Here is a 55,777-nt window from a genome sequence, read left to right as displayed (position 1 = left end):
GCCGGCCGCGTGCTGGGAGTCGATGGTGATGTGGAGCTTGTGGTAGGTGATGCCGACCTCGGGCAGCCCCAGCCGCTCCCAGGCCCGCACCACATTGCGGAACCGGTCGGGTGCCAGCCACTCGGTCATGCCGAGGAAGCCGACGGCCTCGGGGTAGAAGTGACGGTAACGGCACAGCAGCACCGCCAGGTTGCCGGAGAGCAGGTCGGTCGCCGTCATCGCGCCTTCCAGGTCCTCCTCACGGACGTCGAACACCTCGTAGATCTTGTTGAAGAGGTACGTGTGGACGGAGTCCGGATCGCCGTTGCCCATCTCGTCCCAGTAGTTGCCGGCGATCTCCATCTTGCTCGCCCCGGACGTACCCACCTGCATCATCGCGAGGAAGTCGTCGAAGCGGCCGTCGACGAGCGACTCCTGGATGACGTACGTGCGCAGGTCCTCGCGCCCGGCCTCGTGGTTGATGAACTCCGTGTAGTACGGGTGCTTGAACGCGCGGTGGGCCCGCACCAGCCCCTTGAGCCAGGACATGAACTGCTTGGGGTCGTCGGGGGCCTCCTCCAGGGTGCCCGGTTCGATCCGGCGGTCCTCGGCTGCCATGGTGGCGCGCTCCAGCAGTCGGGTCACCTCGTGCAGCAGTACAGAGCCTTCGGCGGTGGGCTGTTCGGGGATGCGCATGACGGTCTGGTAGATGCGTGACAGCAGCAGTTGCTGCTCGTAGTGGGCGTCGGCGTCGCCGGCGGCCACCGCCTCGTTCAGGCCGGTCACGGCCGCGACGACGCGCCCGCGGTCGCCATGGAAGCGCCGGTCGATCTCCTCGGCGGAGACCGTCAGCCAGGACGAGACCTCGTCCACGATCTCCGCGTGTCCGGACGGACGGGTCACGGACACGGCGGTGTTGTTGCTGGGCACGCCTTCTCCAATCTCTTGGGATTCGACGCTCGTTCGCATCGCGCCGGGATGTGGGTGAATGCGGCACCGTCGACGAGAATCCATGGGCACCTGGATAGGGGCGGTGCGCGGACGGGCGGTCTGCAGGCCCGTTCCCATGTGGCCGTCACGCCAAAGACACGCGCATCCTGAAGAATTCGGGATGCGCGTGCCTGGGTGATTACCAGCGGAGAGGGCAGGATTCGAACCTGCGCGGGCAGAGCCCGACCGGCGAGTACCCCACCGGACCCCATTCGGCCGCTTTGGGTACCTCTCCAACCGCCTTTCGGTGCTCATAGCTTCGCACACCCGCCCTGACACGGGCCTGATAGAAATCTGAGAGGCGGTCGAACGGTGCACCCGCGATATCAGGAAGCCATCAGCGGCTGCTGGGATAGTGGCGGCAAGGCCGGGCGCACGCCCGTTGCGCATACGGCGCGCATGCCCCCAGGTTTCACCAGCGAGGAGATTTCCGGTGAGCGCTGAGTCCCGCAAAATACCCGTGTCGCGGCTCTACAACGACGAGAAAGGGGAATCGCACTTCATCGAGGAGACCCTGGAGGTGACCGCGGCCAATTTCGCCCCGCCCGCCCCGCCGATCTATGTCTCCGAGGGAGTGCCGGCCAAGCAGGTCGTCTACCTGTTCCTGCCGGCCGGGTACGAGGGCGACTTCCACCCCGCGCCCCGCCGCCAGATCATGACGCTCATCAGCGGCTCGCTGGAGTGCATCGTCAGCGACGGCGAGACGCGCCGCTTCACCCCGGGCAACACCCAGCTGGTGGAGGACACCGAGGGCAAGGGCCACGCCACCAAGGCCCTTGAGGACTGCGTCATGGTGGTGTCCCAGCTGGACTAGAGGGGCCGGCTGGGGCCGGCCGGTCCCTGACCGCCCGCGTCAAACCGGCCGACGGACACGACCGGGCGGGTGCCGCATCGACACGGCACCCGCCCGGTCGGCATGTCCGTCCGGCCGTTCAGCCCTTGACGTAACCGAAGCTCTCCACGATCAGGCCGTCCCGCAACCTGGTCACATTGACTCCCCGTACGAAGTCCTTCGACCCCGACCCCCAGCGCATCGTCCAGCGGCACACGGCCCGGTCACCGGCCGCCCAGACCTCCTCGGGCTGGAAGTCCACGGCCTCGTTGGCGGCGATCCCGGACCAGAATTCCAGACACTCGGCATAGCCCTCGTGCCGTGAACCGTCCGGCGCCGGACCGGAATTCTCCAGAACGCAGTCCTCGGCGAGCAGCCCCTTCAGAAGGCTGGGGTCGTGCTCACGGAACGCGCGGTTGAACTCATCGATAACCTTGAGAGTCTGCTCATCTGACATTGCCTTCCTCATGCCTTCCTGTCGGGCCGTACGGCGACGGGAATCCGAACACCCGTTACGGCAGCACAACGGCGACCACCGGACGCGACGGAGCACACGTTCCGCCGTCAGGGCCGCCGGAGAAGTCATACCGCGCCGAGTGCGGTGCCTCCAAGCCCTGGAGCGCCGAGGTCAGCAGGTTGTCAGCGGATGCGCCATACCGTGAGGACATGACCGATGCGGACATGGCACCACTCGACTTGGCATATCACCAGGCAACCGAATACCTGGCAGGTCTCGCCCGACGCCCGGTGGGCGCCACCGCAAATGCCGAACAATTGCTGAAAATGTTCGGTGGGCCGCTGCCCTCCGGACCGCAGCCCGCTACGGAGACCATCGGCCTGCTGGGCCGTGCCGTCGCGGAGGGCGGCATTCCGGCCGCTTCCGGACCGCGCTACTTCGGCTATGTCACGGGCGGCACCCTGCCCGTGGCGATCGCCGCGGACTGGCTCGTCGCCGCGTGGGACCAGACGGCCAGTCTGTACAACCTCTCGCCGGCCATCGCCGTCGCGGAGCACGTCGCCGGCCAGTGGGTGCTGGAACTGCTCGGTCTGCCGGAAGGCGCCTCGGTGGGCTTTCCGACCGGCTGCACCATGGCCCATCTGACCTCGCTCGCCGCAGCGCGCCACCAGTTGCTCGCCAGGGCGGGATGGGACGTGGAGCGCGACGGCCTGCCGGGGGCGCCGCGGGTCCACATCGTGGCGGGCGCCCAGCACCACATGACCATCGACCTCGCCGCCCGCTACCTCGGATTCGGCAGCGGTGGCATCCACAACGTGCCGGTGGACGGACGGGGCCGGATGCGGCCGGACGCCCTGGCCGGGACGCTGGCGACTCTCGACGGGCCGGTCATCGTCTGCGCCCAGGTCGGAGACGTCAACTCGGGGGCCGTGGACCCCGTCGGCGAGATCTGTGACATCGCCCGTCGGCACGACGCCTGGGTCCACGTCGACGGGGCCTTCGGACTGTGGGCAGCGGCCAGCCCCCGGCTGCGGCCGCTGGTGACCGGGATCGAGAAGGCCGATTCATGGGCGCTGGACGCGCACAAGTGGCTCAACGTCCCCTACGACTGCGGCATCGTCGTGGTGGCCCATCCCGAGGCGCACCGAGCCGCGATGCTCAACGAGCGGGCCGGCTACCTGCCGGCGGGCACGCCCGGCGAACGGGACGCCATCGAGTGGGTGCCGGACTTCTCCCGGCGGGCCCGCAGCCTGCCGGTGTGGGCCGCGTTGCGCACGCTGGGCCGCGCCGGTGTCGCCGAACTGGTCGAGCGGTGCTGCGATCTCACGGCTCGCTTCGCCGAGCGGCTCGCCGGGGTGCCCGGTGTGGAGCTGCTCAACGAGGTGGTGCTCAACCAGGTGATGGTGCGCTTCGGGGACGACGACACGGCGACCCGCGAGGTCGTGGCCCGTGTCCAGGAGAGCGGGGTCTGCTGGTTCGGCGGCACGGTCTGGCAGGGCAGGGCCGCAATGCGCGTGTCGGTGGTCAACTGGCGGACCACCGAGGAGGACGTGGACCGTAGCGTCGACGTCATCCGGAATGCCGTGCTGGCCGTTCTTCCGGCGGGATGACGGTACTCCTGGACCGGCACGCATCCGGCCCGGCGCGGGGTGTCCCCCGCGCCGGGCCGGACCCGTCTCACCTCAGTTCTTCCTCGTCCGCCCGCTCGACCCACCGGGCGAAGGTCTCCTCCTCGTCCCGGCGGCCCGCCAGGTACCGGAGGGTGATCCGCTCCACGTAGTCGGGGAGTTCGGCGGCGGTGGTCCTCAGGCCGCGCAACTTCCTGCCGAACGCTCCCTGCTGGTCCTCCGCGAGGGCCAGGCCGCCACCGAGATGCACCTGGAAGCCCTCCACCTGACGGCCGTCCGGGCCGTTCAGGAGCTGGCCCTTTAGGCCGATGTCGGCGACCTGCGTCCGCGCGCAGGAGTTGGGACATCCGTTGATGTTCACACTGAGCCGGGCCGGCCGCCCGGCAAGCCGCTGTTCCAGTTCGGCCACCAGGACGGCGGCCCGCTCCTTCGTCTCGACGATGGCGAGCTTGCAGTACTCGATCCCGGTGCACGCCATGGTCTCGCGCCGCCAGGACGAGGGCTCCGGCTCCAGCCCGAGCCTGCGCAGGTCGGCGACCAGCGGCTCGGGCTCGGCGACGTCGAGCACCAGCAGCTTCTGATACGGCGTCAGCCGGACCCGCCCCGACCCGTGCGCCTCGACGGCGTCGGCGAGGGCGGCCAGCCGCGTACCGGAGAGGCGTCCCACCACCGGGGCGGCACCCACGTACCACCGCCCGTCCCGCTGCGGGTGGACGCCGATGTGGTCGAAAGGGCGGGCCGGCAGCACCGGCGGCGGGCCGTCGAGGAGGCACCGGTGCAGGTACTCCTCCTCCAGCACCTTGCGGAACCGGTCCACGCCCCAGTCGGCGACCAGGAACTTCAGCCGCGCCCGGTTCCGCAGCCGCCGGTAGCCGTAGTCCCGGAAGAGCCCGGCGACGCCCAGCCAGACCTCCGCGACCTCCGCGAGCGGCACCCACACCCCGACCGGCTGCGCGAGCATCGGCTGGGTGGACAGCCCGCCGCCCACCCACAGGCCGAACCCGGGGCCGTGCTCGGGGTGCACGGCCCCGAGGAAGGCCACGTCGTTCACCTCGTAGGGGACGTCCGGCAGCCAGGAGACCGCGGACTTGAACTTGCGTGGGAGGTTCGACAGCGTCGGGTCGCCCACATGACGGGCGACGATCTCCTCGATGGCCGGGGTGGCGTCCAGCAGTTCGGCGGCTGCCACCCCCGCGACCGGACTGCCCACGATCACCCGCGGGCAGTCGCCGCAGGCCTCGGTGGTGGACAGACCGACGGCCTCCAGGCGGCGCCAGATGGCAGGCACGTCCTGGATCCGCACCCAGTGCAGCTGGATGTTCTGCCGGTCGGTGATGTCGGCCGTGTTGCGCGCGAAGCGCATCGAGACGTCCGCGACGGCCCGGAGCTGCGCGGCGTCGAGGCGACCGCCGTCGACCCGCACCCGCAGCATGAAGTGCTCGTCCTCCAGCTCCTCGGGCGGCAGGACGGCGGTGCGGCCGCCGTCGATGCCCGGCTTGCGCTGGGTGTACAGCCCCCACCAGCGGAAGCGCCCGCGCAGGTCGTCCGGGTCGATGCCGGCGAAACCCGTGCGGGAGTAGACCCGTTCGATCCTGTCGCGGACCTTCAGAGGGTCCTCGTGCTGTTTGAACTCCTCGTTGGCGTTGAGCGGCGCGCGCTCGCCCAGGGCCCACTGGCCCTCGCTGCGCGGGCCGGGCGAACGCGCGGCCTTCGACGCGCGGGTCGCCGCGGTCTCCGTCATCCGGTGCTCCTTCCGTAGCCGAGCCGGTCGCCCCGGCGGCGGGGAGCGGACACTGCCGACGCTCCCGGTCGACGGGGCGGTCCGACAGTCAGGCGGGCTCCTTGAGCGGGCCCGTCACGGGAACGATCATGCCGCCCGGCAGCCAGTCCGTCCCGTCCGCGTGATGGTGGCCGGCGCCGCCGCTGCCCGGCACGTACGGCACCGCGACGGCGTAGAGCCTGGCCGGGGACCGTACCGTCGTGCCGTGCGCCCGCCGCCAGGCGTCGTAGCCGGCGGCGGCCGGCAGTTCGCCGGGAAGCCGCTCGCCCAGGGCGGCGAGATAGCGCATCGCGTCGTTGCCACGGGGCGCGTACCGCAGCGGGATGACCTGGCCCGCGCTGGGCTGCAGCAACGTGGGGGTCAGCAGCCAGGGCGCGAGGTAGGTGCCCTGCGCCGTGATCCGCCCGGCGGCCACGTCCCTCACCGCCGTGTCGGCACCGGCCCACCCCGCGACCACGATCAGCGGGCGCCGGGCCGTTCCCGGCCGTGCCACGTCGAGGCCGGTCCGGCGAGCCGCGGCACGCACCACTTCCGCGGCGGCCACCGCCCTCGGTGAGCCGTCATCGGCGAGGGCGACGCCCCGCTCGCCGCGGTGTGCGAGGAAGCCGACGACGGACCGCAGCGCGGCCGCGTCCACGGGGTCGAGCCGGTCGGCGGGACAGCTGTCGAACGGCGTGCGGCTCCCGGCGAGCGCGGCGCCGACCGCGGCGCCGGAACACTCCGGACCGTCGGCGCCTCCCAGCGCCGTCGGCGTCCGCACGCGCCGGTCGCCGGTGTCGACCGCCAGGGAGGCGGTCGCTCCGTACGCCGACACCCATACCTGGCTCTGTCCGGGCGGCAGTTCCACGGTGACCCATGTCCGGTCGCTGCCGGGATACGCACGCCCCGCCGTGAGCCGGCCGCGCTCCCGACCGGCCGTGGCGTCCGCCGCGCCGATGCCGACCAGATTGAGTCCTGGCCTGTTCGGGACCACCGTCACGGGCACGCTGGTGCCGCCCAGCCGCACCTGGCTCACGACAGGGGTGCCGCGCACCTCGGTGGCGGTTGCCTGTCCGGTCCGCCATGCGACGACCGAGGCGGCGGCCAGTACGGCGCAGACGACAGCGCCCGCGAAGTAGCCGGAGGCGGTGGCCCTGCGGCGCAGCGCTCCCCTGCGGAGCAGGACGACACCGAGCGCGGTGGCGACACTCAGCACCAGTGCGCCCAGGACGAGGGCTCCGTACACGGATGGAACCAGGTGCCCGGGGCCGGCGAAACCCTCGGCCACGGGCACCTGGAGCGAGGTGGTCGTCCTCATCGCAGGGCGCGGTCGCTCACCGCGAACAGGACGCCGTGGGGCTGCGCGTTCCCGTAGTCGCCGTGCGGCCAGGACGCGCGATTGAAGGCGACGCAGGGTTCGCCCGTGTTCTCGTCGCGGAACCGGCGGTCCAGCGTCGGGCGCCCCCGGCCGTCCAGGTTGAACATGCACACCCGGTGGTCGCCGTCACCGCCGAAGGAACCGGCGACGAAGTAGTTGGCGACGGCGATCCGGCTGATGCGGTCCGTCTCGTGGTACACCCCGCCACGCCCGCGCCGGAAGATGTCCATGCTGCCCCAGTGCGGACCGCCCGAGGTGACGTCCCGGATCGGCACCACACCGGCCAGTTCGGGGCAGTCCCGCTCGGTTCCGCCGGCATAGGCCTCGTTGAGCTGGTCGATGGAGCACCGGCTCGACTTGCCCCTGGCGAGCAGCTTGTGGATGTCGAGGACGTACAGCATGCCGGTGGTGACGTCGAGGGGCTTGCCGTACGGCACGGACTGGCCCATGACGGTGTGGAACAGATAGCGGTCGTCCGGGCTGACGGCCAGCCAGCTGGAGTTGTCACCGCCCCCGTTGACGGATCCGCCCGGATGGAAGGTGCGGTAGGCGGTGCTGTCGTCGAAGACCTCGCGCCACGTGGGCTTCTTGGCGGTGATGTCCGGCGTGTAGAAGACCGCGCCGCCCGCCATCGAGGAGACGAAGGCACCCCGGTGTCCGCGCCGATTGGTGGTGGCGACCTCCATGACGACCCGGGACTCACGGAAGAACGCGCGCTTCTCCAGCGCACCGCGCGGCCCGTCGTGGACCTTGGAGACGGAGATCAGCTTCGGGTTGTTGCGGTCCTTGATGTCGAAGACGCGCACCGTCTGCCGGGCCAGGTTCTCCTTCAGCGGCGAGTTGGGAGTCATGAAGTTGCGCGCCTCGGCGAAGTCGCTGGAGACCATGATGTCGAGGTCCTCGCGCACCGCGATGCCGTGCGGATTGGCGCAGCTCGCCGCCGGCAGCGCGGGCACGTCGCCGCACTGCCGGGCGTCCTCCGAGTTCTCGGTGGCCGCCGGGATCTCCGCCAGGGTCCGGCCGTCCTTGCCGATGTGCACGATCTCACCGGGGGAGCCCGCCGCGCCGTTGCCGACACGTACCTGGCCGTTGGTGTAGGTGCAGGGTCCGGACACGTTCGGTCCGCCCATGTACGTCCCGTACGCCGTGCCGTCGCCGAGTACCTGGTAGGCGTCGGGCAGGGTGCCGCACGGCGTCTGCGTGGGTGTGTTCACTCCGACCAGGCGAAGGGCGGGCAGGGCACGGGAGTCGAAGACGAACGTGGTGTCGGAGAGGATCCCTCCGGCGTAGATGCGGTCGCCCTTGTGCCACACGTACTGCAGGTGGTGCGGTTCGTTCCCGGTGCCCGGGCCCATCGTCACGGTGTTGGCGATCTTGCCGTAGGTGGGTGACCCGGGTGTGGCGTCGATGACGGCGAGGAAGTCCGGCGCCGGCTGCTTGGCCGGTCCGGCCCAGACGAGGAGCCACTTCCGGCCGGGGCCGTCCGCCGCCTTGGTCAGATGGTTGGTCGCGGTGTATTCGACGCCGTCGGTGCCGTGGAAGGCGGATGTCCACTGACGGGGTGCGTCGGCCGCGGCGCTGCTGCCTCCCGCCAGCAGCCCCGCGGTCATGGTGAGCGCCAGCAGGGCGAGTAACGCCCGGCGCACGGAGCCGGGTTGTCGGAGCCTGTGAAGTCTCATCGCTTTCGGTGTCCCTCTCCCGGTGCACTCGGCCCGGACATGTGGTGGCCCTACGGTCTCTTACATTTCCGAAACAGCGTTTCCCGGCACCGTCCGTGAGACGCGTGACACCGATTCGGCAACGACACGTGCATTTACGTGTCCACCGGATTCATGGATTGTGGACACCACGCACACCGGGACGGACGGGTCTCTTGCTCACCCGGCACTATCCCAGGGGTCCGCTGACTCAGAACTGATCAGACACTTGCCGCTCGCTGACGGGCCCGCCCCGGAGCAGGGGTCAGTGATCGGTCAGCGCGCCATATGCCGCCGTTGCTAATGTCATCCGAGCCGCGCATCCGAAGTGCACCGGAGGCGCCTTCGAGACCATTTGACATTGCGTTCAGCAATTGTTGCCGAGTATTTCGGACGGTACCGACGAAGGGCAGCCGGATGACGATGGCCCAGACAGGCTCTCGGAAGGCGCTCGCCGAGCGGGCGGGCCGTGATCTGGAGGACGCCTCAGCGCTGGAGATCCTCCGGTGGGCGGCCGACACGTTCGGCAGGCGCTGGTGTGTGACCTCCTCGATGGAGGACGCGGTGGTCGCCCACCTCGCCTCCCGGGCGATGCCCGGCGTGGACGTGGTGTTCCTGGACACCGGCTACCACTTCCCGGAGACCATCGGCACCCGCGACGCGGTCGAGGCCGTGATGGACGTCAACGTCATCACCCTCACCCCCCGCCGGACGGTCGCCGAACAGGACGCCCGGTACGGCCCCCGCCTGCACGAGCGCGACCCCGACCTGTGCTGCAGGCTCCGCAAGGTCCAGCCCCTGGAAGAGGGCCTGCGGGGCTACGACGCCTGGGCGACCGGACTGCGCCGCGACGAGTCCCCCACCCGGGCCCACACCCCGGTCGTCGGCTGGGACGACAAGCGGCGCAAGGTCAAGATCTCGCCCATCGCCCGCTGGAGCCAGGACGACGTGGACGCCTACGTCGCCGAGCACGGCGTGCTGACCAACCCGCTGCTGATGGACGGCTACGCCTCCGTGGGCTGCGCCCCCTGCACCCGGCGGGTCCTGGCGGGCGAGGACGCGCGGGCCGGCCGCTGGGCGGGGCGCGCGAAGACCGAGTGCGGGCTGCACGGCTGACCATGACACACACTCAGGAGACACACGTGACGACCGGAGCCACCGTCTGGCTCACGGGTCTGCCCAGCGCCGGCAAGACCACCATCGCCCTGGAGCTGGCCGGCCGGCTGCGCGCGGAAGGACACCGCGTCGAGGTCCTCGACGGGGACGAGATCCGCGAGTTCATCTCGGCGGGCCTGGGCTTCAGCCGCGAGGACCGGCACACCAACGTCCAGCGCATCGGCTACCTGGCCGAGCTGCTCGCCCGCAACGGTGTCAAGGCACTCGTCCCGGTGGTCGCGCCGTACACCGACAGCCGCGAGGCGGTGCGCAAGCGGCACGAGGAGAACGGGACCCCGTACCTCGAGGTGCACGTGGCGACCCCGGTCGAGGTGTGCTCGGTACGCGATGTGAAGGGTCTGTACGCCAAGCAGGCCGCGGGCGAGCTGAAGGGGCTCACCGGGGTCGACGACCCGTACGAGCCACCGGCCGATGCGGCGCTCACCCTGCGGACACAGTCGCAGACGCCCCAGGAGTCGGCGCACGCCGTGTACACGCTGCTGGGCGGGAGGGGGCTCGTATGACGCTGGAACAGGTCTTCGCGCTCAGCCACTTGGAGGCTCTGGAGTCCGAGGCGGTGCACATCTTCCGCGAGGTGGCGGGTGAGTTCGAGCGGCCGGTGATCCTGTTCTCCGGCGGCAAGGACTCCATCGTCATGCTGCACCTGGCACTGAAGGCGTTCGCCCCGGCCCCGGTCCCCTTCTCCCTGCTGCACGTCGACACCGGCCACAACTTCCCCGAGGTACTGGAGTACCGCGACCGCACCGTCGCCAGGCACCACCTGCGCCTGCACGTGGCCTCGGTCCAGGACTACATCGACCGCGGCGTCCTCGTGGAACGCCCCGACGGCACGCGCAACCCCCTGCAGATCCTCCCCCTCACCGAGAAGATCCAGGCCGAACGCTTCGACGCCGTCTTCGGCGGCGGGCGCCGGGACGAGGAGAAGGCCCGCGCCAAGGAACGCGTCTTCTCCCTGCGCGACGAGTTCTCCCAGTGGGACCCCCGCCGCCAGCGCCCCGAACTGTGGCAGCTCTACAACGGCCGCCACGCTCCCGGTGAACACGTTCGCGTCTTTCCCCTGTCCAACTGGACGGAACTGGACGTGTGGCAGTACATCGCCCGCGAGAACATCGAACTGCCCCAGATCTACTTCGCCCACGAACGCGAGGTCTTCCGGCGCGCCGGAATGTGGCTGACCGCCGGCGAGTGGGGCGGCCCCAGGGACGGCGAGAGTGTCGAGAAGCGGCAGGTGCGCTACCGCACCGTCGGCGACATGTCCTGCACCGGCGCCGTCGACTCCGACGCGATGACACTGGAGCAGGTCATCGCCGAGATCGCCGCGTCCCGCCTCACCGAACGCGGCGCCACCCGAGCCGACGACAAGCTCTCCGAAGCCGCCATGGAGGACCGCAAGCGCGAGGGGTACTTCTAGCCATGAACAACACCACCATCGACACACTGCGGTTCGCGACCGCGGGATCGGTCGACGACGGCAAGTCCACCCTCGTCGGACGGCTCCTGCACGACTCCAAGTCGGTCCTCGCCGACCAGCTGGAAGCGGTGGAACGCGCCTCCGCCGGCCGCGGCCGGCACGGCCCCGACCTCGCCCTGCTCACCGACGGCCTGCGCGCCGAACGCGAGCAGGGCATCACCATCGACGTCGCCTACCGCTACTTCGCCACCCCCCGCAGGCGGTTCATCCTCGCCGACACACCCGGCCATGTGCAGTACACCCGCAACATGGTCACCGGCGCCTCCACCGCCGACCTCACCGTCATCCTCGTCGACGCCCGCAACGGCGTCGTCGAACAGACCCGCCGCCATGCCGCGATAGCCGCCCTGCTGCGCGTCCCCCATGTGGTCCTCGCCGTCAACAAGATGGACCTGGTCGACTACCAGGAGGCCGTCTTTGCGCAGATCGCCCAGGAGTTCACGGCCTACGCCACCGAACTGGGCGTCCCCGAGATCACCGCCATCCCCATCTCCGCCCTGACCGGCGACAACGTCGTGGAAGCCGCCGCCACCATGGACTGGTACGGCGGTCCCACCGTCCTGGAACACCTGGAAACCGTTCCGGTCAGCCACGACCTCGCCCACTGCCACGCACGACTGCCCGTCCAGTACGTCATCCGCCCGGGGACCGCCGAACACCTCGACTACCGCGGCTACGCGGGCCAGATCGCGGCGGGTGCCTTCCGCGTCGGCGACCCGATCACCGTCCTCCCCTCGGGCCGCACCACCACCATCTCCGGCATCGACCTCCTCGGCACATCCGTCGACGTCGCCTGGACCCCCCAGTCCGTCTCCCTCCTGCTCCAGGACGACATCGACATCTCCCGCGGCGACCTGATCGTCCCGAGCAAGGACGCCCCCTCCACCACCCAGGACATCGAGGCGACCCTCTGTCATCTGCACGAACGCCCGCTGCGCACGGGCGACCGCGTACTGCTCAAGCACGGCACCCGCACGGTCCGTGCCGTGGTCAAGCGCCTTGCGTACCAACTGCTTCTGCACGACCTGTCGCTGCGTCCGCGCCCGGCGGAACTTCGGATGAACGCCATTGGACAGGCGCTCCTGCGCACGTCGGAGCCGGTGTCACCGGATCCTTACGCGGTCTCGCGGAGGACCGGCTCCTTCCTGCTCATCGATCCGGCGGACGGCACGACGCGCACCGCGGGAATGGCCGGCGAGGCCTTCGCCCGTCCCGGCGCTCCGAGCCGGCACCGCCCGGAGAGCGTCGCGTCATGAGGGCGGCTCGTCGTGTGATCGCCGCGCTCGTGCTGCTGCTCGGCACGCTCACCGCATGCGGTTACGGCTCCCGCGGCGCCGACGGCGACGGAACGCCGGCGGCCGCGCACGGCAGGAAGCTCTCCGCCGATGCCGTGCGGATCGGTTACTTCCCCAATCTGACCCATGCCACCGCACTGGTGGGCGTCCGAAAGGGACTGATCCAGCAGGCGCTGGGCGGCACCCAGGTGAAGACGGCCACGTTCAACGCCGGTCCCTCCGAGATCGAGGCGCTCAACGCGGGCTCCATCGACATCGGTTTCATCGGCCCCTCGCCGGCCGTCAACGGCTATACGAGGGCCGGCGGCCGCAACCTCCGGATCATCTCGGGGGCCGCGTCGGGCGGCGTGAGCCTGGTGGTCAACCCCAGGAGGATCAGGTCCCTGAACGACGTGCGGGGCAAGAGGATCGCGACGCCTCAGCTCGGCAACACGCAGGACGTGGCGTTCCTCAACTGGATCGCGGACCAGGGCTGGAAGGTCGACGCGCAGAGCGGCAAGGGTGACGTCTCGGTCGTCCGCGTCGACAACAAGGTCACCCCGGACGCCTACGGAGCCGGTTCCGTCGATGGCGCCTGGGTGCCGGAGCCGACCGCGTCCAAGCTGGTCGCCGAGGGCGCCAAGGTGCTGCTCGACGAGGCCGATCTCTGGCCGGGCAAGAAGTTCGTGATCACGAACATCATCGTGTCGCAGTCATTCCTCACCGGACATCCCGACGTGGTGGAGGCCGTGCTGCGCGGCACGGTGCGCACGAACCGCTGGATCCGGGAGCACCCCGCCGAGGCCGGGCGCGTCGCCAACGCGGCGCTCGGGGACCTCACCGGCAAGGCCCTCCCGGCAGCGGTCCTGACCCACGCGTGGTCCCGCATCGGGTTCACGGACGATCCCCTGGCCGCCACTCTGCGCGTCCAGGCCGACCGTGTCGCGCGCGTCGGTCTGCTGGACCACCCCCGGCCTGCCGGAATCTACGACCTCGGGCCCCTCGACCGCGTGCTGAGCGGTCAGGGGCTGCCCCGGGTGTCCGACGCCGGCCTCGGCACCCCGTAATCGCGCATCCGTCCGACCTCCAGGAGCGACGACATGGTCACCGTCCTCACCGGGACCGAGCAGCGCACGGCGGTCGAGCACGCCGTGCGGGTCTCGCACGTCTCGAAGTCCTTCGCCGGGCCAGCCGGGCGACAACTCGTCCTCGACGACATCACCTTGGATGTCGCGCCGGGTGAGTTCGTCACGCTCCTGGGGGCCTCGGGCTGCGGCAAGTCGACGCTGCTCAGCCTGGTCGCCGGGCTCGACGCCCCGACGGCGGGCCGCATCACGACCAACGGCAGTCCGGCGCTGATGTTCCAGGAGCACGCCCTGTTCCCGTGGCTGACCGCGGGCAAGAACATCGAACTGGCCCTGAGGCTCAGGGGGGTCAGGAGGAGCGAGCGGCGTGGGCGGACCGAGGAGCTGCTCGAACTCGTCCGGCTGCAGGGCGCGTACGGCAAGCGCGTGCACGAGCTGTCCGGCGGTATGCGCCAGCGGGTCGCCCTGGCCCGCGCCCTGGCCCAGGACAGCCGTGTACTGCTGATGGACGAGCCGTTCGCGGCCCTCGACGCCATCACCCGCGATGTGCTGCACGACGAGCTGACGCGCATCTGGGAGGAGACACGGCTGTCCGTTCTCTTCGTCACGCACAACGTGCGCGAGGCGGTGCGGCTCGCGCAGCGTGTCCTTCTGCTCTCCTCACGCCCGGGCCGCGTGGCCCGCGAGTGGACGGTCGGCATACCGCAGCCGCGCCGCATCGAGGACGCCCCTGTCGCGGAGTTGTCCATCGAGATCACCGACGTACTGCGTGGAGAGATCCGCCGCCATGGCCGGCACAGCTGAGGCCTCGGGCCCCGTCGCGGAGACGGCCGACTCGGGCCGCTCCGCACTGGGCGGGCTGGAGGCCGGGCTGGACGCGCTGGAGACCGAGCAGGCCCGGCGCGCTCCGGTGCGGAACCTGCTGCGCACCCTGCTGCCGCCGCTGCTGGCCGTCGCCCTGGTGATGACCGTGTGGCAGGCACTGGTGTGGGCGCACGTGACGAGCGACTACAAGCTGCCGCCGCCGTCCGCGGTGTGGCACAGCCTGTCCGACATGTGGCTGCGAGGGACGCTCTTCGACGTCGTCTGGACCAGTGTGTCGCGCGGTCTGTCCGGGTTCCTGCTGGCCCTCGCCGTCGCCACACCGCTCGGTCTGCTGGTGGCCAGGCTCAAGCCGCTGCGCGCGGCGATCGGTCCCGTCCTGTCGGGGCTCCAGTCGCTGCCGTCGGTGGCGTGGGTGCCGCCGGCCGTGATCTGGCTGGGGCTGAACGACTCGATGATGTACGCGGTGATCCTGCTCGGCGCGGTCCCGTCCATCGCCAACGGCCTGGTGTCCGGCGTGGACCAGGTGCCGCCGCTGTTGCTGCGCGCCGGCCGCACGATGGGCGCCAGGGGACTGAGCGGTACCTGGCACATCGTCATGCCGGCCGCGCTGCCGGGCTATCTGGCGGGCCTGAAGCAGGGCTGGGCGTTCTCCTGGCGCTCGCTGATGGCCGCCGAGATCATCGCCTCCTCCCCCGACCTGGGCATCGGCCTCGGCCAGTTGCTGGAGAACGGCCGCAACAACGCCGACATGCCAGGGGTGTTCCTGGCCATCATCCTCATCCTGGCCGTCGGCGTCGCGGTCGACCTGGTCGTCTTCTCCCCGCTGGAGCGGTGGGTGCTGCGCAGCCGCGGACTGGCCGGGGCATCCGGTGGCTCCCGCACACGCCCCGGGCGAGCCGCACGGCGTACGGCGAGGTGATCCTGGCCCCCTACGAGGCGTCGGCCCCCACGGTCCGAAGGGCCGACGCCTCGTCATAGCGCTGGAGCAGCAACAGGGCCAGTGCGGGGGCGGGGCCCAGCACGTCGGCCAAGGCATCGACGGCGGCGGCGCGGGCGTCCCTGGCAATGCGGTCGGACAGCACACCGGGTGCGATGACATACGGGGCCACGGCGACATGCCGTACGCCCTCGGCACGCACGGCCCGTACGGCGTCGAGAACGCCCGGCACGCCGTCGGTACGACAGACGGTGGAGGCGACCGCGGGTACCACGGCGCACCAGCCGGTGCGCGCCAACTCCCGCGCGGTTTCGGCGATCCCCGCGATCGCCTCCGGATCGGTGGAGCCCGCGGACGCCAGCACCAGGCCGGTGACGGACCGGTCCGCGGGCTGGACTCCGGCCTGGCGCAGCCGACGCTCCAGGGCCGCGCGCAGCAACGGCGACGGACCGAGGACGGCGGCTGTCCGCACCCTGAGGCGATGCCGGCCGGCACCGGCCAGGACCGCGGGGAGGTCGGCCTTGGCGTGGTAGGCCCGGGTCAGCAGCAGCGGCAGGGCCACTACGTCCGTCACACCCTCGGCGGCGAGGCCCGCCAGCGCGCCGGTCACCGTCGGGGTGTCGAAGTCCAGGTAGGCGGCGATGACCCGCAGCCCGGGCCTGAGCGACCGTACCCGCCGGACGAGGGCGCGCACGGTCGCCGCGTGCCGAGGGTCGCGGCTGCCGTGGGCGACCACGAGCAGCGCGGGGTCGGGCGCCCTGAGCACCGCGTGTGGCACGTTCCTAGGGCGCCGGGACCATTGCCGCGGCGGGGGGCGCCGTCAGCCAGGTCGGCTCGTTGCTGAGCAGGATGGGGTCGTGCGTGAGGATGGCCTGCTCGTACTGACGCAGCACCGGTGACGGCTCGATGCCGAGGGATTCGACCAGGTCGTGACGGCACTGGCGGTAGACGTTCAGCGCGTCGAGCTGCCGACCCGATCGGTAGAGGGCACGCATCAGGAGCAGACAGAACTGTTCCTGCACGGGATTGCGCGAGTGCAGCTCCATCAGTTCCGGGAGGATCCGCTCGTGGCCGCCGACCCTGAGTTCCAGTTCGTAGAGCAGGGCGAGGGCCGAGTTCCTGGCCTCCAGGTACTTGGCGGAGGCGGCCTGGCACAGCGGGCCGCCGGTGAGCCCGCCGAACACCGGGCCCTGCCAGCGGGACAGTGCTCTGCGCAGGCTCTCGATGTCCTCGTGCACATCCCCTCGGCCTCGGGCGAGCCGGGCGTGGATCGCCTCGACCGCGTCGAGGAACACATAGGCGTCGAGCTCCGCCCGATCGAGGGAGAAGCCGTAGCCGGACATGCTGGTGACCACCCGGGAGGCCTCTCTCTCCGGCTCCAGCACCGCGAGCACCCGGCGGATCCTGCTGACCTGGGCCTGCAGCGCGTTGTCCACCTTGGCCGGAGGGGTCGTGCCCCACAGTTCGACGATGAGGGAATCGACGGTGACCAGCGAACCACCGGTGACCAACAGGGTGGCGAGAAGTGTCTGCTGAATTGCGCCACCGAGTTTTACCGTGCTGTCACCCTGAGTTATTTCTATAGAGCCCAGTACCGAAAATTTCAACACAAACCTTCTCCCCCCGCGAGATGGAAAGTGAACGGGATGCGGCATCTCGACCGGTGCCACCGAGCATTCAAACATGCCTCTGACGTCGGACGATGACAGGGCGCCATGGTGAAGACGCCGCCACGTGCATCCGACCGCGAGGCGACTCGGTTCAATCGTAAATCTCCGACTGAAATCCAAGACGCCGAATTTGTAAAGTCTGAATGTGGACCGATCGGTCTCCGACCGTATCCGGTCACCCCTGGCACTGTCAACGGTCATACATTCGAAGAATGGTCCGGCATTCGCGCTGACTTGAAATAGCCGGTCGCGTCCGAAAGAAGCCGTCGAGGGACGTCAAAAACCAGATGAAAGCCGTGCAGCGCGGAGACGGCGAATACGGGGGATTCTGATGGACGCCGCCCCGCGCTGCACGGCCGCTCAGGTGGCCGAAAGACCTCAGGCCGACCGCTGCCGGTGCTTCACCGCCCCGGCCAGGGCGATCAGGGTCACGGCCGCGGTGATCCCGGTGACGGTCCACAGGCCCGCCCGGTAGGGCGCGAGCCCGCCGCCGGAGGCGAGCGCGAAGATCGTGGCCGTCACGGCGATGACGATGCCGTTGCCCACCTGCGCCCCGGCGTTGAACAGACCCGACGCCAGGCCCTGCTCGTCCTCACCCGCACTGCCGACCGCGGCGATGTTCAGGGCCGGGTAGACGCCGGCGAAGCCGAGTCCGCCGAGCAGTTGCTGGACGAGGAGCGTGACGATGGGATCCACGTGCCCGATGAGCAGCACCCAGCCGATGTATCCGACGCTCATCATCACCAGGCCGACCGTCGCGACGAGCCAGGCACCGTACTTGGTGACCAGGGCCGCCCCGTAGCTGGCCGTCGCCGCCGTGAGCACACCGCCGAGCAGGAAGGCGAGGCCGGCCTGCATCGGCGACCAGCCGAGCTTCTGCTGGTAGTAGAGGGTCAGCACGAACTGGAAGGAGACGTACGCGCCGAAGAAGAGCATGCAGAGGTTGGCGCGCACCAACTGCCCCCGCCGGAAGATGGACAGCGGCACCAGGGGCGCCGGGTGCCGTCGCTCGACCAGGACGAACAGCGGGATGAGCACGGCCGCCGCGACGAGCGATGCGATGGTCAGACCGTCGCTCCAGCCCGCGCCGGCCGCACGGCTGAGTCCGTAGACGAGCGCGACGGCGCCCGCGGTGACGGTGATCGCGCCGAGGACGTCCAGGCTGCCGCGGTCCCGCTGCCGCTGCCCGGCCGGGACGACGGATGCGGCGAGCAGAGCGACGACCAGGCCGGCCGCGGCCGGCAGGAACAGAATCAGACGCCACGAGGCACTCGCCAGCAGGCCACCGAGCAGCAGCCCCAACGCGTAACCCGCCGAGGCGACGGCGAGGAAGGTGCCCAGGGCCCGGTTCCGGGACTGCTCGTCACGGAAGGCGTCCAGGAGGATCGCCATCGCGGCGGGCGCCGTGATGCCGGCGCTGACACCCTTGACGAGCCGGGCCGCCACGAGCAGCAGTCCGTTGTCGGCGATGCCGCCCAGGCAGCTGGCGACGACGAACACCAGGAGCCAGCCGATGAGCAGCTTCTTTCGGTTGAGCAGGTCCGCCAGCCGTCCGCCGAGCAGCAGGAAGCCGCCGAAGCCCAGCGCGTACGCGGAGACCACCCACTGCAGCGCCGCGGGGGACATGCTCAGGTCTTTCTCGATGAGCGGGAGCGCGGGCCCCATGCTCGCGATGTCCATCGCGTCGAGGAACTGCACCGCGCACACGACCGCGAGCAGCAGAGGCAGGCTCTTCACCGCTGGCGCGCCGACGTCCAGCCGCGCGGCCGGCGCCGCGGGCGGGGATGTGGAGGACGCCTCAGTCATGATCAGACTCCGATCGGAGGGCGACGACGTCGCAGACAAGATCACGGACCGAGCGGTCCGGGACCGATCGGTCCATTTCTAGCGTCCACAAGTGGCCCTGTCAAACGTATGCTTGGGACCACGGGGGTAGCGTGGAAGGGAGTCAGACATGGCACGCACGCCCGCGCCCGGAACACGACGGCGCATCCTCAGCGCCGCCGCCAAGCTCTTCAGCGAGAACGGCGTGCGAGCGGTCGGTATGCAACAGGTCATCGAGGAGACCGGGGTCGGCAAGAGCCTGCTGTACCGGGAGTTCGCCAGCAAGGACGAACTGGTGGCCGCGTGGATCCGTCAGAGCGACGAGGAATGGTGGGAGCACGCGCGCAAGGTCACCCAGCCCCACGCGGGCGACCCGGCCCGGCAGATCATCGCGCTGATGGAGTTCTTCTACGAGAGCGTCAGCGCTCCGGACTTCCGGGGGTGCATCTACTTCAACACCTCCAGCGAGTTCCGCGATCCCGCGCATCCCGGTCGCGTGGAGGCCAAGCTGCACCTGGAGAAGCTACGGATCTGGATGCGCGACCTCGGCGCGACGGCCGGAGCCGACGACCCCGAGTCCATGGCAGACGCACTGATGCTGGTCATCGGCGGCATGCTGGCCAACGGCGAGGTGCTGGGAGCGTCGGGCCCGGCGCGCATGGCCGTCGCCACGGCGGAGGCCATCATCCGCCAGTACTGCCCTGACTACGTCCGCAGCGCGGCCGCCTGAGTGAAAGCCGTCGGCCCCGCGGCGGGCGCCGCGGGGCCGACGGCTGGACCGGTGCCGTCCGGTATCAGGGACCGACGCGTTCCGGCCTGGCGTGCCGGACCGCGACCCCGTGCTGCTCGTATCCGTCGTTGTAGACGAAGGAGGTGGGCAGCCTGTCGTGGAACTGGTAGTCGTAGCGGATCCGGCCGTCCTCGTCCAGCACCAGGATGTCCTGCCCCGCCATCTCCATCTCACCTGTCCCGGCCGTGACCATCACCCAGTTGAACCGGATCACGTCGTGGTGACCGGTCGCGTTGTTCCCCGACCTGAAGACATAGCCCATGGGGTCGTAGATCTCGTGGGTGTACGCCATCTGCGCCACGATGGCCTCACGGCCCCGGATCGGGTCGCGCCGATAGAAGACGTAGGTGGCATCCGGGGCGTAGAGCCGTTCGACGCCCGCGCGGCGGCGCTCGGGATCGGTCTCGTTCCACAACGCGACGTAACGGTCGGTGAGTTCATTCGGTCCTGGCAGCATGGCTCGTCTCCCGGGTCGGCTGGGGATCCGCCGTGTGCCGCCGCAGCAGTTGCACCAGGTCGGCGGCGATGGCGGGAACCTGTGAACGGATGAAGAAGTGGCCCTCCGGAAACACCCGGCACCCCAGGTACCGGGGTGTGCGGCCGGCCCAGGCCCGCATCGCCCCCGGCTCCAGCAGCGGGTCGTCACGGCCCGCGTAGGCGACGACGGGGCAGTCGACGGCGGCGGCGTCGTCCTCGTAGTCCAGGCACACCGCGCTGTCCGCGGCCATCGCCTGCGCGACCGCCGCCAGCATGTCCGGATCGTCGCCGACCTGCGCGGGCAGTCCCCCCAGTCGGCGCATCGCGGTCAGTGCGGACTCCTCGGACGGCCGTCCCGTCGCCAGTCCTCGGAAGCCCTCCGGGCTCCAGCCCGACACGGCCAGGAGCGCGGGCGGGCGGCCTCGTGACTGCAGGACCACGGCCGCGCGGTAGGCGAGCAGCGCCCCCATGGAATGGCCGAACACCGCGTACGGGCGCTCGTCGAGATCGGCCGAGAGCACCTCGGTCACCGTGTCCACCAGAGGGGCCAGCCGGGTGTACGGGCGCTCCGGACGACGCTCCTGCCGGCCGGGCAGTTGGACGGCCTGGGCGCAGATGTCACTGGGCAGCTGCCCGAACCAGTCGTGAAACGCCGTGACGCTGCCACCGCTGTGGTGGAACAGGAACAGCCGGACCGCGGCGTCCGGTTCCGCGTCGGGCGGGTGCAGCCAGCGCGAGGGAGCCGCCGCCGGTTCGGTCAGGGAGGCCCTGTGGGTCTCGGGCACGGCGGTCACCCCCCGGCCGTGGCCGTGCGGGCCGTATGGCGCTCCCTGAGCACCCGGCGCAGTACCTTCCCGGTCGGATTGCGCGGCAGGCCGTCGACGATGTCGTAGCCGGTGGGGATCTTGAAGTTGGCGATGCGCCCGTTGAGGAAGCGCAGGAAGTCCCGGGGTTTGGCCTCGGCCCCGTTCCGCAGGACGACCGCGGCCTTCACCGCCTCGCCCCAGTGGGCGTCCGGGACTCCGTAGACCGCGACGTCCGCGACCGCCGGATGCTCCCGCAGCGCGTTCTCCACCTCTGTCGGGTAGATGTTCTGGCCCGCCACGATGATGGTGTCGTTGACGCGATCGACGAGGAACAGATACCCGTCCTCGTCCAGGTAGCCCATGTCCCCCATGGCGAGCCAGCCGTCCACCACGGCGTCCGCGGTGGCCTCGGGCAGCCGCCAGTACTCCAGGAAGCGCGCCGGGCTGTTGACCCACACGCGTCCGATGCGGCCCGCCGGCACAGGGTGTCCCTCGTCGTCGGCGATCCGGATCTCATTGCCCGGGCAGATCCGGCCGGCCGAGCCCAGGACACGGCTGTCCGGGGTGTGGTCACTCGGGGCCAGACAGGTGACGAAACTGCCCGCCTCCGCCGAGGAGTACCCCTGGGCCAGTTCGCAGCCCAGGACGTCGATGCAGGTCAGCAGCAGATCCCGGTCGATCGGCGAGCCGCTGTAGACCACCTTGCGCAACGACCGGAAGGTGTCGCGTGTCGTGCCCTGCTCGGTCAGCATCATGCGCAGCATCGCCGGCGCGGCCCACAGGGTGGTGATCTCGTGCCGCTCGATGAGCTTCGCCGCCTCGTCGGCGACGAACTTCCGCATGATCACGGTGGTGGCGCCGGCGTTGAAGGAGTGCATGAACCAGCCGAACCCCGAGGTGTGCAGGCCCGGGAAGCAGCTCAGCCCTCGGTCGCCGGGCCGCCAGTCGATCCAGTCCACGCCGTGGGCCGTCGTGTCGGCGATGAAGGTGAAGAACGTGCGCTGGGCCAGCACGACGCCCTTCGGCAGACCGGTCGTTCCACTGGTGTAGAGCTGGGCGACCGCGTCGTCGAAACCGGTGACCGGTGGCAGGTCGGTGTCCGGATGACCTTCCTTCCACGCCAGGAAGCCTCCGGCCACATGGGTGTCCGAGTCGGTCCTGACGATGTGGCGCAGCCGCGGCAGAGAGGGCCGCAGCCGCTCGACCACACTCTCGAACTCGCGCTCGACGAAGAGCAGTTCCGCCTGGGAGTCGCCCAGGATGTGCTCGACCTCGCCGGAGGTCAGCCGCCAGTTGATCGGGACCAGGACGGTGCCGCTCTTGGCGCAGCCCAGGGCGATGTCGTAGTAGTGCTCCGACTCCTGGCCCAGGTAGCCCACCCGGGCTCCCGCACCCAGGCCGGCACCGAGCAGCGCGTGGGCGGTGCGGTTGCTGTGCCGGTGCAACTCGCCATAGGTCAGCGTGCGGTCCTCGCAGACGACGGCGGGGTGATCGGGTCGCCGGCCGGCGTGCAGGGCCGACCGCGCGGCGAGTGTCCTCTCGTTCCGGTTGTCCATGGTGCCCCTCGGATCGTAGGGCCGGCGCCCGGCGGGCGCGGCTGTGGCGCGATGACGTGGTGGGTGGCGCCGAACGTCAGGCGGAGGTCGCGGCTTGCGGTGCGGTGGTCAGTCGTCGGCCCAGGGCATCGGCCAGTTCCTCGACCGTGGGGTGGTCGAAGACCGCCGAGGAGGCGAGCGGTACGCGCAGACTGTCTTCGAGCCGGTCCTTGAGGTCGATCGCCCGGAGCGAGTCCACGCCGAGCTCCAGGAACGTGGCACCGGCGTCGACGGTGTCCGGGTCGTCGATGGCCAGGAGCTCCGCGACCGTGCGGCGGACCATGTCGACCAGCGCCGTCAGGCGCTCCTCGGGCGCCGCGGCGAGCAGCGCCGCGCGGCCGGGCAGCGCACGGTCCGCCCGGCCACCCTCGGCCGTTGCGGTGGCCGGGTCCGCGGCAGCGGATGCGGGCCGCGCCAGCCGGGTGAAGGTCATGCCGGACAGTTCCATCACCGGGCTGTCGCCCTCGGCCAGCAGCGCGTCGAGGGTGAACACGGGCCCGGTACCGTCCTCGGCTGCCCATCTGATGCCCAGCACGGCCCGCAGTTCCTCGGCACGGGGCTTCTTGAACAGGCGCAGCTGGCCGATTCCCGTGGCGACATACTGGTGGCCGTCGTCGGCCAGGACGGCCAGTCCGTGCGTGGCGCCGTCCAGCAAGGGCGGCGGAAGGTGCTCGGACCAGGAGACGTCCCCTCCGTACAGTGCGCTGACGGCCAGATCCTTCCCGTACCGCGCCAGCGAGCGGACCCGGCTGAACTGCGGCCCGTACCGCAGCCCGGCCCGCGCGTAGGCCTCGCTCACCCCGGTCCCGTCGATCACCCGGTCCGCGGCCGTGCCGGACGAGGCGTCGGCACGGCTCAGCAGCCGTCGGCCCTGTTCAGTCGGCCCCGTCCCGTCCGCGGGAGCACCCGCGACGAAGGCCGTCGCATGCAGCCGTTCCTCACCTGTCTCCGCATCGGCGGGACGACTGAGGATCTCCACGTGCAGTCGCCCGTCGGCAGTCGGCAGGGCACGGGTCGTCAGCAGGACCGGCCGATCGGTCAGGAAGAGCGCCTCGTGGAAGCGCAGGTCCTCCACGGGACGCGTGGTGGTCCCGAGGAGAGCGTCCTGAAGCGCGAGCAACGTCTCCGCATAGGCCGCGGCGGGCAGGAGGACACGTCCGGCCAGGGTGTGATCGGACAGATAGCCGGGCTGTGCGGCGCTGATCCTGGCGGTGAACCGCCGGGCACCGGGCCGCCCGTCCACGCCCGCGTCGGGAACCTCCCGGCCCAGCAGCGGGTGCGCCTCGGCACCGGCCGGGTTCCGCCGCGCGGGCAGCCGGTAGGGGCGCCGGTCGAAGGCATAGCCGGGCAGCGGGATCCTGCGGCCCGGCGCTCCGCGGTACACCTCGCGCCAGTCGATGTTCAGCCCGGCCTCGTACGCGGCCGCCAGAGCACGACGGATGGTCGTCCCGGTCCGGTCGGCGGCCCGCAGGCAGCTCAGCCACCGGTGACGCGTGTCGTCCACGCACTGGCGGGCCAGTGACGTCAACGCGGTCGAGGGGCCCACCTCCAGGAAGACATGGCGGCCGCGCTCGTCGACGGCCCGCACGTCCGCGGCGAACTGCACCGTCTCGTTGAGGTGTCGAACCCAGTACTCGGGGGTCGACATCTCCTCGGGGCGGGCGACCCGGCCGGTCACGTTCGAGATCAGGGTCAGCTCCGGCTCGTGGAACCGGATGCGCTCCAGCGCCGTACGCAGTTCCTCGGAGACTTCCGCCATCAGCGGCGAGTGGAACGGCGACGACACGCGCAACGGGGTGACCGTCCAGCCCGCCTCCCGGAGTTCGCCGACGGCCGCGGCGAGCGATTCCGCGCCGCCCGAGATGACGCACTGGCGTGGGGAGTTGACCGCGGCGACCGCCAGATCCGGCCATGGCGCGAGCCTCGGGGTGACCTCGTCCGCCGGCGCCGACACGGCGGCCATGCCGCCGGGCCGGGAGACCGACTCGATCAGCCGGGCACGGGTCGCGAGGAAGGACACGCCGTCCGGCAGCGAGAAGAGACCGGCGATCACCGCGGCGACGATCTCTCCGACGCTGTGCCCGACCAGTGCACTGGGTCGCACACCCCACGACATCCACAGCCTGGCGAGCGCGTACTCCAGCGTGAACAGGGCCGCGTGTGTGTACAGGGTGGCGCCGAGCAGTTCCTCGGCGTCCGCCGTCTCCCCGAACATGATCTCCCGGACGGAGCGGCCCAGGATGGCGGCGAACAGGGCGTCGCACGCGTCGACATGGTCCCGGAAGACCGGGTACCGGTGATAGAGCTCCCGCCCCATGCCGGCGAACTGGGAGCCGGAGCCGGTGAAGAGGAAGACCGCCTTGCGGTAGGTGTCGGCGGACTGCCGGCCGGTGGGCGCGCTCCTGTCCGGCGCCCGCTCGTACTCCGTCTTCAGGACGGCGGTCAGTTCGTCGAGGTCGTGTACGGCGGCGGCCAGCCGATGCCGGAAGTGCGTCCGCCCGACGGCACGTGTGTGGCACAGGTCCGCCAGGCCGATGCCGGGGTTCTGTTCGAGGAAGCGCAACAGGCGCTCCACCTGCAGGCGCAGCGCGGGCCGGGTCTTGGCGGACAGCGTGAACACGTGTCCGTCGTCAAGGCCACCCCGCAGGGCGGAGGTGTCCCGCGTGTCGGCCGCGTCCCCGGCCTTCTCGCGCAGGGTGCCCGCGACATCGGGAGAAGGGGCCTGTTCGAGCACGGCGACACCGATGGCCCCCGCCACCCCGAACCCGTTGACCGTCGCCCGCCGCACGGGCGCCTTCCAGGGGCGCCCCTCGGTGGGAACGGTGACCGGGTAGCTGTCCCAGGGAATGCGGTCGGACGGGGTGTGCCACAGGTGCGGGTAGAACACGCCTGCCTGCATCTGCGCGACGACCTTGATGACCGCGCCCAGGCCGGCGGCCGGCTCCATATGTCCGATGTTGGCCTTGAGCGAACCGACGGTCAGCGGAGTGTCCTTGTCGTGGGCCGCCCCGAACACCCCGTTGATCGAGCCCATCTCGATCGGGTCGCCGAGCGGGGTGCCGGTCCCATGCGCCTCCACGTACTGGATGTCACCCGGCTCGAGGCGGGCGTTGGCGAGCGCGGCCCGCATGACGGCTTCCTGGGCCGTACCGTTGGGGGCGCTCAGCCCGGCACTCTCGCCGTCCTGTCCGATCGCCGTGCCCCGCACCAGCGCGAGCACGGTGTCACCGTCCACCAGGGCGTCCGAGAGCCGCTTGAGGACCAGCGCGCCACAGCCCTCGGCTCGGGCGTATCCGTCGGCCGCCTCGTCGAACGTCTTGCAGTGGCCGTCCGGCGCGAGCATCTGCCCGTGGGAGAGGATGACGAACGAGCGGGGATTGTGGAGGGTGTTGACGGCCGCGCACAGCGCGATCCCGCACTCGCGGCGGCGCAGCCCCTCGACGGCGAGATGCAGGGCCGTGAGCGACGAGGCGCACGCGGTGTCAGTGGTGAGGCTCGGGCCGCGCCAGCCCAGGAAATAGGAGAGGCGGCCGGACATGGAATAGCCGCCCATACCGGTGGTCAGGCCTCCGTCGAGCTGTTCGTCCCCGAGTGATTCGAGTTCCAGCGCGAAGTCCAGGGGCGAGGCGCCGACGTAGATTCCGCCGTCGCTGTGGCGCAGTCCCGCCGGGTCGATGCCGGCGTGCTCCAGTGCCTCCCACGCCGTCTCCAGGAGCAGCCGCTGCTGCGGGTCTACATACGGCACCTGGCTGGGCGGTATGTTGAAGAACTGGGCGTCGAACTCGTCGATTCGGTCGAGGAATCCACCGGCCTGTGCCGTTATCTCTCCCTCCGATACGTCGAGAAGCCAGCGTGAGCGCGGGAGGGGCCCTATCCCCGACCGTCCTTCACGCAGGAACGAGTCGAACTCCTGCAGTGTTCCACTGCCGCCGGGGAAACGCAGCCCGACTCCTACGACCGCCATCGGCTCGTGCTTCTCGAGAAGGAACTGCCCGATGGTGCGCTGTTGCTGACGGACGGTCTCCTCGGCCGCCTCCAGCCTCTTCCGCATCGCGGCGAGGTCCGATTCCGGCATGTCGACCGCCTCCTTGTCCCATGAGCTTGTGCTGCCCTTTCCGTTCCCGTGTGCGGGCGTTGGGCCGCCCGCGGGGGGGCGGCTACGTCATCGCGGTCCGCGAGTCGAACAGTTCCGCCAGCACTTCGCTGGTCAGGTAGTCCATCAACTGCTCGACAGTCGGCCGGTTGAACATCACCGTGCTGCTGATGCCCTGGCCGAGCAGTTCCTCCAGCCGCTGTTTCACATCGGTCAGTGCCAAGGACGTCAGGCCCAGTTCGAAGAAGCTGTCCGCCAGGGGCAGTTCTTCGTCCTCGGTCATGAGCAGGGCCGTTTTGAACTCCGCCACGACAATGGATTCGAGAGCAGTCCAGCGTTCTGATCTGGACAGCGATTCCAGCCGTTCGGCAATAGGCGCCATCGTGTTCACCCTCCTGCCAGACGGGTTCGAGTAGAACACGGCCGGCTTGCCACCGACTGACGAGGAGCTGACCCGCGGCCCAGGCGTGCACTTCCCCCTCCCGATGATGATCAGGCCAACTCGTCAGTTCGCTGTCAGCTCTGCGATGGGAAACTCAGCGGGAGGTTTCGGGGAATGAATCGACAGAGAACCGTCAGCTGGAGGGCCCCACCGTGTCGATCGACGTCCGGGAAGAACTGCGAACCGTCGGCTACTCGCTCCTGCCCGGTGATCTCCTCCCTCTCGATCCGGAGTTTCGCCGCTTCGAGGAGGAGCTGGCATGCGAATGGGACAAGCTGGAGGTCGACAAGTACCTGAAGAACGGATCCCGATTCCGTGAACGCCGCTACGACCGTTTCTACTACCACCCCCGCAGCGGCCTGATCCGGCTCCGACCGCACCGGCCCTACTACCAGTCGGGTGACGCCAACGACTACGCCGGCGGCATCGATCGCGACGTCGCGCCGCTGAGCCGGGCGAGTCTGCACAACCCGCTGCTGACCGCGCTCATCCGCTTCGACTTCGCCCGGTTCCCCGTCGCGGAGGAGTGGCTCGACGACCCCTGGGACGTCCAGTGCCACCAGTTCCGCATCATCAGCACTCCGGACGAGGTCGGGGAGCCGACACCGGAGGGTCCGCACCGCGACGAGGTCGACTTCGGCGCCATCCATCTGATGAACCGGCTCAATGTCGCGGGCGGCGAATCCCAGGTCTACAGCGAGTCCAAGGAACTGATCAACGAGTTCTGTCTGACCTCGCGGATGGACACGATGTACTGGGCCGACCAGAAGGTGCTGCACGCGGTACGCCCGATCACAGCCGCCGAGCCCGGCACCACGGCCCTGCGCGACGTACTGATCCTCGGCTACAAGCGCTCCCCGGGGCTTCAGGAGGGCGAGTAGACCGTACCGGTGCGGTGCTCCGCTCGGACCCACCGCACCGGTTCGGTGCTCCGCTCAGACGACCGGCTGGCCGATGGCCAGCATGTTCCCCTCGCTGTCGCGGAACCATGCGCCGCGTTCACCCCGTGCGCCCTTGCTCGGGTAGTTCCCCTGCACCTCGGCGATCCCGTCCCTCGTTCGCCCGCCGCCGTACACCCCGCGCAACTCGAACTCCTCGAACACGACACCGCGCTGCTTGAGTTCCGACACGACTGCCTCGATGTCGTCGACCTGCCACGACATCTGGGTGAAGGTTCCGGGCGAGGCTCCCGCGGACAGGAACAGCACGAACTCGACGCCTCCGCACCGGTACAGCAGCCCGCCGGGCCGTTCGTCGACGGGCTCCAGCCCGAGCTGCTCGGAGTAGAACCGTCGCGCCCGCTCCAGGTCCTGGGCCGGCAGCCTGGTCGCCACCCGCCCCCCGGCCAGCCCCGTTCCATCGTCTGTGTTCATACGTGGAGTGTGCCGCCGACAGCGCCCGCGAGGGTGGAGGCCACGACTGCGTATTCCGGCGGTGGCCGGTTCCTCTCGCGTCAACACGTGGTGCGCGGGTACCCGTGACAAGACAGAATCTGAGCAGGGAGGACACGGTGAGCGGATCGTCGGTGCGGGCGGTGGGGTGGGCGCGCTCCCTGCCCCTGAACAGCGGGGTGAAGGCAGCCCGTGACTGGGCTCGCGACCACCTGGAATCACTGGGCTGGACCAGGAGTGCGCCGCAGACGGTGGACGCCGTTCTGCTGACCATATCGGAGCTGGTGACCAATGCCCATGTGCATGCGCACAGCTCCGCACAGCTGGTGCTGACCTGGGACACCCGCTGTCTGCACGTCGCCGTCCACGACACCTCCGCCCATCTGCCCACACCGCGCCCGCCGAGCGACCAGCGCGTCGGTGGACGCGGCATGCTGCTCGTCGACGCGCTGGCCGACGACTGGCAGGCCCAGCCCTGCACCCACGGCAAGGTCGTGCACGCATGCTTCACTCCACCGGCGCACGCCACTGAGACGGACGGTTCCTGACCCACGCCCCGGCGGCCGGGCGAGCACACGCGTCCGCCCCATCCGTCACCCCCGGAGAACGCCATGCTCGACATCGCCACTGACCTCCACCGATGGGTGGAGGAAGGACGTGACTTCGCCGTGGCGACGGTCGTGGCGGTCAGCGGCAGCGCACCACGGCCGCCGGGCGCCGCCATGGCCGTGGACGCGGACGGCAGCGCGCTCGGCTCGGTCTCCGGCGGCTGTGTGGAGGGGGCGGTGTACGAGCTGTGCCTACAGTCCCTCCAGGACGGCGACACCGTACGGGAACGCTTCGGATACAGCGACGAGGACGCCTTCGCAGTCGGTCTGACCTGCGGCGGAGTCATCGACGTCCTCGTCACCCCGGTGCGCGCCGACCGGCCGGGCCGTCAGGCCCTCGTCGCCGCGCTGGCCGCCACCGCGAACGGAGCCACGGCGGCACTCGCCCGCATCGTCGACGGGCCGCCCGAGCTGCTCGGCCGGGCGCTGCTCGTCCGCTCCGAGGGACTGCCCGAGGGCTCCCTCGGCGGTGGCCCGGAACTGGACCGCACCGCCGCGGCGGAGGCCCGCGCACTGCTGGACGCGGGCCGCACGGACAGCGTCACGGTCGGTGCGGACGGCGGGCTGTGCGGGCAGCCGGTCACCTTGCTGGTGGAGTCGAGCGTCCCGCCGCCCCGAATGATCGTCTTCGGTGCGGTCGACTTCGCCGCCGCGCTGGTGCGGGTCGGGAGGTTCCTCGGGTACCGGGTCACCGTGTGCGACGCCCGGCCGACGTTCGCCACGTCCGCCCGTTTCCCGGAAGCAGACGAGGTCGTCGTCGGCTGGCCGCACCGCTATCTGGAGTCAACGGAGGTCGACGGCCGCACGGTGCTGTGCGTCCTCACCCACGACGTCAAGTTCGACGTCCCGCTCCTGCAACGCGCTCTGCGGCTCCCCGTCGCCTACGTCGGCGCCATGGGCTCGCGCCGTACCCATCAGGACCGCGTCCGAAGGCTGCGCGAGGCCGGCGTCACCGGGCCGGAACTCGACCGCCTCCACTCCCCCATCGGCCTCGACCTCGGCGGGCGCACTCCGGAGGAGACCGCCCTGTCCATCGGCGCCGAGATCGTCGCCACCCTGCGCGGCGGCAGCGGAGCGCGGCTGAGCGGCACCCGTGTCCGCCTCCACCACGACACGCCCGGCATCCACCACGACACAGCCGGGCCCGGCGCCGTCAGCGGCAGCACGCCGCACCCGTGACGGGCCGATGCCGTCGGCGTCCTCCTGGACGGCCGTGGCGACGATCCGGGCGGGCGTCTGGTGGAGTCCGGTGTGGACGACCTCGACTCCGGCGTCGCGCAGCGGGGCCTCGGGATCAGACGTCCGACGGCACGTAGGTGCCCCAGACCTCGCGGAGTGCGTTGCACACCTCGCCCACCGTCGCGCGGGCCTTGAGGGCATCCTTCATCGGATACAGAACGTTGTCCGTGCCCTCCGCCGCCTTCTTCAGGTCCGCCAGCGCCGCGTCCACCGCCGCCTGGTCCCGCTCCGCACGCAGCTTCGCCAGACGCTCGGCCTGCTGCGCCTCGATCGCCGGATCCACCCGCAGCGGCTCGTACGGCTCCTCCTCATCCAGCTGGAAACGGTTCACACCCACCACCACCCGCTCACCCGCGTCCGTCTCCTGCGCGATCCGGTACGCGTTCCGCTCGATCTCGCTCTTCTGGAACCCCCGCTCGATCGCCGCGACCGCACCCCCCAGATCCTCCACCTTCCCCATCAGCTCCAGCACCGCCGCCTCCACCTCGTCCGTCATCCTCTCGATGACATACGAGCCCGCGAACGGATCCACCGTCGCCGTCACATCCGTCTCAAACGCCAGCACCTGCTGCGTACGCAACGCCAGCCGCGCCGACTTGTCCGTAGGCAGCGCGATCGCCTCGTCGAAGGAATTCGTGTGCAACGACTGCGTACCCCCCAGCACCGCCGCCAGCCCCTGCACCGCCACCCGCACCAGATTCACCTCCGGCTGCTGCGCCGTCAGCTGCACCCCCGCCGTCTGCGTATGGAACCGCAACATCATCGACTTCGGATCCCTCGCCCCGAACTCCTCCCGCATCACCCGCGCCCAGATCCGACGGGCCGCACGGAACTTCGCGACCTCCTCCAAAACCGTCGTACGCGCCACGAAGAAGAACGACAACCGCGGCGCGAAGTCGTCCACATCCATCCCCGCCGCCACCGCCGTACGCACATACTCGATCCCGTCCGCCAGCGTGAACGCGATCTCCTGCACCGGCGACGCCCCCGCCTCCGCCATGTGATACCCCGAAATCGAAATCGTGTTCCACTTCGGGACCTCGGCCCTGCAATACCGGAAGATGTCCGCGATCAACCGCAACGACGGCTTCGGCGGAAAGATGTACGTCCCCCGCGCGATGTACTCCTTCAGCACATCGTTCTGGATCGTGCCCGTCAGCTTCTCCGCGGCAACCCCCTGCTCCTCCGCCACCAGCTGATACAGAAGCAGCAACAACGCCGCCGGCGCGTTGATCGTCATCGACGTCGACACCCGGTCCAGCGGGATCCCCCCGAACAGCACCCGCATGTCATCCACCGAGTCGATCGCCACCCCCACCTTGCCCACCTCGCCATGCGCGATCGGCGCATCCGAGTCATGCCCCATCTGCGTCGGCAGATCGAACGCCACCGACAACCCCATCGTGCCGTTCGCGATCAACTGCTTGTACCGCGCGTTCGACTCCACCGCCGTACCAAAACCCGCATACTGACGCATCGTCCACGGACGCCCCGTGTACATCGACGGGTACACCCCACGCGTGAAGGGGTACGCCCCCGGCTCACCCAGCCTCTCGACCGGATCCCAGCCCTCGAGGACCTCCGGCCCGTACACCGGCTCGATGGGCAGTCCGGACTCCGACTCGCGCACGACGGCTCTCCTTTGCGACGCACCAGGTCTCTCCGACGATAGACGTCGATCGCCGTCCAGCCGTACCCCCGAACACCCCGCACGCCGCCCTCCTGCCACGAGCGCCGGTCAATGCGACGTCTCCGGTGGCGGTCCTCGTACGGCGCATCGCCTTGCCGAAGGAGGCGATGAAGATGCCGGAGGCGACCGCCGCGCACGTGCCGCCCGGTTGGCCGGGGCGTCGTGTCGGTGACGGTCATGGCCGACGGCGCCGTGCGAGCCGGCCGGCGCCCGTTCCACGAACGGGTCGACCAGGCCGGGCACGGCACCGCCATGCCCTGTCGCTCCTGGTCAGGAATCGAGCCAGCCCCTGGCCCGGGCCAGCTCGACGACGCATCCGCGGATCTGCTTGATCTGGGCGGCCGTCAGCGTGTCGACCGATTCCACCAGCGCTTCGGTCAGCGCGGCACGGAACTCATCCCTGCTCGGGGCGTCGCCCGCGGCTTCGGCGCGCTCGCCGTAGTGGAACGTCACCACGCCGCCGGGCGCGGCCGGGCGGACCGGGAGCCGGTTCCCGGACGGCTGATGGACGAGACGGATCTGCGAGGCCTTCGGACCTTTCTCGCCCATCTCCATGAAGAACTCGACTTCGCTTCCCTCTTGGTACAGGAACTTCTCGTCGATCAGATCGTTCGCGTGCATGAAGACATCCTCGCCCGGCTCCGAGGGAGCGATGAAGCCGTAACCACGCACCTCGTCGAAACGCAGCACTCTACCCGTCATCAACACAGCCCACACACCTTCCACAACCCAACAACTCCAAGCCGAGGCACACTCCGCGCGGAGCGCACCGCGCCGCGAATCTACCGAGCCTGGATGCGTTCCGCGAGGCCTTCCCGGCCAAACCTCGGTTCGATTCCGTGCCCCAGGGTCGCGAGGGTGCGTCAGGGATTGACGCGCGGGGGTCTTGTGAAGTCAAGGGTGTGTCGTGTGCGCGGACCTGGGCCCTTGTGATGACTCCTTGGGGAGGACGTCCGGCGCGGAATACGCGGCGTCGACCGCCCGTTGGGCACGGCTGTGATCAAGTGATCCATGGGCAGGCTCGGCATCGAGCGCGAAAGGAATCGGAACCGATGGGCGACGTCGCAAGCGCGGAACACCTGGGCTCTCTCAAGGAGGCCGTCGGGCGGTACGGCATCTGGAGTACGGGGCTGCGTACGGAGGACCCCGCCAGGCACGGTGAAGTGGCCGAGGCCGCCGCCGAACTGGAGGAGCTCGGTTTCGGCGCGGCCTGGCTGGGTGGAAGCAGCCATGTACGCCACGCGGCGCCGCTTCTGAGGGCGACCTCGCGTCTCGTCGTGGCGACCGGCATCCAGAGCATCTGGCAGTACGAGGCGGCCGAGACCGCGGCGCACTTCGCCGAAGTGGAGAAGTCCCACCCCGGGCGCTTCCTGCTCGGACTCGGAGTGAGCCACGCCAAGATCGCGGACCAGTACCGCCGCCCGTACTCGGCGATGGTGGCCTATCTGGACGCCCTCGACGCCGCCGGGGTGCCCGCCGGGCGCCGCGTCCTGGCCGCGCTCGGCCCGAAGATGCTGGAGCTGTCCCGCGACCGTGCCGCCGGCGCGCACCCCTATCTGGTGACGCCGGAACACTCGGTCCGGGCCCGCGAGATCATGGGCGCCTCGCCGCTCCTGGCGCCGGAGACGAAGGTGGTCCTGGACAAGGACCCGGACAGCGCCCGGGCCAAGGCCCGCGCCACCCTCGCCCTCTATCTGCAGCTGCCGAACTACACGAAGGCCCTGGCCCGGTTCGGCTTCACCGAGGACGACTTCGCGCAGGGCGGCAGCGACCGCCTGGTGGACGCGCTGTTCGCCTGGGGCGACGACGACCGGATCCGGGAGCGGCTCGAGGCCTTCCACGCGGCGGGCGCGGACCATGTGGCCGTGCAGGTGGTCGACGACGGCCCTCGCGACGCGCTTCCCCGGGCCGCCTGGCGCCGTCTGGCGGAGCTGCTGCGCTGACCCCACCGGTTGTCAGTGGGCCGTCCTACTGTGGGGTCGACACAGGATCCGCGACGAGAGACCGGAGCTCCCATGACGACCCTGCCGGACCGACCGCACACCGCGCTGCTCGTCATAGACGTCCAGAACGGCGTGGTGGCGGGCTCCCACAACCGGGACAGCGTGGTCGCGAACATCAACACCCTGGCCGGCAAGGCCCGTGCCGAGGACGTCCCGGTGGTCTGGGTGCAGCACTCCAGCGACGAGCTCCAGCGGGACAGTGAGAGCTGGCAGTACGTGCCGGAGCTGGTGCGCCTCGATGGCGAACCACTGGTGCACAAGCGCTATCCCGACTCGTTCGAGGACACCGAACTGGAGGCGGTGCTCGCCGAACGCGGGGTGGGCCGTCTCGTCGTCACCGGCGCCCAGACCGACGAGTGCGTCCGCTCGACCCTCCACGGAGCCTTCGTGCGGGGATACGACGTGACCCTGGTCGGCGACGCGCACACCACGGAGGACCTCACCGAGTACGGCGCGCCGACCCCGGAGCAGGTGATCGCGCACACCAATCTGTACTGGAGGTGGCAGAGCGCGCCCGGCCGCCGAGGGGGGACCGTCGACACGGCCGAGGTGAGCTTCGCGGCACCCGACGCGGGCTGAGCGCACCGAAGGGCCGCGTCCGGGCCCTTCGGGAGCGGCCACGGCATCCGATGCGGTTGCCGGTACCCGATGTGCTTGGACGGGGGCGCGCGGGAGAGGTCGTCACGGCTTCGTTCCTGTCGGTGGGGGCCGTCGATGTCACGACGGCCCCCGCGATCGGGTTGACGGCGAGGAGGCCCGCCCGAGACGGTCTTCCGGCCGTACCCCGTCAGGCGGGCGCGGTGACCTGCGCCTTGGTGATGAGCCGGTCCAGCAGCGCGAGCAGGGCGCTGCGGACGTCGTGCCGGGAGCGGGCGTCGAGCAGGAGGACGGGGGTGTTGGGGTCCCGCAGGTGCAGGGCCGCTCCGATCTCCTCGCTGCTGTACGGCTGCTCGCCGTGGAAGCAGTTCGCGCCGATGACGAACGGCAGGCCGCGGTTCTCGAAGAAGTCGATGGCGGGGAAGCTGCGGTCCAGCCGCCGGGTGTCGACCAGGACGATCGCCCCGAGCGCCCCGTGCAGCAGGTCGTCCCACATGAACCAGAAGCGTTCCTGGCCCGGTGTACCGAAGAGATAGAGGACGACTCCGGCGTCGTCGAGGGTGAGACGGCCGAAGTCCATCGCGACCGTGGTCGCCGTCTTGCTCTCGATGCCGTCGAGGTCGTCGACTCCGACGCCCGCGGCCGTCAGCCGCTCCTCGGTGCGCAACGGATCGATCTCGGAGATCGCTTCGACCAGAGTCGTCTTGCCGACGCCGAAGCCCCCGGCTATGAGGACCTTGACGGGGGACGCTTCCGGTGCGGCGGTGTCATAGTCGGGCAAGGTTGTCCCTGATTTTCATGAGCAGGTGGACATTGGAGGTCTCGGAGGCATCCAGCGGCGGCCGGTGACGGATCAGACCGCGGTCCAGGAGCTCGCCGAGCAGGACCGTCGCGGGGGTCAGACGCATCTGCATCCGGGCGGCGATCTCGGCGACCGCCCGTCCGTTCGGCGACGGGCACATGGCGAGGATCTCCTGCCACTCCGTGGGCAGGCTGCCGTGACCGCCGGCGTCAGCAGTCGCTGTGATCATCGTGTCCATCGTCAGGCCGTGCCGGGATGCGGCCGTACGCCCATCTGTGAGGGCGTACAGCCGCGTCCGGCGCCCCCGTACGGGCTGGGGATCGGACGTCATTACGAGGTGGCCGTCTGTGAGCGTTCAGGGGTGCCCAGCCACTCGCCGAGCGCCTGCGCGGCGCGGACCGTCTCGCCGCCGAGTTCCCCGAGCCGTGCCTTGCGGGAGGTCACCACGATCAGCGTGCTGCCCGACCCGCACCCGACGATGCACAGGTACCGGTCGTCCATCTCCACGAGTTGGCGGATCACCCCGCCGCCGTCGATCTCCCGCGAGATGGCCTTCATGGTGGAGGCGATACCGGAGGCCGCCGCGGCCACCCGCTCGGCCTGGTCCCGCTCCAGCAGGTAGGCACTGAGCTTGATCCCGTCGTTGGAGAGGAGTACGGCTCCCTGGATCCCCGCGATCCTGCTCAGGTTGTTGTCCAGGATGCTGTAGATCACGTCATTCTGTGTCGTCGTCATGACTGGTCCTGTCGGAGCTCGAGTTCCACTTGTCGGGTGCTGTCTTCGTAGTCCGCCCAGGCGTCGGCGACCTCTTCGGGCGTGGCGGCGTCCTGACCGACTGGTTCGGCCGCGCGTGGCTCACGGAGTTGCTGGGCCATGTGCGTCTGCGGGACGCGCTCGGGGAGGGCCGGCCGGGCGGAGACGTCGCCGGAGCTCTCCCGGGCAGCTGCCCCCGGCACCACGGGCCGTGCCACACGCACCTGCTCCTTCCGCCGGCGGCGCGGCAGCCCCGACACGATGGGAGCGGAGTCGCCCGCCCGATCGCCGGACGCCTGCTGGGGCACGGACCCGGGCCGGTGCTCCTCGGCGGACTGCCGTACGGGCGCGGGCTCCTTCGCCGACTCGGGCACCGGCCTGCGATCCGGGGTCTCCACGAGGTGCTCACCCGGGACGATCACCACGGCGGATGTTCCGCCGAACGCCGACCGGCGCAGGGTGACCTTGGCCCCGAGCTGGTCGGCAAGGTGGCCGACCACGAAGAGGCCGAGCCGGTGCGCGTTCTCGGCCAGCACGGAGTACGGCGGCGCGGAGTGCAACCGGCCGTTCATCTCCTCGTACCTCTCGGCGGTCACCCGCGGGCCGCGGTCCTCGATCTCGATGCAGAGCCCGTCGGCCACGAGTTCGGACCGGATGTCGACCCTCGACGCCGGCGGGGAGAACCGCGTGGCGTTGTCCAGCAGCTCCGCCAGGAGGTGGCTGAGCTGGCTGAGCACGCGCGGCTCCACACTGATCTCGTCCATGGCGTGACGGTCGATGCGCCGGAAGTCCTCGACCTCCGCGGCCGCCTCTCGCAGCAGGTCGGCGATGCGCATGGGCTCGGTGTGCGGGTCGGGGATCTCACCGCCCGCCAGGATGAGCAGGTTCTCGATCTGCCTGCGCATGCCCACGGTGAGCTGATCGGACCGCATCAGGTCGGCGAGGAGTTCCTCGTTCTGGCCGAAGGTGTCCTGCAGGTGCTCGGTGACCGCGAGCTGCCGGCTGACCAGGTTCCCGGTGCGGGAGGCCATACCGGAGGCGAACATGCTGAAGCCCTGCCGCTCGTCGGCGAGCTTCCGGTGGCCCTCGATGGACACGGCGACGACGCGGGCGAAGGCGTCGCTGATCCGGCCGACCTCGTCCTGCTGCCCCTTCGGCTGCGGCAGCGCGTCGGCGTCGACGGCCTGTCCGCGCTGCAAGCGGGCGACGACGTCCGGCAGCGTCTCCTCGGCGACCGTCACCGTGCGGCTGTGGAGATCCCGCAAACGGCGCAGGACCGAACGCGTGGTGAAGACCACGACGGCGACGACCAGCAGGAGGGCGGCACCGCTTGCCACCACCAGCAGGGCGACCTGACCCTCCAGCTGCGCTGCCCGGTCATCGGCGTGGGCGAGCAGTTCCCGCAGCCCGCTCTCGTTGAAGGTGTTCAACTGGGTGGAGAAGGTGTCGTCGGCCGCCCGCCACTCGCGGACGTCGGACGGCAGCTCGACGCCGGAAGGAATGTCCCGGTGCCCGGAGATGACCGCCTTCTCGATGCGGGACTTGGTCTTCCAGGCGTTCGAGGCGAGGATCCGCCGGAGGGCCTGCTGGTCCCCGGCGGACAGATCGGGGGCGATCGTGTCGTACAGGTAGTCGCTGGCGCCGACGGCTTCGATGAATTCGCCGAACCTGAGGGACGTCAGCTTCCGGGAGGGACCCGACATCGCGAGGATCGCGTCCTCGCGAGCCACGACCTCCGATGCCGAGAACAGGGAGACCAACGACGTTCTCTGGTGCGTGAGCCCACCGTCGTCCACGTGGCTGAAGTCTTCGTAGCTGCGGATCGTCTCGTTGATCACACCGGTGTAGTAGTCAACGGCGCTGTCCAGGCTCCCGTGACGTGCGTCGGCGCGCTCGCGCTGGGCGCCCAGGTCGGTCAGACGCCGCTTGACTTCCTGGAGGTGCTGCCTGGCCAGGTCCGAATGCACCTGACCGGGATCCGACGACTTCAGGAACGCGGCCACGGCCCGGTCGGTGTCGGCTCGGTGGCCGCGCAGGTCGGCCCCGGGTACGGGGTTGCCCGACCACCACGCGGCGGTGACCGCGCGCTCCGACTGCAGTTTGATCATGAGCTGATACAGGGGCATGCCGGTCTGCCGACCGGCCACCACGTCCTCGCGCAGGTGCTGGGACTCCTGCAGCAGCCGATTCGAGCTGATGAAGACTTGGATGCCCATCGCCACGGTGGGCACCACCGCCAGCCAGACGAGCAAGGTACGCAGGCGCACCACCCGCCGTCGGCTCCTTGTCACCGGCTCGCCCGGGCCTTGGGGTCCTGTAGGAGTCATCAGTCCTCGTCATACGGAGTCGGTCATTCCTAAGAGGGTGCCGATCATAACCAGCCAACACGAAGAGTCGAGGTTGAAGTCGATGTCGAGGAATGCTAATGACGCTCAAGGGGAGTTGATCGCCGGTTGAGGTGATTGTCGGCTGTGCCCGGAGATTGATCGGATTGCACACCTTCTCTGGTGAGCCGTCAAGTGGCTCTCGTCCTTGTCGAGATGGCGTCGAGACGGCAGGGAGAGGGTTCACCATGCCAGCGGGAACGGTGACTTCGGCCCACTGACCGGCGACTCTCCACCGGGAGCGGGTGGGCCTGGCGCGGGCTCGCCGACGACGGCGCCCTGTGGCGCGGTACCACCGAAAGGGGCACCCGGGGATGGGCCGGGTTGACCGGTCCCCGAGTGGGAGTGGGATTGCGAGCGCTGCCGGAGGCTCACGGGGGGGGCGCCCCACCCCGAAACCGGTAAGGGCCGTTTCCGTTGCCCACGGAAACGGCCCTCGACCTGCGAAACCGCTGGTCGGGACGACAGGATTTGAACCTGCGACCCCTTGACCCCCAGTCAAGTGCGCTACCAAGCTGCGCCACGTCCCGGTGCGCTTCCCGCGGTGTTCCGCGTGATCGCGCGAACAGAACTTTACCCCACACGGGGAGCTGCCCCGAAGGGGGCGGGAGCGCGGGACAATCGGGGTATGAGTGACGCAGTGGAAGGCCGGTCGGACCGGGGGCGGGACCGGGACGCGAAGGGACGGGCCCGCAGTGCGCGGCCACGCGACGGGCTGGGGCGGCCGTTGCCGTACGGCTCGGAGGGCGTGGCGCGCCAGCCGGAGGGCGTCGTACGCACACCGGCGGACACCCTCACCGAGGCACAGGCCCTGCTGGACGCGGGCAAGCCGTTCCACGCGCACGAGGTTTTCGAGGACGCCTGGAAGTCGGGGCCCGGCGAGGAGCGCGCCCTGTGGCGGGGGCTCGCCCAGCTCGCGGTCGGCCTCACACACGCGGCCCGCGGCAACAGGACCGGCGGTGCCCGGCTGCTGCGGCGCGGTGGCCGGGCCGTCGAGGAGTGGGCGGCCGAGGCGGGGCAGGCCCGGCCGTACGGCATCGAGGTGGCGGAACTGGGCGCCTGGGCAAGGGAGTTGGCCACAGCCGTGGAGCGGGACGCGACCTCGGTCGACGCACGGACATGGGCACCCAGGCTGCGCGGGAAGCGGCCGTAGGGCGGCCCTGGGCGGGGGCGTGCACACGCCGTCGGCGGCGTACGGCAGACTCGGGGTCGTGCGAAGGATTCATGTCATCGGCATCGGGGCGGGCGACCCCGACCAACTGACCCTGCAGGCGGTCAAGGCGCTGAGGAGCACGGACGTGTTCTTCATCCTCGACAAGGGAGAGGTGAAGTCGGACCTGGTCCAGCTGCGCCGTGACATCCTCGACGCACACATACCGGAGGGGGCGTACCGCCTGGTCGAGGCGCGCGACCCCGAGCGCGACCGCTCCGCGGGGGGCACCGCCTACTCCCCCGCCGTCGGCGACTGGCGCTCGGCCCGCGCCGACATCTACGAGCGGCTCATCGCCGAGGAGCTGGGCGAGGGCCAGAGCGGGGCGTTCCTGGTGTGGGGCGACCCCGCGCTCTACGACAGCACGCTCGGCGTCCTGGAGGAGGTCCTGGACCGGGGGGCGGTGGCGTTCTCGTACGACGTCGTGCCCGGGATCAGCAGCGTCTCGGCGCTCGTCGCGAAGCACCGCACGGGACTCAACCGGGTGGCCCGGCCCGTCCAGATCACCACGGGCCGCCGTCTCGCGGAGGGCTTCCCGGAGGGCGTGGACGACGTGGTCGTGATGCTCGACGCCCACCAGGCCTTCCGGCGGTACGCGGACCAGGACGTGGACATCTACTGGGGTGCGTACATCGGCACGCCGGACGAGATCCTCGTCTCCGGCCCACTCGCCGAGACGGCCGAACGCATCGAGCGGCTGCGGGCGGAGGCCCGGGAGCGCAAGGGCTGGATCATGGACACGTATCTGCTGCGCAGACATCCCCGGGGCGAGGGCGGCGCGACCGAGTAACGGCGCCGCCGGGCACCGGGCGCGGGCCTGCGCAGGCGGCGTGGAGCGCGTCCGGCCGCGCGTGCCGGGAGACCGGTGCGGGAGCCATGCGCCGTCGCCATACTCCGGGGATCTGGACCGGACACGGTCGACTCCGGGCGTACAGCCTGGAACACCTCATCGCGGGCCGAGCCCCAGCCGGGCCAGCACGCCGGCCACGTCCGGCACCGTGGTCAGGCCCTCGGGCACGGGCGGGCGACGGACGACCACCACCGGGAGCCCCCGCTCCCGTGCCGCCGTGAGTTTGGCCGCCGTCGCCGCTCCCCCGCTGTCCTTGGTCACGAGCACGTCGATGCGGTGCTCGCGCAGCAGCAAGGTCTCGCCCTCGACCGTGAAGGGCCCCCGGGCCAGCAGCACCGCCACGTCAGGCGGCAGGGGCGGCGCGGGCGGCTCGACCGACCGTATGACGAAGCGGTGGTCCCTCAGGTGCGCGAAGGCCGCGAGACCCAGTCGGCCGGTGGTGAGGAGGACGCGTCGGCCGAGGGACGGCAGCAGGGCCGCCGCGTCGCTGAGCGAGACCGCCTCGTGCCAGCGGTCTCCGGGAGCCGCCTTCCAGCCGGGCCTGCGCAGCACCACGGCGGGGACACCGGTGACCGCCGCGGCCCGCGCCGCGTTCGCCGTGATGCCGGCGGCGAAGGGGTGGGTGGCGTCGACCATGGCGTCCACGCGGTGGTCGCGCAGCCAGGCGGCCAGCCCCTCCGCGCCGCCGAATCCACCGATGCGTACGTCCCCGTCGAGCGTCCCGGGCCGGGACACCCGCCCGGCCAGGGAGGTGGTCACCCGCACGTCGGAGCGCGCGGCGAGCGACGCGGCCAGTTCACGCGCCTCGGTGGTGCCGCCCAGGATCAGGACATGCGGGGACATGGCGTAGAGGGTACGGGCTGCTCGGGGCCGCCCCCGTGTCCCGCCCGCCGTGCGGCGGTCCGCACCCCGTGCTCGTTATCGTCCTGACATGGATTCAGTGCGTGCCGTCCTCATCGACATCGACGGGGTCCTCACCGTCTCGTGGAAGCCGCTGCCCGGCGCGGTCGAGGCACTGCGGGACATCCGTGACTCCGGTCTGGCCGTCGCCCTGCTCACCAACACGACGTCCCGCACGCGCGCGTCGATCGCCGAAACGCTGTCCGCGGCCGGCTTCCCCGTCACCGCCGAGGACATCCTGACCGCGCCCGCCGTCACCGCCGCGTATCTCGCCGACCACTGTCCCGGCGCCCGGTGCTCGCTGCTCAACAGCGGTGACATCGAGGAGGACCTCGCCGGGGTCTGCGTCGTCGACGCCGCTGACGACGCAGACACCGTCCCGGATGTCGTGCTCATCGGGGGCGCCGGTCCCGAGTTCGACTACGCGGCGCTCAACCGCGCCTTCGGGCACCTCCAGCAGGGTGCCCGGCTCGTCGCGATGCACCGCAACCTGTACTGGCGCACCGACCGCGGGCTGCAGCTCGACGCGGGGGCGTTCCTGCTCGGGCTGGAGAAGGCCGCGCATACGCGGGCCGAAGTCACCGGCAAGCCCTCGCCCGCGTTCTTCGCGGCGGCGCTGGCCCATGTCGGGGTCCCCGCCGGCCAGGCGCTCATGGTGGGCGACGACATCGAGTCCGACGTGCTCGCGGCCCAACACGCCGGTCTCACCGGAGTCCTGGTCAGGACGGGCAAGTACCTGCCGGAGACCCATCGGGCCGCGAGCGGCGAACCCGACCACGTCCTCGACTCCTTCGCGGACCTCCCCCCACTGCTCCGGGAGTCCGCCGGCTAGGGCTCAGAGTTCCAACACAATGGGCGCCGCGAGCCGGGCGCCCATGTGGTTTCGGAGCTCTCAGCGCAGCAGCAGCTGAACGGCGCCCAGCACCGTCGCCGCGATCACCAGCTGCTCGAACACACGCTGGTTGATCCGGTTCACCGCCCAGGTGCCGATCATCGCTCCCGGCACCACGAACAGGGCGAGCGCCGCGTCCAGCAGCAGGGAGCGGCCGTCGATCAGGCCGAGGCCCGCGCTGAAGGGCACCTTGGAGACGTTGACGATCAGGAAGAAGAAGGCGGAGGTGCCGAGGAAGCCGAGCTTGCGGAAGCCGGCGGAGAGAAGGTACATCGACATCACCGGGCCGCCCGCGTTCGCCACCATCGTGGTGAAGCCGCCGAGGACACCGTAGGAGCGGGCCTTCATCCGGCCGGCGCGCGTGGCCACCGAGTCGGGTTCCTCACTGCGGTCGGCGGTCCTGCGGCGCCACACCGTTACGGCGGCCATCAGCAGCAGGATCGCGCCGATCGACGTCCGTACGACGCCGTCGTCGGCCCACACCAGGAACAGCGTGCCGAGCACGACGCCCGCGGCGACCGCCGGGAACAGGCGCCACAGGGTGGGCCAGTGGGCGTGCCGCCGGTAGATGAGGACGGCGAGGACGTCGCCGACGATCAGGACGGGCAGCAGGACGCCGGTCGAGGCGCGGGCGGGCAGGACGGCGGCGAAGACGGCGAGGCTGACGGTGTTGGCACCGCTCACTGCCGTCTTGGAGAAGCCGACGAGCAGCGCGGCGACGGCCAGCGCGGCGAAACCCCAGAGGGATATGTCCCAGAGCGTCATCGTGTTCATGCGGGGACCGATGCTATGTCCATACAACCGGTCACGTAAGGGCCGTCTCGCCAGGTGGCCCTGGAGCACACCCCGGCACGGCTCGGGCCCGCCGGCCCCCGAACTCCCCTGGCCACGCCACCGCTGACGTACGCCTAGGGCGCTTCTGATCCGTCAGAAGGGCCCTAGGGTCGTTGGACGAGCACCGCGCTGCCCTGCCCGACGCCCACGCACATGGTCGCGAGCCCGCGGGCCGCGCCGGTGCGGCGCATACGGTGCAGGAGGGTCGTCAGGATTCGTGCGCCCGAGCAGCCGAGCGGGTGGCCGAGGGCGAGGGCACCGCCGGTCGGGTTGACCAGCTCGGGGTCGATGCCCAGACGGTCCACGCAGGCCAGGGCCTGGGCGGCGAACGCCTCGTTGAACTCGGCCTCCTCGATGTCCCCGATGGTCCAGCCGACGCGGGCGAGGGCCTTCTCGGTGGCGGGGACGGGGCCGATGCCCATGACGTCCGGGTGGACGCCGGCCGAGGAGCCCGCGACATACCGTCCGAGGGACTCAAGACCCAGCTCGTTCAGGGCCTCCTCACTGACGAGCAGAAGTCCGGCCGCACCGTCGTTCATAGGCGAGGCGTTGCCCGCGGTGACCGTACCGCCCTCGCGGAACACCGGCCTCAGGCGCGCGAGCTTCTCGCACGAGGTGTCCTCGCGCACCCCTTCGTCCTCGGTGACCACGACACCGTCCGGCCTGGTCACGGGCTGGAGTTCGGCATCGAAGCACCCGTTCTTGCGGGCGTCCGCGGCACGCCGGTGGCTGCGCAGCGCGAAGTCGTCCTGGCGTTCGCGCGTGATGCCGTACCGCTCCGCGACCTCCTCGGCGGTCTCGCCCATGGACAGCAGGCCGTGGAGGTCCCGCATCTTCGGGTTGACCAGGCGCCAGCCGAGGCGGGTGTCGGCGGTCTCGATGCGGCGCGGGAGTGCCTCGTCGGGGCGGGGCAGCACGAAGGGGGCGCGGCTCATGGACTCGGAGCCGCCCGCGAGCACGATGTCGGCCTCGCCCGCGGCGATGGCACGGGCGGCCGTCGTCACCGCCTCGAGGCCGGAGGCGCACAGCCGGTTGACCGTGGCGCCGGGCACGGACTCGGGCAGACCGGCGAGGAGGGCGGCCATGCGGGCCACGTTGCGGTTGTCCTCGCCGGCCTGGTTGGCGGCGCCCCAGTAGACGTCGTCGATGCGGGCCGGGTCGAGGGCGGGCACGTCGGCGACCAGTGCGCGGATCACCGTGGCGGCGAGGTCGTCGGGCCGTACGGAGGACAGGGCGCCGCGCAGTCCCCCGATGGGGGTGCGGCGGGCTGCCGCGAAGTGGACGGTACGCACGGCGGGCACTCCTGGGCGACCTCGACTGGTAATTAGCACTGCTAGTTTTGGACTATAGACCGCCTGCCGGCTCCTGGGAAGATCCGTGGGCTCCGGCCACCCGCGTGCTCCCGCCCGGGTTTCACCTCATCCGTCCCGGGCACCCGGGCGCCCATGGACTGGTTGCGGTACGCGGCATGCGTGGGTGAGGACCCAGAGCTGTTCTTCCCCGTCGGGACGACGGGACCGGCCGTGGTGGAGGCCGCCGCCGCCAAGCGCGTGTGCCGCCGCTGTCCGGTGATCGACGAGTGCCTGGCGTGGGCGCTGAGCAGCGGGCAGACGGCGGGCGTGTGGGGCGGAACCGACGAGCGGGAGCGTGCCGAACTGCTGCGGGCCACACGAGAACGACCGACGACGGCAAGGAGAAGCGCGCGATGACCGTGGTGAAGAGCACCCTGCCCGAACCCGCCCGACGGGTCACCGGGGAGGCCCTGCAGGAGACCCTGGTGGATCTCCTGGGACTCTCACTCATCGGGAAGCAGGCCCACTGGAACATCATCGGACCGAGGTTCCGCTCGATTCACCTCCAGCTCGACGAGTTGGTGGCCACGGCACGCTCGTACGCGGACACGGTGGCCGAGCGGGCCGCCGCGCTCGGCGTCGCGCCGGACGGCCGGCCGGAGACGGTCGCGTCCGCCTTCGGCCTGCCGGGCACGAAGGAGGGCTGGCTGCGGGACACCGAGGTCGTGGAGCTGATGGCGGAGTCGCTGGAAGCGGCGATCGGGCGGCTGCGCAAGCGGATCGAGGCCACGGAGAAGGCGGACCCGGTGACCCAGGACCTGCTGATCGGGCTCACGGCGGAACTGGAGAAACAGCGCTGGATGTTCGAGGCGGAGAACTGGCCCCACGAGGGCTGAAGCCCACCGGCCGGACCGCACACACCGACGGCGGAGAGGAGCACGCCATGACCGACGCCCTGGAGATGGACGCGTTGTGGGAGGAGTTCCACGGCGTGGTGAACATGACCTCCCAGGAACTGGCGGCCTGGCTGCGGGTCCGGGACGCCGACGAGGAGGCCGAGCCGCTGCCCGAGCGGGCGGGCACCCCGACCGGGCAGCACGTCCTCGCGATCCTGCAGAAGCGGCGCACGGATCTCACGGATGACGACATCCGGGTGATGTACCACGTGGTGGACGTCGTCACCGCCGAGCGGGACACGGAGAACGAGCCGGAGGCGGACGAGGAGGAGCGGCGCCGCCGGCTGATGACACTCGGCCATGACCCGCTCAGGCCACCTCAGTGAGGCCCCCATGTCACGCCAGGACCAGGCGGACCACCTGGCCCGCGTCATCGAGGAACTCGTCCGGGAGCACGGGCGCACCTACGCCGAAGATGCGGGCATCCGGCTCAAGGACGCCCCGCAGCCGCTGTATCAGCTGCTGCTGATGGCCCTGCTGCTCAGCGCCCGCATCCGCGCGTCGATCGCCCTCGCGGCGGTGCGGGCGCTGCACGAGGCCGGCCTGCGCGATCCGCGCCGCATGGCCGAGGCCGACTGGCAGGAGCGGGTCGACGCGCTCGGGCGAGGCGGCTACCGGCGCTACGACGAGCGGACGGCGACCCAACTCGGTGAGGGCGCAAGGCTGCTGACGGAGCGTTGGGGCGGGGACCTGCGGCGCATGCGGAAGGAGGCGGACGGGGACGTCCCGGCTCTGCGCGGGCTGCTGCAGGAGATACCGGGGATCGGTCCGGCCGGTGCGGACATCTTCCTGCGCGAGGTGCAGCGGGTCTGGCCGGAGGTGGCGCCCCACCTGGACGCCAAGGCCCTGGCCGGGGCGGAACGGCTGGGCCTGCCGAAGGACCCCGGCAAGCTCGTCGAGCTCGCCGGGAACACCGAACCGGCCGTCCTGGCCGCCGCACTGGTGCGCGCGGCCCTCGACAAGAAGGTGGCACAAGAGGTCCCGGCACGAGCCGGTTGAAGACCGCCACGTAGCCCTCCAGTACCGCCCAACGGACCGGGCGACCACGAACGGTCGCCCGGTCCGTTCGGCATGTCGGCCCATGTCTCCGGTGAGCGTCGGACCGTCGCCGACGCCACGGCGACCGGGAGATGAAGATTGCGGCCGCGCGGCAGAAAGCGCTTCCTCCCAGGGACTTCGCCGCTACGTTTTGGCATGCGCGCAACACGCACTCCTCCCACCCCTCACTCCAGGAGCCGTCCCCCATGCGCAGACTCCTCGCCACTCTCGCGGCGGCGGCCGCCGCGTTCGGCGGACTCACGGCCGCCGCACCCACCGCCGCGGCGGCCGACTCGGGCACGTTCAAGGTGCTCACCTACAACGTCGCCGGCCTGCCCGAGGGCATCTCCAGCGCCCCGACCCCCCGGCAGTCGAGCACGACGACGATCGGCGGGCGGCTCGGCCCGTACGACATCGTCCACGTCCAGGAGGACTTCAACTACCACTCCTACCTGTACGCCGCGGACTCGCACCCCTACCGCACACCGACCAGCGGCGGTGCCGGCGTCGGCAGCGGCCTCAACACGCTGTCGAACATCCCGTACGACGCCGACGACTTCGAGCGCGTGCGCTGGAACTCGTGCCAGTAGGACTCCGGCGACTGCCTCACCCCCAAGGGCTTCACGTTCATGCGGGAGCGGCTCGCCGAAGGCGTCTACGTCGACTTCTACGACCTGCACACCAACGCCGGTACCAACGACGGCGATCTGGCCTCGCGCGCGGACGACCTGAGCCAGCTGACGGACTTCATCAAGACCCACTCCGTGGGCAACGCCGTCGTCGTCATGGGCGACACCAACACCCGCTACACCCGGTCCGGCGACACGATCGCCGAGTTCGCCGCGGCCAACGGCCTCACCGACGCCTGGGTGCGGCTCGTACGCGGCGGCACCCCGCCCGCCAAGGGCAGCGACGCCCTGGTCTGCGACGAGAACGCGATCACCAACACCTGCGAGGTCGTCGACAAGATCCTCTACCGGGGCAGCACGCTCGTCTCGCTCGCCGCCACCTCGTACGACGACGAGCACGCCACGTTCCTCACCTCCGACGGGCTGATGCTCTCCGACCACGACCCCCTCAGCGCGTCGTTCAGCTGGTCGCGCAACTCCGTCTTCCATCTCAGCGACCAGTTCGGCGGGCCGCACGGCGACTACTACGACGACATCGACAGCGTCCCCGCGGGCCCCCGCGCCACCGCCGTCTCGCTGCGCAGCGGCGGCCGTGTCGACCGGATCGGCCTGACGCTGGGCAACGGCACCACGCTCGCCCACGGCGGCACCGGCGGCACGGCCTCCTCACTGACCCTGGACAGCGGGGAGTACGTGACCAGCGCGCAGCTCTGTGGGGGCCAGTACGGCGGCCACACGAGGATCTTCTACGCGAAGTTCACCACCAACCTCGGCAACAGCCTGGCGGGCGGCACCACGACGTCCGACCGCGTGACCCGCACGGCACCCTCCGGCTGGCAGATCGCCGGATTCCACGGGCGCTCCGGCGACGAGGTCGACAAGACCGGGTTCGTCTACACCCGGCGCTGAGGCGCCACGACGCCGTGGGACGGGCCGCCGCCGGATCCGGCGGCGGCCCTTGCGCAGGGCCGCGCCCGTGGTTCGGGTTACTCTGGCGGCCGTACCGGACACGGGGTGCCCCATCTGCGGGCTGAGATCACACCCGTCGAACCTGAACCAGTTCGTACTGGCGGAGGGATGTCTTTCATGCCATGGGCGCATGTTTCCGGCGGGCTGCCCGCCGACGGCGGGGGAACCGTCTTCGACGGACGGATGCCCACCGCTCCCGGTGACCTCAGGGTCGAGGGACACGGCATCGAACCGGTCCCCGAGAGCAACCGCTACGGCGGCGCGGGCCGGCTGTTCACCGTGTGGTTCGCCCCGAACCTGACCATGACCGGTGTGTTCACCGGGACCATCGGCATCACGCTCGGGCTCGACTTCGGCACCGCGCTGGCCGCCGTCGTCCTGGGCACGGTGCTGGGCGCGCTGCCCACGGCCTGTCTGAGCACCTGGGGAAGCCGCACCGGCGCGGGCCAACTGCCGCTCGCCCGCCTCACGTTCGGGCGTGCGGTCGTGCTGCCCGCTGCGCTGCAGTGGCTGTCGTCGGTCGCGTGGGACGCGCTGATCGGACTGTTCGGCGGGGACGCGCTGGCGCGGCTGTGCGGCTGGCCGTTCTGGCTGGGCGTCCTGGTGATGATGGTGGCGCAGGGAGCCCTCGGGGTCCTCGGATACGAGGCGATCCACCGGCTGCAGATCGTCATGACCTTCGTACTCGCGGCCGCCTTCACGCTGATCGCCCTGCGGATGGCGGGCAGCGTCCACCCCGCCGCCACGGGCAGCGCGCACGGCGCCGACCGGGCGGGCGCGTTCGTACTGACCAGCACCATCGCGCTGAGCCTGGCCCTGTCGTGGGCCCCGTACGCCAGTGACTTCAGCCGCTATCTGCCGAGCGGCACCTCCCGCTCCCGGATGTTCTGGTACGCGCTGCTCGGCCTCGTGGTGTCCTTCGTGGCCGTACAGGTGCTCGGGCTGTGGGGAGCGTCGGTGCTCACCGACCAGACGGCCGCCGGGGTCGAGACCCTGCTGGGCTCGGGCGCGGCGGGCGCCTTCGGGCTGCTGGCAGTGGCGCTGGCGGCGCTGTGCAGCAACGCGATGAACGACTACAGCGGCTCCCTGGCGCTGCAGACAGCGGGTGCGCGCATGCCGCGTCCGGCTGCCGCCGCGCTCGCCGCGGTGCTCGGCTTCCCGCTGGTGCTGTGGATGCACGCGGCCGACACCACCGCCCGCTTCCAGAACGTGCTGTTGTTCGTGGGCTACTGGATCCCCGGGTTCGTGGCGATCGTGGTCGTCGACTGGCGCGCGCGGCGCGGCCGCGTGATCGATCTCGCGGCCGAGAGCGCCCGCCCGCGGTCCGTCTGGCCCCCGCTGGTGGCGTTCACCGGCGCGTTCGCCGCGGCGGTGCCGTTCATGGACACCGGCCTGTACGTGGGTCCCGTCGCCCGTGCGCTGCACGGCGCCGACGTCTCGTACTACGTGGCGTTCCTGGTGGCGCTCGCCGTGTACGCTCCGCTGCGCGTCCGAGAGGAGGGCCGCGCATGACCGCGCCACCGCGTGTCCTGACGATCGCCGGGTCCGACTCCGGCGGTGGCGCGGGCATCCAGGCCGATCTCAAGACCATGCTCGCGCTCGGCGCCCACGGGATGAGCGTCGTCACCGCGGTCACGGCGCAGAACTCCCTCGGTGTGCAGGGCGCGTGGGAACTGCCCGTGGAGGCGGTGCGCGCCCAGTACCGCAGCGTCGTCGACGACATCGGCGTCCAGGCGGTCAAGACGGGGATGCTCGCCTCGCCCGCGCTGGTCACGGCGGTCGCCGAACTGCTCGCGGACGTCGGGGCGCCGGTCGTGGTGGACCCGGTGAGCGTCTCCAAGCACGGGGACCGGCTGCTCGCCGACGACGCGCTGGACGCCGTACGAACCCGGCTGCTGCCGCTCGCCACGGTGACCACGCCGAACCTGGACGAGGTCGCGGAGCTGACCGGACTCACGGTGATCGACGAGCCGGGCATGCGCCGTGCGGCCGCGAAGCTGCTGTCGTACGGGCCGCGGTGGGTGCTCGTGAAGGGCGGACACCTGCCGGGTGAGGCCGTGGACCTGCTCACCGACGGCCGCGAGGAGCACTGGCTGCGCGCACCGCGCCACGACAACCGCCACACCCACGGCACGGGCTGCACCCTCGCCTCTGCCGTGGCGGTCGGGCTCGCGCAGGGCCTCTCGGTGCCGCAGGCGGTACGGGGGGCCAAGGAGTACGTCACAGCGGCGATCGCGGCGGGCTTCGCCCTGGGGGCCGGCATCGGGCCGGTGGACCACGGGTGGCCGCTGCGTGCGCGCGAGTGACGGCGGCCGGTGGCTCGGCCGGTGGACCACGGGGTGCCGGCTGCCTGCTCCCGGTGCCGGTGCCGGTAGCCGATGCCCTGTCCCCGTTCCCGCGCCTCGATTCGAGGGGTCAGGAACCGGTCTGATCTGATGGAGGGGCACCACCGATTCCGTTCCGGAAGGACCGAGCTCTGAACACCCCGCTCGCCGAGGCCCTCTCCATCGCCTTGCTCGTGGCCGTGCTGGCCGGGGCGGTAGTACGTCCGTTCGGGCTCCCGGAGGCCGCCGTGGCGGTTCCGGCCGCCGGGGTCGCGCTCGCCACCGGGGCCATCTCGCTGGACCACGCGCGAGCCGAGGCCGAGCGTCTGGGCCCCGTGGTCGGATTCCTGGCGGCCATCCTGGTGCTGGCCCACTTCTGCGACGTCGAGGGACTGTTCCGGGCGTGCGGCGCCTGGATGGCGCGCTGGGCGGCGGGCCGCCCGACGCGGCTGCTGACCGCCGTGTTCGCGCTCGCCTCGGCGATCACCGCCGTGCTCAGTCTGGACGCCACCGTCGTGCTGCTGACGCCCGTGGTGTTCGCCACGGCGGCGCGCATGGGCGCCCGCCCCAGGCCGCATCTGTACGCGTGCACCCATCTGTCGAACACGGCCTCGCTGCTGCTGCCGGTCTCCAACCTCACCAACCTGCTCGCCTTCGGCGCGGCGGGGCTGAGCTTCACCCGCTTCGCCGCCCTGATGACCCTGCCGTGGCTGGTGGCCGTCGCCGCCGAGTACGTCGTCTTCCGACGGTTCTTCCGCCGCGATCTGGCCGCCGGAGCGACGGCCGAGGACCGGGGCGAGCCACCGCGGCTCCCGCTGTTCGCGCTGGTGACGGTGGCCTGCACGCTCGCCGGGTTCGTGGTCGCCTCCGCGCTCGGCATCGAACCGGTGTGGTCGGCGCTGGCCGGAGCGCTGGTCCTGGCCGTCCGCGCGCTCGTGCGGCGCCGGGCCACTCCCGTCACGGTGGTGCGCGCGGCGGCGCCGTCCTTCCTGGCGTTCGTGCTGGCGCTGGGCATCGTGGTGCGCGCGGTGGTCGACAACGGACTCGCGGGCGCCCTCGGCCGGGTGATCCCGGGCGGGACCGGACTGCCCGCCCTGCTGGGGATCGCGGCGCTGGCCGCCCTGCTGGCGAACCTGATCAACAACCTGCCCGCGGTCCTGGTCCTGCTGCCGCTGACCGCGCCGTCCGGCCCCGGCGCGGTGCTCGCCGTCCTGCTCGGTGTGAACATCGGCCCCAATCTCACCTACGCCGGGTCCCTGGCCACGCTGCTGTGGCGGCGCATCGTCCACCAGCACGACCACGGCGTCGATCTCGGGGAGTTCACCCGGCTCGGGGCGATCGCCGTGCCCACCGCGCTGGCGGGCGCGGTGGTGGCGCTGTGGGCCTCCCTGCACCTCATCGGCGCCTGAGCCGCCCGGATCGTCCGGGGACCGGCAACGTCCCGGACGACGCGGAACCCGAACGCGCTGAGCAACTCCCGGGCCGCCGTCCGTACTTGGTCGGTACAGCGGCACGAGCCGCACCGAGCGACATCCGCTCCGCCCGCCGACACGCGGGAGCGGCGGATCCGGACCCAAGGAGCACAGCATGCAGGCGACCGCGCAGATCGGCGTCACCGGGCTCGCGGTGATGGGCCGCAACCTGGCCCGCAACTTCGCGCGGAACGGGTACACCGTCGCCGTGCACAACCGCACTCCGACCAGAACCAAGGCGCTCGTCGAGGAGTTCGGGCACGAGGGAACGTTCGTGGCCGCCGGGACGGCCGAGGAGTTCGTGGCGGCACTGGAGCGTCCCCGACGCCTGATGATCATGGTGCAGGCGGGCGCGGCGACCGACGCGGTGATCGAGGAGTTCGCTCCGCTCCTGGAGCCCGGCGACATGATCATCGACGGTGGCAACGCGCACTTCGCCGACACCCGGCGCCGTGAGCGTTCACTGCGTGAGCGCGGCCTCCACTTCGTCGGCGCGGGTGTCTCCGGCGGCGAGGAGGGCGCACTGCACGGGCCGAGCGTCATGCCCGGCGGATCCCCGGAGTCGTATGCCTCGCTCGGTCCGATGTTCGAGAAGATCAGCGCGAAGGTGGACGGCGAGCCGTGCACCACGCACATCGGCACGGACGGCGCCGGGCACTTCGTGAAGATGGTCCACAACGGCATCGAGTACGCCGACATGCAGCTGATCGGTGAGGCGTACGACCTGCTGCGCCAGGTGGCCGGGCTCTCCCCCGCCGCGATCGCCGAGATCTTCCGGACGTGGAACAAGGGCCGCCTGGACTCGTATCTGATCGAGATCACGGCGGAGGTGCTGTCCCATGTGGACGCGGCGACGGGCAAGCCGTTCGTGGACGTCGTCGCCGACGCCGCCGGGCAGAAGGGCACCGGGCGCTGGACCGTGCAGACCGCGCTGGAGCTGGGCTCGCCGGTGACCGCCATCGCCCAGGCCACCTTCGCCCGTGCCGCCTCGGGTCAGGCCGCGCTGCGCGGCGCCTACCGGGGACTGCCCGGCGGCATCGGCCGGGACCTGACCCCGTACGAGGCCGAGCGCTTCACCGCGCAGGTCGAGCAGGCCCTGTACGCGTCGAAGGTGATCGCCTACGACCAGGGCTGGAAGATGATCCTCGACGCCGCCGACGAGTTCGGCTGGAAGATCGACCTCGGCGCGGTCGCGAAGATCTGGCGCGGCGGATGCATCATCCGCGCGGCCTTCCTCGACCGCATCCGCGCCGCCTACGCCACCGATCCCGGCCTGGTCAGCCTGCTGTCCGACGAGGGCTTCGCAGCGGAGATCGCGGACGCGCAGGTGCCGTGGCGCGAGGCGGTCGCCACGGCGGCCCGCAGGGGCGTGCCGGTGCCCGCGTTCTCCGCCGCGCTCTCGTACTACGACTCCCTGCGCGCCGACCGTCTGCCGGCCGCGCTCACCCAGGGTCAGCGCGACTACTTCGGCGCCCACACCTACCGGCGCGTCGACCGCGACGGCAGCTTCCACACGCTCTGGGGCGAGGCCGACCGTACCGAGACGGAGGTCTGAGCCCGGCTGCCGGGCTGCCGTCCGCGGGGGCCCGGCGCTCGGGGGTGCTGCCGCCGAAGGCGACACAGCAGGTGGGAGCAGGTGACGCCGTCGACTGGGGGCCTGGAGCCCGGCTCGGAGCGGTGGCGCGAAAGACTTACCCCCATGACTGACTCGCCACAGAAGGCCAGGGTTCCCGCATGGCGGCGGCCGACCGACGGTGAGCACCGCTGGCAGGTCGCCACGGTCATCGTGCTCACCATCGCCGCGCAGCTGGCGGAGCCCAGACAGCTGACCATCCACCCTCACTGGCTGCTGCCCGCCGTGGAGGGCACCTTCCTGGCGGTGCTGCTGCTGAGCAACCCGGGCAGGATCAACCGTGACTCCGTCGTGCTCCGCTCCCTGTCCCTGACCCTCGTGGCGGTCGCCAGCCTGGCCAACGCGTGGTCGCTGGTCCAGCTCATCAACGCGCTGCTCGCAGGGCGCGAGGGGAACTCGGCGGGCCCGCTGCTCCTTGCCGCAGCCGGCATCTGGGGCACCAACATCGTGGTCTTCGCGCTGTGGTACTGGGAGTTCGATCGCGGCGGCCCCGTCGCGCGGGCGCACGCGCACCGCGCCCATCCCGACTTCCTCTTCCCCCAGATGCAGACGGAGGAGTTGGCCAGCGGGGACTGGGAGCCGGCCTTCGTCGACTATCTGTACGTCTCCTACACGAACGCGACCGCCTTCAGCCCCACCGACACGATGCCCATGTCACGGTGGGCCAAGCTGTTGATGCTCATGCAGTCGGCCGTCTCCATCGTCACGGTGGTGCTGGTCGTGGCGCGCGCCGTGAACATCATGCGCTGACTCCGGCACGGAGGGGACTCGGGTACGACGAGAGGAACGACGGAGAGAACGACGATGGAGAGAACGACGGTGGAGAGAACCACGAAGGGAACGACGCCAGGAACGGCGAAGGCCGCTTCCGTTGACCACGGAAACGGCCTCCGACCTGCGATCTCGCAAGTCGGGACGACAGGATTTGAACCTGCGACCCCTTGACCCCCAGTCAAGTGCGCTACCAAGCTGCGCCACGTCCCGTTGCCCGTCTGACCTGGGGTTTCCCCGGACCGAACGTGCACAGAAACAATACCGCACCGAAGGCGGTGGTCGCGCACCCGTTGCTGCGCCGTTCATCCCCGCGTCGTCAGCCGCTCGCCGGGGGGCCCAGTTCCGGGAAGTGGTCGAGGAGCCGGGCCGGGGCCGCCTGGCGCCAGGAGTCGGCCAGGATGTCGTGCAGCTCGGCCTCGTCCTCCAGGGCCGCGAGGCGCACCCGGATCCAGGCGAACTGGGCCTCGTGGTCGGCGACCCAGAACTTCCCGGGCTCGGCCAGGACCAGTTCGTCGCGCTCCTCCTTGGGGCAGCGCACCGCCATGGACGTCTCGTCCTCGGGCAGCGTGGCGAACATCTTCCCCGCGACCCGGAACGTGGGCATGCTCCAGGCGATCTTCTCCGCCGTGTCCGGCAGGGACAGGGCGATACGGCGTACGTCTTCGGCGTCGGGCATGTGTGGCACCGTAGCCAACTCCACCGACAGTCGACGGTCGCTCAGCCGGCGGGAGCCCCCACCCGCTTGTAGAAGAGCGTGGTCGGGCGCAGCTCTCCCCAGGGTGTCGCCGCGTAGTCGGGTATCGCACCGGCCCGCGTCCAGCCCGCGGAGGCGTAGAGGGACTCGGCCGGGCTGCCGCTCTCGGTGTCCAGGTGCAGCAGGGTGATGCCGGCCTCGGCGGCCGCGCGTTCGGCGGTCGTCAGCAGTACCCGCCCCAGGCCCTGGCCGCGGGCGTCGCGGTGGACCATGAGCTTGACCAGTTCGGCGCGGTGGCGGCTGTTCGGCTTGTCGGGGAAGGCGAGGCTCACCGTGCCTGTGACGCGGTCGCCGGCCCGCGCCGCCCACACCGCGAGACGGCCCGCGTCGACCGCGGCCGCACGCTCCTGCCACCAGGCCAGGGCCTGCGCCCGGTCGAGCGGCGCGAGGAAGCCGATGGAGGCTCCGCCGTGCACCGTGTCGGTCAGCAGGTCGGCCAGCTCCTCTGCCCGCACCAGCACCTCGCGCCCGCTCAGCCGGACGATCCCGGTCATGGGAGCACCACCGCCAGTGCGTACCGCGCGTCCCCGCGTCCCGGGCACCGGAACCGCGTCGGCCCCCACACTCGCAGCCGCAGGCAGTCCCCGGCGGCGAGCCG

The 55,777-nt window shown here is 70.8% G+C and carries 53 protein-coding genes, 3 tRNA genes, 1 pseudogene and 1 riboswitch (2 of these 58 cut by a window edge); of the genes and pseudogenes, 28 read left to right on the top strand and 29 right to left on the bottom strand.

All coding sequences use genetic code 11. From position 1 onward, the window contains the following. Both ASC56_RS27395 and ASC56_RS40720 read right to left on the bottom strand, forming a co-directional pair. Positions 1-909, bottom strand: partial view of an iron-containing redox enzyme family protein gene (locus ASC56_RS27395; protein ID WP_234377075.1) — the 5' portion only. It extends 162 nt beyond the left edge of the window; 909 of the gene's 1,071 nt are visible here — the first part of the coding sequence; its start codon is at positions 907-909; the stop codon falls past the left edge of the window. A gap of 206 nt (positions 910-1,115) precedes the next feature. Continuing rightward, positions 1,116-1,204 (bottom strand) — tRNA-OTHER (locus ASC56_RS40720). Between the two features lie 198 nt (positions 1,205-1,402). Here ASC56_RS40720 and ASC56_RS27390 point away from each other — a divergent pair. Then, positions 1,403-1,783 carry a hypothetical protein gene (locus ASC56_RS27390; RefSeq protein WP_055494232.1) on the top strand — a complete coding sequence of 127 codons (381 nt, stop codon included), beginning with the start codon at positions 1,403-1,405 and terminating at the stop codon, positions 1,781-1,783. Positions 1,784-1,901: 118 nt separating this feature from the next. On the opposite strand, the gene ASC56_RS27385 is transcribed toward ASC56_RS27390, so the two are convergent. Beyond that, positions 1,902-2,258 (bottom strand): nuclear transport factor 2 family protein, encoded by a 357-nt coding sequence (locus ASC56_RS27385; RefSeq protein ID WP_055494231.1) that lies wholly within the window; start codon positions 2,256-2,258, stop codon positions 1,902-1,904. 209 nt (positions 2,259-2,467) lie between these two features. On the opposite strand from ASC56_RS27385, the gene ASC56_RS27380 reads away from it, so the two are divergent. Next, on the top strand, positions 2,468-3,868 hold the full coding sequence (locus ASC56_RS27380) for an aminotransferase class V-fold PLP-dependent enzyme (protein ID WP_055494230.1): 1,401 nt from the start codon (positions 2,468-2,470) through the stop codon (positions 3,866-3,868). Positions 3,869-3,935: 67 nt separating this feature from the next. Here the strand turns inward: ASC56_RS27380 and ASC56_RS27375 are convergent, their stop codons facing one another. The 3 genes from ASC56_RS27375 to ASC56_RS27365 all read right to left on the bottom strand — a co-directional run bounded on the left by ASC56_RS27375 (position 3,936) and on the right by ASC56_RS27365 (position 8,669). Further along, the gene (locus ASC56_RS27375; protein ID WP_055494229.1) at positions 3,936-5,627 is read right to left on the bottom strand and encodes a nitrite/sulfite reductase; all 1,692 of its coding nucleotides are present in this window, start codon (positions 5,625-5,627) and stop codon (positions 3,936-3,938) included. Positions 5,628-5,715: 88 nt separating this feature from the next. After that, entirely contained in the window at positions 5,716-6,963 is a 1,248-nt protein-coding gene (locus tag ASC56_RS27370; RefSeq protein WP_055494228.1) for a hypothetical protein, read from the bottom strand. Then, positions 6,960-8,669 (bottom strand): selenium-binding family protein, encoded by a 1,710-nt coding sequence (locus ASC56_RS27365; RefSeq protein ID WP_234377074.1) that lies wholly within the window; start codon positions 8,667-8,669, stop codon positions 6,960-6,962. The genes ASC56_RS27370 and ASC56_RS27365 overlap by 4 nt, the downstream gene beginning before the upstream one ends. A 468-nt stretch (positions 8,670-9,137) precedes the next feature. Here ASC56_RS27365 and ASC56_RS27360 point away from each other — a divergent pair, with 468 nt between their 5' ends. Genes ASC56_RS27360 through ASC56_RS27330 form a run of 7 tightly spaced genes read left to right on the top strand, consistent with a single transcriptional unit; the run spans position 9,138 to position 15,470 of the window. Beyond that, positions 9,138-9,836, top strand: a complete 699-nt coding sequence (locus tag ASC56_RS27360; RefSeq protein ID WP_055494226.1) for a phosphoadenylyl-sulfate reductase — start codon at positions 9,138-9,140, stop codon at positions 9,834-9,836. 2 nt (positions 9,837-9,838) lie between these two features. After that, positions 9,839-10,399, top strand: a complete 561-nt coding sequence (cysC, locus tag ASC56_RS27355) for an adenylyl-sulfate kinase (protein ID WP_079102721.1) — start codon at positions 9,839-9,841, stop codon at positions 10,397-10,399. After that, complete coding sequence (cysD, locus tag ASC56_RS27350; RefSeq protein WP_055494224.1) at positions 10,396-11,307, top strand: sulfate adenylyltransferase subunit CysD; 912 nt, start codon at positions 10,396-10,398, stop codon at positions 11,305-11,307. The genes cysC and cysD overlap by 4 nt, the downstream gene beginning before the upstream one ends. 2 nt (positions 11,308-11,309) lie before the next feature. Then, positions 11,310-12,623, top strand: coding sequence for a sulfate adenylyltransferase subunit 1 (locus tag ASC56_RS27345; RefSeq protein WP_055494223.1), 1,314 nt, complete (start codon positions 11,310-11,312; stop codon positions 12,621-12,623). Beyond that, positions 12,620-13,708, top strand: coding sequence for an aliphatic sulfonate ABC transporter substrate-binding protein (locus tag ASC56_RS27340; RefSeq protein ID WP_055494222.1), 1,089 nt, complete (start codon positions 12,620-12,622; stop codon positions 13,706-13,708). Before ASC56_RS27345 ends, ASC56_RS27340 begins: the two co-directional genes overlap by 4 nt. Before the next feature lie 33 nt (positions 13,709-13,741). Next, a complete protein-coding gene (locus ASC56_RS27335; RefSeq protein ID WP_055494221.1) occupies positions 13,742-14,530 on the top strand; it encodes an ABC transporter ATP-binding protein in 789 nt (262 codons plus the stop codon). Then, positions 14,514-15,470 (top strand): ABC transporter permease, encoded by a 957-nt coding sequence (locus ASC56_RS27330; RefSeq protein WP_055494220.1) that lies wholly within the window; start codon positions 14,514-14,516, stop codon positions 15,468-15,470. Before ASC56_RS27335 ends, ASC56_RS27330 begins: the two co-directional genes overlap by 17 nt. 10 nt (positions 15,471-15,480) lie before the next feature. On the opposite strand, the gene ASC56_RS27325 is transcribed toward ASC56_RS27330, so the two are convergent. The 3 genes from ASC56_RS27325 to ASC56_RS27315 all read right to left on the bottom strand — a co-directional run bounded on the left by ASC56_RS27325 (position 15,481) and on the right by ASC56_RS27315 (position 18,964). Then, entirely contained in the window at positions 15,481-16,266 is a 786-nt protein-coding gene (locus ASC56_RS27325) for a sirohydrochlorin chelatase (RefSeq protein ID WP_234377073.1), read from the bottom strand. Between the two features lie 4 nt (positions 16,267-16,270). Then, on the bottom strand, positions 16,271-16,999 hold the full coding sequence (locus tag ASC56_RS27320; RefSeq protein ID WP_234377072.1) for a BTAD domain-containing putative transcriptional regulator: 729 nt from the start codon (positions 16,997-16,999) through the stop codon (positions 16,271-16,273). A gap of 537 nt (positions 17,000-17,536) precedes the next feature. Then, a complete protein-coding gene (locus ASC56_RS27315) occupies positions 17,537-18,964 on the bottom strand; it encodes an MFS transporter (RefSeq protein ID WP_079102719.1) in 1,428 nt (475 codons plus the stop codon). Between the two features lie 148 nt (positions 18,965-19,112). Here ASC56_RS27315 and ASC56_RS27310 point away from each other — a divergent pair, with 148 nt between their 5' ends. After that, on the top strand, positions 19,113-19,712 hold the full coding sequence (locus tag ASC56_RS27310; RefSeq protein ID WP_055494218.1) for a TetR/AcrR family transcriptional regulator: 600 nt from the start codon (positions 19,113-19,115) through the stop codon (positions 19,710-19,712). 64 nt (positions 19,713-19,776) lie between these two features. Here ASC56_RS27310 and ASC56_RS27305 read toward each other — a convergent pair whose 3' ends face one another. The 5 genes from ASC56_RS27305 to ASC56_RS27285 form a co-directional block, all read right to left on the bottom strand. Beyond that, entirely contained in the window at positions 19,777-20,229 is a 453-nt protein-coding gene (locus ASC56_RS27305; protein ID WP_055494217.1) for a nuclear transport factor 2 family protein, read from the bottom strand. After that, positions 20,210-21,034 carry a thioesterase II family protein gene (locus tag ASC56_RS27300; RefSeq protein ID WP_159039705.1) on the bottom strand — a complete coding sequence of 275 codons (825 nt, stop codon included), beginning with the start codon at positions 21,032-21,034 and terminating at the stop codon, positions 20,210-20,212. Before ASC56_RS27300 ends, ASC56_RS27305 begins: the two co-directional genes overlap by 20 nt. Positions 21,035-21,039: 5 nt before the next feature. Beyond that, the gene (locus ASC56_RS27295) at positions 21,040-22,611 is read right to left on the bottom strand and encodes a long-chain-fatty-acid--CoA ligase (RefSeq protein WP_055494215.1); all 1,572 of its coding nucleotides are present in this window, start codon (positions 22,609-22,611) and stop codon (positions 21,040-21,042) included. 76 nt (positions 22,612-22,687) lie between these two features. Beyond that, the gene (locus ASC56_RS27290; RefSeq protein WP_055494214.1) at positions 22,688-26,725 is read right to left on the bottom strand and encodes a type I polyketide synthase; all 4,038 of its coding nucleotides are present in this window, start codon (positions 26,723-26,725) and stop codon (positions 22,688-22,690) included. Between the two features lie 82 nt (positions 26,726-26,807). Next, positions 26,808-27,125 (bottom strand): acyl carrier protein, encoded by a 318-nt coding sequence (locus ASC56_RS27285; protein ID WP_055494213.1) that lies wholly within the window; start codon positions 27,123-27,125, stop codon positions 26,808-26,810. Between the two features lie 212 nt (positions 27,126-27,337). On the opposite strand from ASC56_RS27285, the gene ASC56_RS27280 reads away from it, so the two are divergent. After that, positions 27,338-28,066: a 2OG-Fe dioxygenase family protein gene (locus ASC56_RS27280; protein WP_234377071.1), complete on the top strand. Its 729-nt coding sequence runs from the start codon at positions 27,338-27,340 to the stop codon at positions 28,064-28,066. Positions 28,067-28,120: 54 nt separating this feature from the next. Here ASC56_RS27280 and ASC56_RS27275 read toward each other — a convergent pair whose 3' ends face one another. Further along, positions 28,121-28,558, bottom strand: a complete 438-nt coding sequence (locus ASC56_RS27275) for a VOC family protein (protein WP_055494211.1) — start codon at positions 28,556-28,558, stop codon at positions 28,121-28,123. A 137-nt stretch (positions 28,559-28,695) separates the two neighbouring features. Between ASC56_RS27275 and ASC56_RS27270 the strand changes: the two genes are divergently transcribed. Both ASC56_RS27270 and ASC56_RS27265 read left to right on the top strand, forming a co-directional pair. Beyond that, positions 28,696-29,124 (top strand): ATP-binding protein, encoded by a 429-nt coding sequence (locus ASC56_RS27270; RefSeq protein ID WP_107309358.1) that lies wholly within the window; start codon positions 28,696-28,698, stop codon positions 29,122-29,124. Positions 29,125-29,187: 63 nt separating this feature from the next. After that, a complete protein-coding gene (locus ASC56_RS27265; protein WP_055494210.1) occupies positions 29,188-30,363 on the top strand; it encodes an XdhC/CoxI family protein in 1,176 nt (391 codons plus the stop codon). Positions 30,364-30,478: 115 nt separating this feature from the next. Here the strand turns inward: ASC56_RS27265 and ASC56_RS27260 are convergent, their stop codons facing one another. Continuing rightward, entirely contained in the window at positions 30,479-32,053 is a 1,575-nt protein-coding gene (locus ASC56_RS27260; protein WP_055494209.1) for a methylmalonyl-CoA mutase, read from the bottom strand. 330 nt (positions 32,054-32,383) lie between these two features. Continuing rightward, the gene (locus ASC56_RS27255) at positions 32,384-32,821 is read right to left on the bottom strand and encodes a cold-shock protein (RefSeq protein ID WP_055494208.1); all 438 of its coding nucleotides are present in this window, start codon (positions 32,819-32,821) and stop codon (positions 32,384-32,386) included. A gap of 344 nt (positions 32,822-33,165) precedes the next feature. On the opposite strand from ASC56_RS27255, the gene ASC56_RS27250 reads away from it, so the two are divergent. Beyond that, positions 33,166-34,056 (top strand): LLM class F420-dependent oxidoreductase, encoded by an 891-nt coding sequence (locus ASC56_RS27250; RefSeq protein ID WP_055494207.1) that lies wholly within the window; start codon positions 33,166-33,168, stop codon positions 34,054-34,056. A gap of 72 nt (positions 34,057-34,128) precedes the next feature. Further along, positions 34,129-34,695: a cysteine hydrolase family protein gene (locus tag ASC56_RS27245; protein ID WP_055494206.1), complete on the top strand. Its 567-nt coding sequence runs from the start codon at positions 34,129-34,131 to the stop codon at positions 34,693-34,695. Between the two features lie 208 nt (positions 34,696-34,903). On the opposite strand, the gene ASC56_RS27240 is transcribed toward ASC56_RS27245, so the two are convergent. The 5 genes from ASC56_RS27240 to ASC56_RS27220 form a co-directional block, all read right to left on the bottom strand. Next, on the bottom strand, positions 34,904-35,494 hold the full coding sequence (locus ASC56_RS27240) for an ATP/GTP-binding protein (protein ID WP_055494205.1): 591 nt from the start codon (positions 35,492-35,494) through the stop codon (positions 34,904-34,906). Further along, positions 35,481-35,846 (bottom strand): DUF742 domain-containing protein, encoded by a 366-nt coding sequence (locus ASC56_RS27235; protein WP_055494204.1) that lies wholly within the window; start codon positions 35,844-35,846, stop codon positions 35,481-35,483. Before ASC56_RS27235 ends, ASC56_RS27240 begins: the two co-directional genes overlap by 14 nt. Continuing rightward, positions 35,846-36,250 carry a roadblock/LC7 domain-containing protein gene (locus ASC56_RS27230; RefSeq protein WP_055494203.1) on the bottom strand — a complete coding sequence of 135 codons (405 nt, stop codon included), beginning with the start codon at positions 36,248-36,250 and terminating at the stop codon, positions 35,846-35,848. Before ASC56_RS27230 ends, ASC56_RS27235 begins: the two co-directional genes overlap by 1 nt. Further along, the gene (locus ASC56_RS27225; protein WP_234377070.1) at positions 36,247-38,535 is read right to left on the bottom strand and encodes a nitrate- and nitrite sensing domain-containing protein; all 2,289 of its coding nucleotides are present in this window, start codon (positions 38,533-38,535) and stop codon (positions 36,247-36,249) included. The genes ASC56_RS27230 and ASC56_RS27225 overlap by 4 nt, the downstream gene beginning before the upstream one ends. A 570-nt stretch (positions 38,536-39,105) precedes the next feature. Continuing rightward, positions 39,106-39,182 (bottom strand) — tRNA-Pro (locus tag ASC56_RS27220). Positions 39,183-39,280: 98 nt separating this feature from the next. Here ASC56_RS27220 and ASC56_RS27215 point away from each other — a divergent pair. Together ASC56_RS27215 and cobF are read left to right on the top strand one after the other, a co-directional pair. Further along, a complete protein-coding gene (locus ASC56_RS27215; RefSeq protein WP_055494201.1) occupies positions 39,281-39,805 on the top strand; it encodes a DUF309 domain-containing protein in 525 nt (174 codons plus the stop codon). 58 nt (positions 39,806-39,863) lie between these two features. Continuing rightward, positions 39,864-40,652, top strand: a complete 789-nt coding sequence (cobF, locus tag ASC56_RS27210) for a precorrin-6A synthase (deacetylating) (RefSeq protein WP_055494274.1) — start codon at positions 39,864-39,866, stop codon at positions 40,650-40,652. A 156-nt stretch (positions 40,653-40,808) separates the two neighbouring features. On the opposite strand, the gene ASC56_RS27205 is transcribed toward cobF, so the two are convergent. Next, positions 40,809-41,555 carry a cobalt-precorrin-6A reductase gene (locus tag ASC56_RS27205; RefSeq protein WP_055494200.1) on the bottom strand — a complete coding sequence of 249 codons (747 nt, stop codon included), beginning with the start codon at positions 41,553-41,555 and terminating at the stop codon, positions 40,809-40,811. An 88-nt stretch (positions 41,556-41,643) separates the two neighbouring features. Here ASC56_RS27205 and ASC56_RS27200 point away from each other — a divergent pair, with 88 nt between their 5' ends. Beyond that, positions 41,644-42,444, top strand: coding sequence for an HAD-IIA family hydrolase (locus ASC56_RS27200; RefSeq protein ID WP_055494199.1), 801 nt, complete (start codon positions 41,644-41,646; stop codon positions 42,442-42,444). 60 nt (positions 42,445-42,504) lie between these two features. Here the strand turns inward: ASC56_RS27200 and ASC56_RS27195 are convergent, their stop codons facing one another. Together ASC56_RS27195 and ASC56_RS27190 are read right to left on the bottom strand one after the other, a co-directional pair. Further along, positions 42,505-43,278: a sulfite exporter TauE/SafE family protein gene (locus ASC56_RS27195; protein WP_055494198.1), complete on the bottom strand. Its 774-nt coding sequence runs from the start codon at positions 43,276-43,278 to the stop codon at positions 42,505-42,507. 164 nt (positions 43,279-43,442) lie between these two features. Beyond that, complete coding sequence (locus ASC56_RS27190) at positions 43,443-44,630, bottom strand: thiolase family protein (RefSeq protein ID WP_055494197.1); 1,188 nt, start codon at positions 44,628-44,630, stop codon at positions 43,443-43,445. A gap of 153 nt (positions 44,631-44,783) precedes the next feature. Between ASC56_RS27190 and ASC56_RS27185 the strand changes: the two genes are divergently transcribed. The 10 genes and pseudogenes from ASC56_RS27185 to ASC56_RS27140 all read left to right on the top strand — a co-directional run bounded on the left by ASC56_RS27185 (position 44,784) and on the right by ASC56_RS27140 (position 54,401). After that, positions 44,784-45,047 (top strand): WhiB family transcriptional regulator, encoded by a 264-nt coding sequence (locus ASC56_RS27185; protein ID WP_055494196.1) that lies wholly within the window; start codon positions 44,784-44,786, stop codon positions 45,045-45,047. Beyond that, entirely contained in the window at positions 45,044-45,526 is a 483-nt protein-coding gene (locus ASC56_RS27180; RefSeq protein WP_055494195.1) for a Dps family protein, read from the top strand. The genes ASC56_RS27185 and ASC56_RS27180 overlap by 4 nt, the downstream gene beginning before the upstream one ends. A gap of 47 nt (positions 45,527-45,573) precedes the next feature. Continuing rightward, positions 45,574-45,912, top strand: a complete 339-nt coding sequence (locus tag ASC56_RS27175; protein WP_055494194.1) for a DUF3140 domain-containing protein — start codon at positions 45,574-45,576, stop codon at positions 45,910-45,912. A gap of 7 nt (positions 45,913-45,919) precedes the next feature. Beyond that, complete coding sequence (locus ASC56_RS27170) at positions 45,920-46,585, top strand: hypothetical protein (protein ID WP_055494193.1); 666 nt, start codon at positions 45,920-45,922, stop codon at positions 46,583-46,585. Between the two features lie 245 nt (positions 46,586-46,830). Further along, positions 46,831-48,162: pseudogene (locus ASC56_RS27165) on the top strand (jacalin-like lectin). Between the two features lie 91 nt (positions 48,163-48,253). Continuing rightward, positions 48,254-48,348, top strand: a riboswitch (TPP riboswitch). Next, complete coding sequence (locus ASC56_RS27160; protein ID WP_055494192.1) at positions 48,340-49,734, top strand: cytosine permease; 1,395 nt, start codon at positions 48,340-48,342, stop codon at positions 49,732-49,734. (Overlaps the previous riboswitch by 9 nt.) Then, on the top strand, positions 49,731-50,528 hold the full coding sequence (thiD, locus tag ASC56_RS27155) for a bifunctional hydroxymethylpyrimidine kinase/phosphomethylpyrimidine kinase (protein ID WP_055494191.1): 798 nt from the start codon (positions 49,731-49,733) through the stop codon (positions 50,526-50,528). The genes ASC56_RS27160 and thiD overlap by 4 nt, the downstream gene beginning before the upstream one ends. A gap of 170 nt (positions 50,529-50,698) precedes the next feature. After that, positions 50,699-51,955, top strand: a complete 1,257-nt coding sequence (locus ASC56_RS27150; RefSeq protein WP_199836080.1) for an arsenic transporter — start codon at positions 50,699-50,701, stop codon at positions 51,953-51,955. 178 nt (positions 51,956-52,133) lie between these two features. Continuing rightward, the gene (gene gndA / locus ASC56_RS27145) at positions 52,134-53,573 is read left to right on the top strand and encodes an NADP-dependent phosphogluconate dehydrogenase (RefSeq protein ID WP_055494189.1); all 1,440 of its coding nucleotides are present in this window, start codon (positions 52,134-52,136) and stop codon (positions 53,571-53,573) included. 144 nt (positions 53,574-53,717) lie between these two features. Next, a complete protein-coding gene (locus ASC56_RS27140; RefSeq protein ID WP_055494188.1) occupies positions 53,718-54,401 on the top strand; it encodes a DUF1345 domain-containing protein in 684 nt (227 codons plus the stop codon). 160 nt (positions 54,402-54,561) lie between these two features. On the opposite strand, the gene ASC56_RS27135 is transcribed toward ASC56_RS27140, so the two are convergent. The 4 genes from ASC56_RS27135 to ASC56_RS27120 all read right to left on the bottom strand — a co-directional run. After that, a tRNA-Pro gene (locus ASC56_RS27135) sits at positions 54,562-54,635 on the bottom strand. A 106-nt stretch (positions 54,636-54,741) separates the two neighbouring features. Next, complete coding sequence (locus ASC56_RS27130) at positions 54,742-55,101, bottom strand: MmcQ/YjbR family DNA-binding protein (protein ID WP_055494187.1); 360 nt, start codon at positions 55,099-55,101, stop codon at positions 54,742-54,744. A 41-nt stretch (positions 55,102-55,142) separates the two neighbouring features. After that, a complete protein-coding gene (locus ASC56_RS27125; RefSeq protein WP_055494186.1) occupies positions 55,143-55,673 on the bottom strand; it encodes a GNAT family N-acetyltransferase in 531 nt (176 codons plus the stop codon). Continuing rightward, a protein-coding gene (locus tag ASC56_RS27120; protein WP_055494185.1) for a helix-turn-helix domain-containing protein crosses the window boundary here: on the bottom strand, positions 55,670-55,777 show its 3' end. It continues 465 nt past the right edge of the window; 108 of the gene's 573 nt are visible here — the last part of the coding sequence; the start codon falls outside the window, past its right edge; its stop codon occupies positions 55,670-55,672. The genes ASC56_RS27125 and ASC56_RS27120 overlap by 4 nt, the downstream gene beginning before the upstream one ends.

The sequence above is a fragment of the Streptomyces sp. TP-A0356 genome, assembly GCF_001417775.1.
Taxonomy (GTDB): Bacteria; Actinomycetota; Actinomycetes; order Streptomycetales; family Streptomycetaceae; genus Streptomyces.
Note: the sequence above shows the minus strand (reverse complement) of the source record. Positions and strands in the feature narration are given on the sequence as shown.

What these genes read in the sequence shown, in the direction of transcription:
- ASC56_RS27180 (WP_055494195.1), top strand. Translation starts at nt 45,044, where the DNA reads ATGACCGTGGTGAAGAGCACCCTGCCCGAACCCGCCCGACGGGTCACC.
- ASC56_RS27245 (WP_055494206.1), top strand. Translation starts at nt 34,129, where the DNA reads ATGACGACCCTGCCGGACCGACCGCACACCGCGCTGCTCGTCATAGAC.
- ASC56_RS27305 (WP_055494217.1), bottom strand. Translation starts at nt 20,229, where the DNA reads ATGCTGCCAGGACCGAATGAACTCACCGACCGTTACGTCGCGTTGTGG.
- ASC56_RS27265 (WP_055494210.1), top strand. Translation starts at nt 29,188, where the DNA reads ATGCTCGACATCGCCACTGACCTCCACCGATGGGTGGAGGAAGGACGT.
- ASC56_RS27125 (WP_055494186.1), bottom strand. Translation starts at nt 55,673, where the DNA reads ATGACCGGGATCGTCCGGCTGAGCGGGCGCGAGGTGCTGGTGCGGGCA.
- ASC56_RS27360 (WP_055494226.1), top strand. Translation starts at nt 9,138, where the DNA reads ATGACGATGGCCCAGACAGGCTCTCGGAAGGCGCTCGCCGAGCGGGCG.
- thiD (WP_055494191.1), top strand. Translation starts at nt 49,731, where the DNA reads ATGACCGCGCCACCGCGTGTCCTGACGATCGCCGGGTCCGACTCCGGC.
- ASC56_RS27185 (WP_055494196.1), top strand. Translation starts at nt 44,784, where the DNA reads ATGGACTGGTTGCGGTACGCGGCATGCGTGGGTGAGGACCCAGAGCTG.
- ASC56_RS27170 (WP_055494193.1), top strand. Translation starts at nt 45,920, where the DNA reads ATGTCACGCCAGGACCAGGCGGACCACCTGGCCCGCGTCATCGAGGAA.
- ASC56_RS27160 (WP_055494192.1), top strand. Translation starts at nt 48,340, where the DNA reads ATGCCATGGGCGCATGTTTCCGGCGGGCTGCCCGCCGACGGCGGGGGA.
- ASC56_RS27385 (WP_055494231.1), bottom strand. Translation starts at nt 2,258, where the DNA reads ATGTCAGATGAGCAGACTCTCAAGGTTATCGATGAGTTCAACCGCGCG.
- cysD (WP_055494224.1), top strand. Translation starts at nt 10,396, where the DNA reads ATGACGCTGGAACAGGTCTTCGCGCTCAGCCACTTGGAGGCTCTGGAG.
- ASC56_RS27340 (WP_055494222.1), top strand. Translation starts at nt 12,620, where the DNA reads ATGAGGGCGGCTCGTCGTGTGATCGCCGCGCTCGTGCTGCTGCTCGGC.
- ASC56_RS27315 (WP_079102719.1), bottom strand. Translation starts at nt 18,964, where the DNA reads ATGACTGAGGCGTCCTCCACATCCCCGCCCGCGGCGCCGGCCGCGCGG.
- ASC56_RS27205 (WP_055494200.1), bottom strand. Translation starts at nt 41,555, where the DNA reads ATGTCCCCGCATGTCCTGATCCTGGGCGGCACCACCGAGGCGCGTGAA.
- ASC56_RS27235 (WP_055494204.1), bottom strand. Translation starts at nt 35,846, where the DNA reads ATGACGTCCGATCCCCAGCCCGTACGGGGGCGCCGGACGCGGCTGTAC.
- ASC56_RS27310 (WP_055494218.1), top strand. Translation starts at nt 19,113, where the DNA reads ATGGCACGCACGCCCGCGCCCGGAACACGACGGCGCATCCTCAGCGCC.
- ASC56_RS27215 (WP_055494201.1), top strand. Translation starts at nt 39,281, where the DNA reads ATGAGTGACGCAGTGGAAGGCCGGTCGGACCGGGGGCGGGACCGGGAC.
- ASC56_RS27130 (WP_055494187.1), bottom strand. Translation starts at nt 55,101, where the DNA reads ATGCCCGACGCCGAAGACGTACGCCGTATCGCCCTGTCCCTGCCGGAC.
- ASC56_RS27230 (WP_055494203.1), bottom strand. Translation starts at nt 36,250, where the DNA reads ATGACGACGACACAGAATGACGTGATCTACAGCATCCTGGACAACAAC.
- ASC56_RS27290 (WP_055494214.1), bottom strand. Translation starts at nt 26,725, where the DNA reads ATGCCGGAATCGGACCTCGCCGCGATGCGGAAGAGGCTGGAGGCGGCC.
- ASC56_RS27285 (WP_055494213.1), bottom strand. Translation starts at nt 27,125, where the DNA reads ATGGCGCCTATTGCCGAACGGCTGGAATCGCTGTCCAGATCAGAACGC.
- ASC56_RS27380 (WP_055494230.1), top strand. Translation starts at nt 2,468, where the DNA reads ATGACCGATGCGGACATGGCACCACTCGACTTGGCATATCACCAGGCA.
- ASC56_RS27375 (WP_055494229.1), bottom strand. Translation starts at nt 5,627, where the DNA reads ATGACGGAGACCGCGGCGACCCGCGCGTCGAAGGCCGCGCGTTCGCCC.
- gndA (WP_055494189.1), top strand. Translation starts at nt 52,134, where the DNA reads ATGCAGGCGACCGCGCAGATCGGCGTCACCGGGCTCGCGGTGATGGGC.
- ASC56_RS27195 (WP_055494198.1), bottom strand. Translation starts at nt 43,278, where the DNA reads ATGAACACGATGACGCTCTGGGACATATCCCTCTGGGGTTTCGCCGCG.
- ASC56_RS27200 (WP_055494199.1), top strand. Translation starts at nt 41,644, where the DNA reads ATGGATTCAGTGCGTGCCGTCCTCATCGACATCGACGGGGTCCTCACC.
- ASC56_RS27295 (WP_055494215.1), bottom strand. Translation starts at nt 22,611, where the DNA reads ATGGACAACCGGAACGAGAGGACACTCGCCGCGCGGTCGGCCCTGCAC.
- ASC56_RS27335 (WP_055494221.1), top strand. Translation starts at nt 13,742, where the DNA reads ATGGTCACCGTCCTCACCGGGACCGAGCAGCGCACGGCGGTCGAGCAC.
- cysC (WP_079102721.1), top strand. Translation starts at nt 9,839, where the DNA reads ATGACACACACTCAGGAGACACACGTGACGACCGGAGCCACCGTCTGG.
- ASC56_RS27250 (WP_055494207.1), top strand. Translation starts at nt 33,166, where the DNA reads ATGGGCGACGTCGCAAGCGCGGAACACCTGGGCTCTCTCAAGGAGGCC.
- ASC56_RS27330 (WP_055494220.1), top strand. Translation starts at nt 14,514, where the DNA reads ATGGCCGGCACAGCTGAGGCCTCGGGCCCCGTCGCGGAGACGGCCGAC.
- ASC56_RS27345 (WP_055494223.1), top strand. Translation starts at nt 11,310, where the DNA reads ATGAACAACACCACCATCGACACACTGCGGTTCGCGACCGCGGGATCG.
- ASC56_RS27175 (WP_055494194.1), top strand. Translation starts at nt 45,574, where the DNA reads ATGACCGACGCCCTGGAGATGGACGCGTTGTGGGAGGAGTTCCACGGC.
- ASC56_RS27275 (WP_055494211.1), bottom strand. Translation starts at nt 28,558, where the DNA reads ATGAACACAGACGATGGAACGGGGCTGGCCGGGGGGCGGGTGGCGACC.
- ASC56_RS27140 (WP_055494188.1), top strand. Translation starts at nt 53,718, where the DNA reads ATGACTGACTCGCCACAGAAGGCCAGGGTTCCCGCATGGCGGCGGCCG.
- ASC56_RS27370 (WP_055494228.1), bottom strand. Translation starts at nt 6,963, where the DNA reads ATGAGGACGACCACCTCGCTCCAGGTGCCCGTGGCCGAGGGTTTCGCC.